The sequence below is a fragment of the Kitasatospora sp. NPDC058218 genome, assembly GCF_042882445.1.
GTDB lineage: Bacteria > Actinomycetota > Actinomycetes > Streptomycetales > Streptomycetaceae > Kitasatospora.
Map to the genome: position 1 here is coordinate 1 of NZ_JBHVWC010000005.1, position 57,671 is coordinate 57,671.

Here is a 57,671-nt window from a genome sequence, read left to right on the forward strand (position 1 = left end):
TGTTCGAGGTGGGTGCGGGCGGCCCTGAGGGCCTCCTCGGCGACCCCGGAGGCGTAGGAGGCGCCGCCGCCGCCGTGGACGTGCAGGTCGACGAAACCGGGCACGACGGTGTACCCGGTCAGGTCGAGGTCGCCCGGCTCGGCCCGGCCGCCGGACGTGACGGCGGAGATCCGGGTGCCCGCGACCGTGAGGCGGTCGCCCTCGACGACACCGCCCGACAGGACCAGCCGGGCGCCGGCCAGTGCGATGCCCTCGGGCCGGGCCGCCGATTCGATTCGCGCGGTTCTCACCCGGTCACCGCCGGAGCGGTCGGGCGTGACCCGAAGCGCTTGAGTGAAGTTGCTCGATAGGTGGCTGTCATGGTCATATCCGAACTCCCGTTTCGGTGGGCCGCCGGCCTGCCCGACGGCCTACATCGCTGGTACCCAGGCGAATCGGCCCCCAACAGGGCTAGACTCGGGCCATGCTCAAAGCTGATCGCACCGCCCGGATCCTCTCGCACGTCACCGAAGCCGGGAGCGCCGACGTCCACGCGCTCGCCGAACTCCTCGACGTCTCGACCGCGACCGTCCGCCGCGATCTCCAGGAACTCCACGACCAGGGCCTGCTCCACCGCACCCGCGGCGGCGCCGTCACCGGCCCCGTCAACCTCGAACTCCCCCTGCGCCACCGCAGCGAGAAACAACGCGACGAAAAACGCCGCATCGCCCAGGCCGCCGCCCAGCTCGTCCCCGACGGAGCCGTCGTCGGCCTCAGCGGCGGCACCACCACCAGCGAACTCGCCCGCGTCCTCGCCGAACGCACCAACCTCACCATCGTCACCAACGCCGTCAACATCGCCGCCGACCTCATCGTCCGCCCCGACATCCACCTCGTCGTCATCGTCCGCATCGCCCGCAGCGCCAGCTACGAACTCGTCGGCCCCGCCGCCGACCGCATGCTCTCCCACTACCACCTCGACATCGCCTTCATCGGCGTCGACGGCCTCACCCCCGAAGAAGGCTGCACCACCCACGACGAAATGGAAGCCCAGACCGACCGCGCCTTCCTCCGCGCCACCGCACGACCCGTCGTCCTCACCGACAGCACCAAAGCCGGCAAAATCACCTTCGCCCGCATCTGCCCCCTCACCGACATCCACGACCTCGTCACCGACACCAACCTCACCGACACCCAACGCAAAGCCATCACCAACACCGGCGTCCACGTCCACCAAGCCTGACCCCCGACACACACCACCCCGCCGCCCACGGAGGGCGACGGGGCGCGACCGCGCGGGTTCCGGACTCAGGCCTTGACGCCACCCGCCGTCAGATCGGTCCGCCAGAACCGCTGGAGCAGCAGGAACGCGACGACCAGCGGGACGACCGAGACCAGGGACCCGGTGACGACCAGGTTGTACGGGGTGTGGTCCTTGAGGCCGTTCCAGTAGTACAGGCCCAGGTTGACCGGCCACAGCTTCTGGTCGGACAGCGTGACCAGCGGCAGGAAGAAGTTGTTCCAGATGGTGGTGAACTGGAACAGGAACACGGTGACCAGCGCCGGCGAGAAGATCCGCAGGACGACGGTGAAGAAGATCCGGAACTCCCCCGCGCCGTCCATCCGGGCGGCCTCCAGGATCTCGTCCGGGACGGACGCGGCGGCGTAGATCCGGCTGAGGTAGACGCCGAACGGGCTGATCATGCTGGGCAGCAGGACCGCCCAGACGGTGTTGACCAGGTGGGCCTCGGAGAGCAGCAGGTAGACCGGCAGCGCCAGCAGCGGCGCGGGCACCAGCACCGCGGCGAGGATCGTGTTGAACACCGCCTCGCGGCCCCGGAACCGGTACTTGGTGAGTGCGTAGCCGGCCATCGCCGAGAGCAGCGTCGCGACCGCGGCGCCGACCCCCGCGTAGAGCACGGTGTTCAGCAGCCAGCGGAAGTACAGGCCGCCGTTGGCGGTGGCCAGTTCCTGGAGGTTGTCGCCGAGGTGGAAGGCGGAGAACCAGAAGCCGTCGCTGCCGAAGAGGTCGCTGCTGCTCTTGGTGGAGGCCACCAGCAACCACCAGGCGGGCAGCAGGAAGTAGGCGGACAGCACGAACAGGACGGCCGTGCCCAGGACGTTGGGCCGGCGCCCCGCAGGCCGGCTCGGCCGGGCGGGCCGACGGGTGCGGGCCGGAGCGGCTTCGGCGGTCGCGGGCCGGCGCTTCAGGTCGGCGGTGCTCATGCGGTCACCCGGTCTCCGGTGATGCGCACCGAGAGGCGCAGGAAGGTGAAGGACAGGGCGCAGGTGGCGAGCGCCAGCAGGACGGCGATCGCCGCCGCCTTGCCGTAGTCGTTGTTGCCGAAGGCCGCGTTGTACGCCGCCATGTTGGGGGTGTAGTCGGCGGAGACGGTCGAGGCCAGCGAGTGCAGGACCATCGGCTCGGTGAAGAGCTGGAGGGTGCCGATGATGGAGAAGATCCCGGTCAGCACCAGGGCGGGGGCCACCAGGGGGATCTTGATGTGCCAGGCGATCCGCCAGGCACCGGCGCCGTCGAGGTCGGCGGCCTCGTAGAGCTCGCTGGGGATGGCCTGCAGCGCGGACAGGATGACGAGCATGTTGTAGCCGGTCCAGGTCCAGGTGACGATGTTGGCCATCGACCACAGGACGGTGTCCGGTGAGAGGAAGTCGACGTCGATGCCGATGCTGGCGAGGCCGGAGACGAGCGGGCTGGTGCCGGGGAGGTAGAGGAACGCCCACAGCACGGTGGCCACCACGCCGGGGATCGCGTACGGGAGGAAGTAGGCGAGCCGGAAGAACTTCCGGAACCGGGCGCCCTTGGCGTCGATCAGCAGGGCCAGGCCGAGGGCCAGGCCGAGCATCACCGGGACCTGGACCGCACCGAACAGCAGGACCCGTCCGATCCCCTGGACGAACGACCCGTCGCCCAGGGCCGCGGTGTAGTTGTCGATCCCCGCGAAGACCGTCCTGGCCGGGCCGAAGCCGAGGCCGGACCGCTCGATCCGGAACAGGCTCTGCCAGACCGCGTACCCGATGGGGAGCAGGAACAGGGCCGTGAAGAGCAGGCCGAAGGGGAGCAGGAAGCCGAGGGCGGCGCGGTTGCGGGCCGGCCCCCGCCGGGCTTCGGCGGCCTTCGGGCCGGTACGGCCCGTCACCACCGGGGTTGCTGCGCTCATCTGGGTACCTCTTTCGTGCTGGCGTCGGTCGGTCCGGGGCCGGCGGGCCGCAGGGCCCGCCGGCGGTCCGGGTCAGCCGGCGGTGACCGTCAGCCCCTTGGCCTTCATGGCGTCGACGGTCTTGTTCTGGACGGTGCCCAGGGCGGCGGTCAGGTCGCCGTGGGAGGCGACGGCCGCGCCGAAGGCGTCGGTGAGGTCGCTGGAGGTCTGGGTCATGGTAGGGCCCCAGCTCCACTTGGCGGCCTGCTGCGCCGACTGCTTGAAGACGTCGAAGATCGGCTGGTTCCCGAAGTACGCGCTCGGCTTGGCCAGGGCCGGCGCCGAGGCGCCGCTGGTGGAGGCGGGGTAGATGCCGGCCTTCTCCACGAGGGTGGCGACGGCGGCGGCGTCCGTGCTCATCCAGTTGGCGAACTGCAGCGCCGCCGCGGTGTTCTTGCAGCCCTTGACGACCGCGGTGGACGAGCCGCCGTCGTTGCCGACCGACTTGGTGGCGTCCTGCCACTGCGGCATCGGGGCGACCGCCCACTTGCCGGCCGCCTGTGCCGCGTTCTGTTCGAGGATGGAGGAGAACCAGACCGGGCCGGGGTAGGCGGCGAGGGTGCCGTCCTGCAGGTCCTTGTAAAGGTCGGGGCTGAAGCCCTGCTCGGACTTGACCAGACCCTTGTCGATCAGGCCCTGCCAGTACTTGGCGACCTTGGCACTGCCCGGGTCGCTCGCCAGCGAGACCTTCCAGCCCTTGCTGTCGGTGCCGAACCAGCTGCCGCCGGCCTGGGCGGACATGCCGGCGAACCACCAGGGGTCGTCGGGGTTGAAGACGCTGAGGTAGCCGTTCGGGTTCGCGGCGTGCAGCTTGGCGGCGTCGGCGGCGAACTCCTCCCAGGTGGCCTGCGGCTTGAGGCCGTACTGGGCGTACAGGTCGGTGCGGTAGTAGAGCGCCATCGGGCCCATGTCGACCGGGATGCCGTAGACCTGACCGCCGACCTTGACCGCGTTCCAGGCGGCCTCCCCGTACTGCGGCTGGTACTGGTCGGCCTCCTTGCCGACGTCCTGGACCGCGCCCTCCACCACGAAGCTGGGCAGCGACTCGTAGCCGACCTGGGCCAGGCAGGGCGCGTTGCCGGCCTTGACGGCCGCGAAGACCTTGGCGTACCCGCCCTTGCTGCCCGGCACGATCTTCTCGAACTTGACCCGGACTCCCGGGTGGCCGGCGTTGAACTGGGCCACCGCCTCCTCGTAGCCCGGCGCCCAGCCCCAGAACGTGACCTCGGAGTTCGCTCCGTCGCTCGATCCGCCGCCACCGCTCGATCCGCAGGCCGCGACGCCGGCGAGCAGCGGCAGGGTGGCGGCGGCGGCCAGCATGCGGGTGCGGATTCGTGTCTTCGCCATGGAACTGGTCCTTTACGTGTACAGGCCCTCGGCCGTCGCGGCGCAGCATCGGGTGGAGGCGGCCGGCGCGGGCGGGGTCCGGGTGCGTGGGGGGGTCGGCGGGAGGGGGTTCGGGGCTCTCGGGCTCGGGGACCGGAGCCGGTCGGGAGGCGGCGCCGCGTCGGCGGCTTCCTCCCCGGGCGGGGGCCGTGTCCGGCCCCGAGCCGGTGGTCACGTGCCCGTCAGAGCATTGCGTTGCTCTCAGGTGCTCAGTATCGAGGAGTATTGCTCAATTTCGAGCATCTTCCTAGAGGCTCAGAGCACGAAAGCGGTCTCGGTTTCGACACGCCCGCCGAGTGGCGGGCGGGTCGCGATCGCCGGCGCGGCCGGTGTCAGCCGAGGTCGGGCCCGGACACGAAGTGCACGGCGGCTTCGGCGCACCGGTCGAGTTCGAGGACGGTGAGGTCGTTCGGCCCGCTGCGCAGAACCGGCCAGGGCACGTACAGCGTGCGCTGCGGCCCGCGGTCCCAGTAGCGGCCGAGCAGGAAGCCGTTGACCCAGACGTAGCCCTTGGCCCAGCCCGGCAGCGCCAGGTAGCCGTCGGCCGGCTCCTCGATCTCGAAGGTGCCGCGGTGGAAGGCCGGGGCGGCGCCGTCGACGGGGGCACCGGCCGTGTCCCAGGGGAGGCGGTCGGGCGTGCCGTCGGCCAGCGGCATCGGGTCGGCGGTCCACCCGTGCAGGTGCTGCTGGGTGTGCAGGACGGCGGTGACACCCTTTCGGTCCCCGATCCCGGCACCGTAGTTGACCCGGCCCATCGACTCCACCAGCAGCTCCAGCCGGGCGCCCGCCCCGGACACCGGGACGAGCAGCGGTGGGTGCTCGGTGTCGCGTTCCAGGGTGGCGAGGTGGGCACCGTCGACGCGGACGTGGGCCCGGTCCGCGAGCCCCTCGACGGTCAACGGGTACTCCGCGCGCGGGCCGGGAACGGTGGTCCGGTAGCGGACGAGGCCGTGCGGGAGACCGAGTTCCTCGAAGGAGGGCGGCACCGGCGAGCGGACCTCCCCGGTCGACAGGTGGTCCACGACGTCCGCCAGCGGCAGGTACCGGTCGAGCTCCACCCGGCGCGGTGCCAGCGTGGCCGGGAGTTCCTCGGGCTCCGGCACCGGGCCGTCCGCGTACGCCGACAGGACGTCGCGGAACGCCCAGAACTTGGCCGTGGGGGCGCCCCGTTCGTCCAGCGGGGCGTCGTAGTCGTAGGAGGTGACGGTCGGCTGGTAGCCCCGGCCGGTACGCGGGTCGGCGGTGTTGGCACCGGCCCAGGTGCCGAAGTTGGTGCCGCCGTGCGCCATGTAGAGGTTGACGGACCCGCCGGCGGCGAGGATCTCGCGCAGGGCGGCGGCGGCGTCCTCGGCGGGACGGGTGGTGTGCTGCTCGCCCCAGTGGTCGAACCAGCCGTTCCAGAACTCCATGCACATCGGCGGGTCCTGGGGGCGGTGCCGGCGCAGCTCGGCGAACGCCTCGGTCGCGCGGCTGCCGAAGTTGACGGTCGCGAGGTGGCCGGGGAGCGCGCCGCCGGTGAGGAAGAAGTCCTCCGGACCGTCGGAGGTGAACAGTGGGACGTCGATCCCGCGGGCCCGCAGGCCGTCGGCGAGGTGGGCGAGGTAGGCCCGGTCGGTGCCGTAGGAGCCGTACTCGTTCTCGATCTGGACCATCAGGACGTTCCCGCCCCGGGTGGTCTGATGACCGGCGAGGATCGGGATCAGCGTGTCGTACCAGCGGTCCACGTGGGCCAGGAACCGGGGGTCGCTGGTGCGCGGCCGCGCGTTCCGGTCCGCCAGCAGCCACCAGGGCAGGCCGCCGTTCTCCCATTCGGCGCAGATGTAGGGACTCGGGCGCACGATCGCGTGCAGTCCGGCGTCCGCGGCGGCGCGGAGGAAGGCCTCCAGGTCGGCGATGCCGGAGAAGTCGTGGGTGCCGGGGGTCGGTTCGTGCAGGTTCCAGGGGACGTAGGTCTCGACGGTGTTGAGCCCCATCGCCCGCAGCATGCGCAGGTGGCGCGGCCACTGCTCGGGCAGGCTGCGGAAGTAGTGCACGGCTCCGGACAGCAGTCGCAGGGGGCGGCCGTCGAGCGTGAACCCGGTCGGGGAGATCTGGATCATGGGTGGTCCTCGTGAGGGTGGGGCGAGGGTGGCGGGCGCCGGTGTGCCTCGTGCGGTGGCCCGCCGGCTCACATGATGCTGGCCTCCGCGATGGTCGGCAGGAGCCGGGTGGCGGTCTCGGTGATGGCACCGCGACCCGCGGCCAGGTACGAGCGGGGGTCGACGGTCCGCTCGTCGCCCGCCAGATGGGCGCGGACGGCGGCCGTCATGGCGATGCTCAGGGCGGTGCCGATGTTGACCTTGGCGATGCCGCCCCGCACGGCACGGCGGAGTTCGTCGTCGGGGACTCCGGAGGAGCCGTGCAGGACGAGCGGGACGTCGAGGGCCCCGTGCAGGGCGCCGAGCAGGTCGTGGTCGAGCCGGGCGTCGCGCGAGGTCATGGCGTGCGAGCTGCCGATGGCGACGGCGAGGGCGTCCACGCCGGTCTCCGCGACGAAGCCCACCGCCTCGCCGGGCTCGGTCCGGGCACCGGGCGCGTGGGCGTCCAGCGGGCCCCGGCCGTCCTTGCCGCCCACCTCGCCGAGTTCGGCCTCCAGCCAGAGCCCGGCGGCGTGCGCCCAGCCGGCCGCCTCGCGGGTGGCGGCGACGTTCTCCGCGTAGGGCAGGTGCGCGGCGTCGAACATCACCGAGCTGAATCCGCAGTCGGCGGCCCGGCGGAGCAGGTCGCCGGTCTTCACGTGGTCCAGGTGGAGCGCCACCGGGACGGTGCTCGGCTCGGCGGAGCGCACGGCGGCCGCGGCCAGCGGGGCGAGGCGCCCGCCGTGGAACCGCACCGCGTTCTCGCTCACCTGGAGGATCACCGGCGTGCCGGCGGTCTCGGCGGCGGCGACGACGGCCTCGATGTGCTCCAGGGTGATGACGTTGAAGGCGGCGACGGCGCCGCGCCGGGCCGCGGCCCGGGCGACCAGGTCGCCGGTGGCTGCCAGGGGCATGGAGTCTCCTCTTGGGTGGGGCCCGTTCAGCCCGAAGGGACCGAACGGGCGGAAGGTGCCTCCGGGAGGACCTCGACCAGGGGCAGGTACGTCAGGTAGGCCTGCCGGTCGAAGCCGCCGGCGTACGGGGCCTGCACGGCGGCGGCCGACAGGGCCACCGCGTGGGGCAGCACCCGGGGCCAGGGGGTGCGGTCCGCGAGGGCCACGGCCAGTGCCGCGACCACCGCGTCCCCCGCACCGGTGGGGTTCCCGCGCACCACGACCTCCGGGGGGAGGCGGGCCCACCAGGTGCCGTCGGGCGTGGCGACGAGCAGCCCGTCGGGGCCTAGCGAGGCGACCACCGCCCGTGCGCCCCGGCCGGCCAGTGCGCGGGCCGCGTCGAGCGGGTCGGCGAGACCGGTGGCGTGCCGCAGCTCGGCCGCGTTCGGCTTGACGACCGTGGGGGCGGCCGCCAGCGCCCCGGTGAGCGCGGGGCCGTCGGCGTCGAGGACGACCGGCACGCCCGCGTCGTGCGCGAGACGGACCAGGTCGCCGTACGCGCCGGCCGGCAGCCCGGGGGGCAGACTGCCGGAGAGCACCAGGGCCCGGGCCCTGGGGAGCAGGCTCCCGACCCCGGCGCACAGTGCCGTCCACCGCTCGGCGGAGAGCTCCGGCCCGGGCTCGTTCAGCACGGTGGCGTCGGCGGCGTCCACCACGGCGACGGTCCGCCGGGTCGGCGCGCCGGCGCCGAGCGGAACGGCCAGGTGGGCGAGGCCGGACCGGTCGAGGTCGGCCCGGACCGCCTCGCCGGTGGGCCCGCCGAGCGGCAGGACCGCCGTCGTGCGGCAGCCGAGGGCGTGCAGCACCCTGGCCACGTTCACGCCCTTGCCGCCCGCCTGTTCGTGGACGGCGCGCACCCGGTGGCTGGTGTGCGGGCGCAGCGTCGGCAGGTCGTAGGTGATGTCCAGGGCCGGGTTGGGCGTCACGGTGACGATCACGATGCCGGCCTCCCCCGCGGGCCGGTCACCGCGTCCAGCGCGCGCAGCCCGGCGCCCAGGCAGCCGGCGCCGTCCCCGAGCGCGGCGGGTGCCAGGCGCGGGGCGACCTGGATCCGGGCGCGCCCGGCCAGGGCGGCGGCCAGCGGGGCGAGCAGCAGGTCGCCGGACTCGGCGAGCCCGCCGCCGATCACGACCAGCGGCGGGTCCAGCACCAGAACGGTCGTCAGCAGGGCGTCGGCCAGGGCGTCGACCGCTTCGTCCCAGACCGCGCGGGCGGCCGGGTCGCCCTCGGCGGCCAGTCGGGCCACGTCCGGCGCGAGGGCCGGCCGGCCGGTGGCCTCGGTGTAGCGCCGGGCCACGGCGGCGGCCGAGGCGTAGGTCTCGGCGCAGCCGCGCGCCCCGCAGGCGCACGGCTCCCCGCCGGGGCGCACCACCAGGTGGCCGATCTCCCCGGCCCGGTGGTGCGCGCCGGGTTCGGCGCGGCCGCCGGTCATGACGGCCGCGGCGATGCTCGTCCCGACCGGGACGAACAGGAAGCGTTCCTCGCCGCGCCCGGCGCCGAGCCGGGCCTCGGCGACGCCGCCGGCCCGCACGTCGTGCGTGACGACCACGGGCAGACCGGTGCGCTCGGCCACCAGGTCCCGGAAGGGGACGTCCCGCCAGCCGATGGTGGCGGAGTGGACGCCGGTCCCGGTGGTCTCGTCGACGATGCCGGGGACCGCCAGGCCGACGGCGTCGATCTCGACGCCGTGGCGCCCGGCCTGCCGGAGCAGGTCGGCGACCAGGTCGACGATGGTGGCCACGACGGCTTCGGAGCCCCGTTCGCGCCCGGTGGCGCGCCGTTCCCGGTGCCGGACGGCCGCCTCCCGGTCCAGCAGTGCCGCCTTGATCCCGGTGCCGCCGACGTCCACGGCGACGACCTGACGCCCGGTGCTCATGCGCCGGCGAGGACCACGGACCGGGTCAGGTTGCGCGGCCGGTCCGGGTCCAGGCCCTTGGCGGCGGCCAGCGCGGCGGCCAGCCGGTGGACGCGCACCAGCTCCGCGAGCGGGTCGAGCCGGCCCTCGATCCAGCGCGCGCCCGTCCCCCGCACCTGTTCGGCCAGCCCGGCCGGTGCGGCGCCCAGCATCCAGGTGGCGGTGGTCGGTGCGGCGATGCTGATCGGCCCGTGCCGGTACTCCATGGCCGGGTACGCCTCGGTCCAGGCGAGTGCGGCCTCGCGCAGCTTGAGGCCGGCCTCGTTCGCCAGGCCGACCGTCCAGCCGGTGCCGAGGAAGGTGAACTGGGCGCAGTCCACCAGGCCTTCGGGCAGCGGCTCGGCCAGGGCGGCGCGGCCGTCGCGTTCCACCGCCTCGGTGTGCAGGCCGAGGTGGGCCCGGAGCAGGGTCAGCGCCGTGGTGGCGAACCTGGTCTGCACGACGGACCGCTCGTCGGCGAAGTCCAGGACGGCGATGTCGTCGGCGGCGGACATCACCGGGGTGTCCGGGTCGGCCGTGATCGCGGAGGTGCGGACCTTGCCGCGGACCTGCCCCAGCAGGGTCAGGACCTCGGTCGTGGTGCCGGAGCGGGTCAGGGCGATCACGCGGTCGTAGGAGCGGACGCCGGGGAACTCGGAAGCGGCGAAGGCGTCCGTGACGCCCTGTCCGCTCGACTCCCGGAGCGCGGCGTACGCCTGGCCCATGAACAGCGAGGTCCCGCAACCGATCACCGCGACCCGCTCACCGGCCTCCGGCAGCGCCGCGCAGTCCGTGGCGGCGAGTTCCGCCGCACGGCGCCAGCAGTCGGGCTGGCTGGTGATCTCGGCCTCGACGTGGGTCGCCATCGGCCACCTCCATCATGCTTGTTGCTGATACGTGCTTCTTTCTGGCCAGATTCAAGCACCTTTGAACATTCAGTGGAACCCATCTGCGCAGTTTGTTGCGCAGAAGTGTTGACAGTTGCGTGCAGCGGAGCCGGATACTGCATGCCATCGCAGGCCTCGGCGGTCCTGCCCCCATCGACGACCGCCGGGCCCGCAGAAGCACCGATCCCCCTACCTCAGCGGTGCAGCACCGAAGGAGACCTCGTGTCCGCCCCACCCCGCAGAACCCTCGCCGCGATCCTCGCCCCCGCACTCCTCGTGCTCGGCGCGGGCATCGCCCCGCCCGCGTCGGCCACCCCGGCCGGCGCCACCTACACCGTGAGCGTCGGCGCGCCCACCCGGTACGCCCACCCCACGGACACCCCCGCCGTGCCGTACATCGACAAGGACGGGACCTTCTGGTTCCAGCAGTCCGCCGCGCTCTACGGCGCGACCGACCCCCGGTACTGGGACTTCTTCACCGGCACGGACTTCGACACCGCCACCCGGTCGAGCGCGGTCAGCAACGCGGTCAACCCCGCCAACGCGAACGACCGGAACAACGACACCACCTGGCGCTGCAACAACAGCCCCACCGGCCGGGAGGCGACGTACGCGCCCGCCGGATCGGGCTACGCCCAGAAGAACTTCTGCGACCTGTCCGGCGTCTGGGTCGATCCGGACACCGGCCACTGGTACGGGCTGGTCCACAACGAGTTCACCCCGCAGCCCTTCGGCGACGGCCTGCACTACGACGCCATCGACTACGCGGTCTCCACCGACCAGGGCCGGACCTGGAGCATCGAGGACCACGTCATCACCTCGCCCTACAGCACGAAGCGGGGCGACACCGCGGCCTTCCCGAACCAGACCTACGACTACGGCGACGGCGACCAGCGGCTGTTCGTCGACACCGCGTCCGGCTACTTCTACGTCTTCTACGGCTCGCGGATCGTCGAGAAGGGCGGCGGCTGGAAGGCCTTCCACGAGCACGTGGCCCGCGCGCCGATCTCCGCCAAGATGGCGCCCGACTCGTGGCAGAAGTGGTACGACGGCGCCTGGTCCCAGCCCGGCGTCGGCGGCCGGGAGAGCAACATGGTCCCCGTCGACACCACCCACCCCACCGGGTACACCCCCGTCTCCGGCGAGTACGACCCGGCGAACGCCGGAACGGTGGCCCAGCAGGTCGCGGCCGGCAAGATGCCCGCGACCTCGCCGCTGTTCGTCATGGACATCACCTACAACGCCTACCTGGGGCTCTACATCGGCGAGCCGCAGGCGGTCGACCAGAGCGGATCGGCGCCCCAGCAGTACTACGCCACCGACGACCTCGCGTCCCAGAAGTGGTTCCCGATCGGCGACAGCGGCGGCTACCACACCGCGTCCTGGTACCGGTGGTTCCTCGACGGCGCCAACCGGACCAGCTCCACGATCGTCGGCAAGAGCTTCCGTTCGTACTGCGCGTTCGGCTGCTCGGGCGGCGCGTCGGGCGAGTACGTCGACGTCACCATCGGCAGCTCCGCACCCGCCGCTCCCCCCGTCGACCTCGGCAAGACGTACCGGATCGGCAACGCCGACGGCCGGGTCCTCAGCCAGGCGCCCGCCGGCTCGGCCGTCACCTCGGTACCGACCGCGACCGGTTCGGCCCTGGAGTCCTGGAGCTTCGCCGCCAACGGCGACGGCTCCTACCGGATAGCCAACGCCGCCACCGGCCGACTGCTGGGCGTCGACTCCTCGGCCGTCGCCGGCCGGGCCTGGGGCGCGCAGCCCACCGCCACCGCCGCCGGAGCGAACGGGCCCACCGTCGGCCAGCAGTGGTTCGTCGTCCGCGGCGCCTCCGCCGCCGGAACGGCCACCGGTGCCTTCAAGCTGGTCAACCGCTACAGCGGCCTGGTGCTCGGCCTCTCCTCGGCCGGTGGCCGGCTCGCCGAGACCACCCCGGCCCGCAGCTGGACCGACACCGGCGCGGGCGCCGTCGGCGGCGGCCGCACCGCCGGCGAGCAGAGCCTCACCCTGACCGCCACCGGCACCGCCGGCAACCCCCCGCTGGACGGGACCCACACCCTGACCACCGCCGGAAAGGCCCTCGACGACCCCGACCACTCCACCACCCAGGGCACCCAGCTGATCACCTGGACGCCCAGCGGCGGCGCCAACCAGAACTGGGTCTTCACCCGGCAGGCCGACGGCAGCTACCAGATCGTCAACGGCGAGTCCCACCTCTGCATGGACGTCAGCGGCGGCTCCACCACCGCCGGCGCCCAGGTGATCCAGTGGGCCTGCACCGGCGGCGGCAACCAGCGCTGGCTGGTCACCCCGGTCTCCGGCGGCTACCGGATCGCCTCCGGCAAGAGCGGGCTGCTGCTCACCACCGCCTCCGGCACCGACGGCGCCCGGGTCACCCAGCAGGCCGACACCGGCTCCACCCTGCAACGCTGGACGATCGGCTGACGACCCGCCCGTAGGGCGACACCGACGGACGACGGCGGGGGCCCGGGCGAGGCGGCTGACACCCCTTGCCCGGGCCCCCGCCGCGGCGCGCCGACCCTCCGCACACATGTTGACGTGCTGTCAGGCGCGCGTCCTCGTTCGTCACGTTGATCCGGGTCGGTCCCGATCACCGACGCACAGCCACGAAGGAGTACACGACCATGAGACCCGTGCCCCGCAACGGGCAGCGCCGGGGAGCGGCACTGCTCGCCGTCCTCGTCCTCTGCCTCACCCTGGCGGGTGCCCAAGTGCCCGCGACCGCCGCGGTGCCCGCCCGGACCACCGCGATCACCGTCGACGGTGCGTCCCCGGGCCGGATCTTCGACGGCGTGGGAGCGATCAGCGGAGGCGGCGGAAACACCCGCCTGCTGCTCGACTACCCCGAGCCGCAGCGCGGACGGATCCTCGACCACCTCTTCAAGCCCGGCTACGGCGCGGCCCTGCAGATCCTCAAGGTCGAGATCGGCGGCGACACCAACTCCACGGACGGCGCCGAGTCGTCCATCGAGCACACCCGCGGCTCGGTCGACTGCGACAACGGCTACGAGTGGTGGCTGATGGAGCAGGCCAAGGCCCGCAACCCCGGCATCGAGCTGGCCGCCCTCTCCTGGGGCGCACCCGGCTGGATCGGCAACGGCTCCTTCTGGTCGCAGGACATGATCGACTACTTGATGACCTGGCTCGGCTGCGCCGCCCGGCACCACCTCACCATCGACTACATCGGCGGCTGGAACGAGCGCGGCTTCGACGCCGCCTGGTACAAGAACCTGCACGCCACCCTCGCCGCCGAGGGCTACGCCACCAAGGTCGTCGGCGGCGACTCCTTCGGCTGGGACATCGCGACCGCCATGCGGACCGACAGCGCCCTCCAGGACGCTGTGGACGTCGTCGGCTCGCACTACACCTGCGGCTACCTCTCCGCGATGACCAGCTGCTCGACCACCCCCGACGCGCTGGCCACCGGCAAGCAGCTCTGGGCGAGCGAGAACGGCTCCCAGGACGCCAACACCGGCGCGCCCCCGATGGCCCGAGCCATCAACCGCGGCTACCTGGACGCGAAGACCACCGCCTTCATCAACTGGCCGCTGGTGGCCGCGCTCTACCCGAACCAGTCCTTCAACACCATGGGCCTGGTGACGGCCAACCAGCCCTGGTCCGGCGCCTACAGCGTCGACCGGAGCACCTGGGCGGCCGCGCAGACCACCCAGTTCACCGCCCCCGGCTGGCAGTACCTCGACACCGCCTCCGGCTACCTCGGCGGCAACCGGGACAACGGCAGCTACGTCAGCTACGCCGCGCCGGGCAGGGCCGCCTGGTCAACCGTCCTGGAGACGATGGACGCGACCGCCGAGCAGACCGTGACGCTGAACGTCAAGGGCGGACTGCCGGCCGGTGCCCTGCACGTCTGGTCGACCGACTTCTCGACCATCGGCGCCACCTCCCACCTGGCGCGCGGCGCGGACCTCACCAGCACGTCGGGGGCCTACCAGCTCACCCTGAAGCCCGGCCGCATCTACACGGTCACCACCACGACCGGGCAGGGTGCGGGCGCCGCCGCCTCCCCGCCGCGCGCGCCGCTCGCCCTTCCCTACGCGGACCCGCTCTCCGGTACCGCCACCGGCCAGGAGGCGCGCTACCTCGCCACGATGAACGGCGCCTTCGAGACCGCCCCCTGCGCCGGCGGCCGCACCGGCCGCTGCCTGCGGCAGCAGGCCCCCCTGACGCCGATCCGCTGGACCGACGAGATCGCGCCGCAGCCGTACGCCCTGATGGGTGACCTGAGCTGGACCGACTACACCGTCGGCATCGACGCGCTGTTGGAACAGCAGGGTTCGGTCGACCTGCTGGGCCGGGTCGGCACCCAGGGCCGCAACAACAACGGCCTCGACGCCTACCACCTGCGGGTCTCGGACACCGGTGCCTGGTCGCTGCTGCGCACCGACACGGCCTGGGCCTCCACCACACTGGCGAGCGGCGTCGCCGCACCGACGGGCACCGGCTCCTGGCACCACCTCGCCCTGACCTTCCAGGGCGCCACCATCACCGCGAAGCTCGACGGCGCGACCCTGGCCACCGTCACCGACCGGAGCATCGGTGCCGGCCAGATCGGTCTCGGCACCACGGGCTACTACGGTGCGCAGTTCGCCGATCTGAGCATCACCCCCGGCACGGCGGCGCTCCTCGACGGCACCTACCGGCTGACCAACGCGCACAGCGGCCGGCTCCTGGACGCCTCCGGCCAGGGCACGGCCGACGGGACACCGATCATCCAGTGGCCGGCCACCGGCGGCGCGAACCAGCTGTGGCGCCTCACGTCGACCGGCGACGGGTACTACGGCATCACCGGTGTGCCCAGCGGCCGGAGCCTGGACGTTCCCGACCACGGCGTCGTGCCGGGGACCCAGCTCGACCTGTGGGCCGCGAACCACGGCACGAACCAGCAGTGGCTGGTGGTGCCGTCCACCGCGGACTGCTACACGGTGGAGTCCCGGCTGGACGGCCTCCGGATGGACGTCGCCGGCGGCTCGACCGCCCAGGGCGCCCAGGTGGTCCAGTCACCGGCCACCGGCGGCCCGAGCCAGTGCTGGAGGCTGACCAGCGCCGGCTGAGACCCAGCAGGAACGGCACCCCCGGCAGGGATCCCCCGCCGCCTTCGGACCTGGGGGATCCCTGCCGCCGCGCCGAGCCGACCTCCGTCCGATGCATCCGCAGGTCGCGGCCCCGAACCCGAACCCTCAGGAAGGACACCCCCATGTCCGACGCCCCGTCCCCCCACCCCGGTTCCGCCGCGCTGAACGGGCCGTCGCGTCGCGGCGTCCTCCGGACGGCCGTGTCCGTCGGCGCACTGGTGGCCCTCGGCTCGCTGCCGGAGTTCACCGCCGGCGCCGCCGCCGTGACCCGCCCCACCTCGCCGGCACCGGTTCCGGACGACCGGGCCGTGACGCTCTGGTACGCCGCGCCGGGCAGCGAGTCCGCGATCGTGGAGCAGGGCCTGCCGATAGGCAACGGACGGCTCGGCGCGCTCGTCACCGGCGACCCGTCCCATGACGCGCTGTACCTCTCGGACGCCACCCTGTGGACCGGCGACGCGAACGCCGCGCTCGGCGCGGACGGCCAGTTCTCCTACGAGACCGCGCACTTCGGCACCTTCGGACTCCTCGCGAAGGCGTACCTGAACCTCCCCGCCCACACCGCCAAGGCCATCAGCGGCTACCGCCGCACGCTCGACCTCTCCAACGGCCTGGTGACCGCGACCTACCGGCTCGGCGGCGTGAACTACCGGCGCGAGGTGTACTCCAGCCACCCCGACGACCTCATCGTCGTCCGGCTCACCCAGAGCGGCGGCGGCACGTACACCGGATCGATGACGCTCACCGGCACCCGGGGCGAGTCCGTCACGGCCGACGGCGCGGGCGCGAGCGTCTCCTTCGGCGCCACCCTCCCGAACTCGCTCAGGTACGCCACCGTGGTGAAGGCGGTGGGCACCGGCGGCACGGTCTCCGCGACCGGTGCGAAGGTGAGCTTCACCGGCTGCACCGAGGTGCTGCTGCTCGTCTCCGGCGGCACCAACTACAAGGCGGACGCCGCCACCGCCTACCAGGACCCCGCCGTCGCGCCGCTCGCGGTCGCCCGCGCCAAGGCGGCGGCCGCGGCCGCCGTCCCGGGGGGCTCCCTGTCGGCCACCCACGTTGCCGACTACCAGCGGCTCCAGCGGACGATGACGGTGGACCTGGGCACCTCCACCCCCGGGCAGCGGGCCATGGACACCGCCGCCCGGCTCACCGCCCGTGCCGCCTCCGGGTCCGCCCCCGATCCGGAACTGGAGGCCTCCTACCTGTACTTCGGGCGCCACCTGATGATCTGTGGCTCGCGCGGCAGCCTCCCGCTCAACCTCCAGGGCCTGTGGATCGACCGCAACGACCCGGACTGGATGAGCGACTACCACACCGACATCAACGTCCAGATGAACTACTGGCTGCCCGACCGCGCGGGCCTGTCAGAGTGCTTCGACGCGTTCACGGACTACTGCGTCGCCCAACTGCCGGGCTGGCAGGCGACCACCCGCGACCTCTTCCAGGACTCCCGCAACCGGTTCCGCAACACCTCCGGCAAGGTGGCCGGCTGGACCCTCGCCATCTCCACCAACGTCTGGGGCGGCAACGGCTGGTGGTGGCACCCGGCCGGAAACGCCTGGATGTGCAACTCGCTGTACGAGCACTACCAGTACACGCAGGACGCCGGCCACCTGGACCGGATCTACCCGCTGCTCAAGGGCGCCTGCGAGTTCTGGGAGTCCCGCCTCCTCACCAGGACCGTGCCCGATCCGGTGACCGGCGGCACCCGCCAGGTCCTCGTCGACGACCACGACTGGTCGCCCGAGCACGGCCCGGAGGACGCGATCGGCATCACCTACGCACAGGAACTCGTCTGGCAGCTGTTCCGGAACTACCGCGAGGCCGCCGCCCGGCTCGGCCGGGACACCGCCTACGCCGCCACCGTCGCCGCCCTCCAGGAGAGGCTGTACCTGCCCGGGGTCAGCGCCACCAGCGGCTGGCTGGAGGAGTGGATGAGCGACGACAACCTCGGCGAGACCGCCCACCGCCACCTGTCCCCGCTCGCCGGGCTGTTCCCTGGCGACCGCATCAACCTCCAGGACTCCCCGCCCGCGACCATCGCCGGCGCCACCGCCCTGCTGACCGCACGCGGGACGGCGAGCTTCGGCTGGGCCAGCGCGTGGCGCGCCCTGTGCTGGGCCCGGTTGAAGAACGCCGACAAGGCCTACCGGCTGGTCCTCGACGTCATCAAACCGTCCGTGAACTTCGGCAACGGCACCGGCGTCAACATGCTCGACATGTACAGCTTCGGCAACCGCTCGACCTTCCAGATCGACGCCAACTTCGGTACACCGTCCGCGATGATCGAGATGCTCGTGCAGTCCCGGCCCGGACGGATCGAACTACTGCCCGCACTGCCGGCGGCCTGGGCCGCGTCCGGCAGCATCACCGGCGTCGGCGCGCGCGGCGGCCTGACGGTCGACCTGAGCTGGGCGGCCGGGCAGGTCACCGGCGCGACACTGCACGGTACGGCCGGGACACGCAGCACCGTCGTCTTCGGTACCTGGAGCCAGGCCGTCACGGTGGGGTCCACAGGCTCGGTGACGGTGACACCGCCGGCCCAGGCCACCGTGTTCCAGTTGGTCAACCGGAAGAGCGGCAAGGCCGTCGACGTACCCGGCGCCTCCACCGCCGCGGGCACGGGCCTGATCCAGTACACCCCGAACACCGCCGCCAACCAGCGCTTCCGCCTCGTGCCCGTCGGGAGCGACGTCCACGAGGTCACCTGCACCCACACCACCCTGGCCTGGGACATCGCCGACGGCTCCACCGCCGACGGCGCCGGGCTCATCCAGTGGACGCCCACCCACGGCACCAACCAGCAGTGGCGGCTCACCGACGCCGGCGACGGGTACGTGACGATCACCTCCATGCGCAGCGGCAAGGTGCTCGGTGTCACCGGCGGCTCCACGGCCGACCTCGCGGCCATCGAGCAGCAGACCGCCGACGGCGGTCCGGCCCAGCAGTGGCGTCGCGTGCCCGCCTGACGCCGGGCACCCGCACGGCCGATGCCCGAGGCGGTCCTCCCGGCGGAGGGTCGCCTCGGGCGTGTGTGCTCGCACCGGCCCCGGGATTCTGAGTGAACTTGCTCGATAGGTGACTGTCATGGTCATCTCTGAACTCCCGTTTCGGTGGGCCGCCGGCCTGCCCGACCGCCTACATCGCTGGTACCCAGGCGAATCGGCCCCCAACAGGGCTAGACTCGGGCCATGCTCAAAGCTGATCGCACCGCCCGGATCCTCTCGCACGTCACCGAAGCCGGGAGCGCCGACGTCCACGCGCTCGCCGAACTCCTCGACGTCTCGACCGCGACCGTCCGCCGCGATCTCCAGGAACTCCACGACCAGGGCCTGCTCCACCGCACCCGCGGCGGCGCCGTCACCGGCCCCGTCAACCTCGAACTCCCCCTGCGCCACCGCAGCGAGAAACAACGCGACGAAAAACGCCGCATCGCCCAGGCCGCCGCCCAGCTCGTCCCCGACGGAGCCGTCGTCGGCCTCAGCGGCGGCACCACCACCAGCGAACTCGCCCGCGTCCTCGCCGAACGCACCAACCTCACCATCGTCACCAACGCCGTCAACATCGCCGCCGACCTCATCGTCCGCCCCGACATCCACCTCGTCGTCATCGGCGGCATCGCCCGCACCGCCAGCTACGAACTCGTCGGCCCCGCCGCCGACCGCATGCTCTCCCACTACCACCTCGACATCGCCTTCATCGGCGTCGACGGCCTCACCCCCGAAGAAGGCTGCACCACCCACGACGAAATGGAAGCCCAGACCGACCGCGCCTTCCTCCGCGCCACCGCACGACCCGTCGTCCTCACCGACAGCACCAAAGCCGGCAAAATCACCTTCGCCCGCATCTGCCCCCTCACCGACATCCACGACCTCGTCACCGACACCAACCTCACCGACACCCAACGCAAAGCCATCACCAACACCGGCGTCCACGTCCACCAAGCCTGACCCCCGACACACACCACCCCGCCGCCCACGCTCTGCGCCATCCGGTCCACCCCGGCGGCCGACCCGGCGGGCCCGGCCTGGGTGACGGGCAACGGCAGCGACACCGTCCAGGTGCTCGCGCCCGACGGCACGCCGGAACGCTCGGTCACCGGCGGGGGTCTGCGCCGGCCGCTCGGCATCGCGGCCGACAGCGAGGGCAACGCCTGGGTCTCCAACAGCGGCATCGTGCCGCTCCCCTGCGAGGGGACGACTCCGGCCGAGACCGCCGACGCGGTCACCGGCGTCACCGCCCCGCACCCGGGCGCCTCGGTCACCATGATCCGCCGCGACGGGTCGACCCCCGACGGGCCCTTCACCAACGACGGGCTCTTCCTGCCCCGGGGCATCGCCGTCGACGGCGACGACACCGTCTGGGTCGCGAACTTCGGCGGCCACCGGCTCGCCCGGCTGTGCGGCGTCCGGCTGTCGGCCTGCCCGCCCGGCCACCGGACCGGCCGGCCCATCTCCCCGCCGGACACCGGGTACACCAGCGACGGGCTGGATCGGAACACCGGTGTCCAGATCGACCCGTCCGGCAATGTCTGGCTCGCCAACAACTGGCAGACGGTGCCGTTGCAGACCAACCCCGGCGGGCACGAGCTGGTGGTCTTCATCGGCATCGCCGCCCCGGTCCGGCCGATCGCGGCCGCGGGCCCCGGGCGGCCCTGAGCACACGGGTGGCGGTGCGGACGACCCCCGGCCGTACCGCCACCCACGGAGGCCGACAGCCGGTCAGAGGGCCTGGGGGAAGTCGAAGACCCGGTCCGGGTCGTAGGCGGCCTTGACCCGTTCGAGCCGGGGCAGGTGCTCGCCGTAGTAGGCGGTGCGCCAGTCGGCCAGGTGGGGGTCCCGGTAGTTCTGGTAGGCGTGACCGTTGGCGTAGGGCGCCAGGGTCGCGTGGGCGTCGGCCACCCAGCGGACCCGGGGCTCGGCCGGGCTGTCGGCGGGCCAGCCGGCGTAGTACTGGGCGAGCAGCGTCGAACTCCGGTGCCGGAAGGCCGTGGCGTCGGCCGGGACGCGGTTGACCGCGCCGCCGAGGGCGGTGAACGTGACGGCGCCGGCCGTCGGGTCGCGGCGGTCCGCGAAGCCGCGCAGCACGCCGATCGCCGCGTCGGGGAGGAAGCCGTCGAAGAAGTGGGAGGCGGCGGCGAAGGCCTGGCCGCCCGTCCGCAGGCAGGCCTCCACGGTGCGGCAGCCGGTGTAGGCGAGCATCGAGTCCAGGTACGGCCGGGTGGCGACGGCGGCGGAGCTGGTCGGGCCGGTGCGGGCGAGCAGCGGGGCGACGAGTCGCTCCAGTTCGTCCGAGTCGCCGAGCAGCACGCCGCCCGCGTCCACCGACGCGCCGTCGGGGCGGGCCCAGACGTGGAAGTTGGACCAGAGCCGGTCCGGTGCGCTGAAGGCCCAGGGCTGCCACTCGGCCAGCGCCCGGCCGGCGTTCGCCCAGGCCCAGGAGTACTTGAAGATCGTGCAGTCCACCGCCGGGTGGGTGCGCAGGCGCAGCGAGGTGACCACCCCGAAGTTGCCGTTCCCGGCACCGCGCAGGGCCCAGAACAACTCGGGTTCCCGCTCGGCGTCGCAGCGCACCACCCGCCCGTCGGCCAGGACGACCTCCGCCTCGGTGAGGCTGTCGCAGGTCAGACCGTACGCCCGGCTGGTGACGCCGTGGCCGCCGCCGAGTGCCAGGCCGGCCAGGCCGACGGTGGGGCAGGTGCCGGCCGGGACGGTGACGCCGTGCCGGGCGAGTTCCGCGTAGGCGGTCATCAGGGGGGTGCCGGGGCCGAGTTCGGCCTGGTCGCCGTCGACCCGGACGGTGTCCAGCCGGGCCAGGTCGATCACCAGCGGGGTGTCGCTGGACCAGCCCGCGTAGCAGTGGCCGCCGCTGCGTACCGCGAACCGGATGCCGGAGCGGCGGGCGAACCGGAGGCATTCGGCGACGTCGGCGCTGTGCGCGCACCGGGCGATCGCCTCCGGGTGCGCCTCGGGGGCGAACTGCAGGTTGCGCGGCAGCCGGGCGCTCTCGTAGTCGGCCGAGCCCGGGCGCAGCAGCACGCCGTCCAGGCTCGTGGCGAGGGCCTGCCAGTCGGGGCCGGTCCTGGTCCGGGCCGGTGCGGCGGTCGGCCAGGAGGCGAGCGCCGCGGCGGCGCCGAGGGCCAGTACGGTACGTCGGCCCGGACGGCCGCCCCGGTCGGTCATGCCAGCACTGTAGGGCGGCCGGTCCCCGGCGGACGGCAGGCACGCGGGCCGGCCGGGCCGGCCCGCTGCGCCGGACGGGGTCAGCCGCGCCGGACGGCCAGTTCGAGCTCGCGGGCGCTCTCGTCCCAGGGCGAGGGCAGCGTGTGGCCGGTGGGCTCGAAGCCGATCTTCCGGTACATCGCCTCGGCCCGGCCGTTGGCCTGGTGGACGAAGAGCCGGACCCGCTCGATCCGCGGCTCGGCGAGCGACCACGACCAGGCCAGCGCGGCCTCGAAGAGCTCCTGGGAGACGCCGCTGCCGCGCGCCTCGGGCCGGACGAAGACGCCGACGAGGTGCGTCTGCGGCTGCTCCGGGACCTCGCCGAAGTACGTCGCCGTGCCGGCGCGCTCGACCAGCACCGACACCGTGCCGAGCCAGCGCCCGTCGGCGGCCTCCGCGACGAACTGCCGTGCGGCGACGCCCGCGGCGGCCCCGGCCGCGCGGTCCTGCCAGAAGTCGTCCGGCTGGGCGCTGGCCTTCTCGTGGGTGTCGTGGAAGGCGACGGCCGCGGCCGGATCCAGCAGCGCGTCCAGGCGCAGCTGCTTGATCTTCGGCCAGTCGTCGGCTTCCACCGCCCTGATGATGTGGGTCATACGTGTGATCCTCCCATTGGCGCCGGCGGACCCCGCAGCGGGGGAACACCGCCCCGGCCGGGCAGGGCCCGGTGACGCGCCGGCCCGAGGTCCCTGGTCCGGTCAGCCGCCGAGCACGGCGTCCGCGGCCCGGCCGGACTGGGCCTGCTCGATGCGCTTGGCCAGTAGGACGGCGAGGCGCTGCGCCGTCGCGGTGTCCACCGAGCCGTCCTCGGTGGTCACGGTGGCGACCACGGTGCCCGCGCGCATCACGATGCCCCAGCCGTCCCGGCCACCGGGCTCCCCCTGCCAGGCGCGGCTCTCGGTGCCGATCGCGGGCAGCGCCACGGAGTGGTAGCGGGTGGCGTCGCCGTAGGCCGCGTACGCCGCCTTCAGCTTGTCCTGGGCGGCCGCCTTCGTCGGCAGGGTGTCGACGAGGAAGCGCGCGACCACGTCGCCGGAGCTGAACCTCGCCTCGCCGCTGAGCGGCTTGCCGTTGCAGGACTCGGTGTTCTGGCAGGTCGAGGAGTGGTCGGTGGGGTCGACCCGCCGCTTCTCCTGCTCCCAGCCGGTCATCGCGGCCTGGTCGGGCATCAGCTGCAGGACGGCCTTGTAGTCGAGCAGCGGCGTCGCGGCGTCGCTCCAGACGGGCATCGGGACCGCGCCGGCCGTCGGAGCGGCGCCGCCGGACGCCGCCCCACCACCGGGCGGCACGGCGCCGGGCGCCGGGGTGCCGCCGGTGGCCGCGCCGGTCGGGACACCCGCGCCGGCGGACGGCGTCTGGGCCGACGGGTCGGCCGCGCCCGCGCTCGCACCGGCACCGGCACTGGTGGTGGCCGTCGCCGTGCCCTGGCCGGCCGCGGCGGTGCCGCCGGCCGTGGCCCCGGACCCACCGGAGCCGCAGGCCGTCAGGACGCCCAGCAGTACCGCGGCCGCAGCCGCCGTCATCGTGCGACCAACCAACTTCACAGCGCTCTCCCTCGTACCCGGTGTCCGTGGACCGCCAAGAACCATAGCCTTGATCGCCCCGGTCCGGTTCCGCCTCCCCCTCGCCGTCGCGACGGCCGCTCCCACGCCCCGGTCGGGGCCCGGAGGCTCGGGCTCCGACCGGAGGCGCTCAGCCGGCCGGGTCGATGGTGACCTTGACGTGCTTCATGATCGGCTGGTCGCTCTGGGTGCTGTAGTCCCCGAGCGCGCACAGGACGTTCATCTCCGGCATGTAGCCCGCCGCGCAGCCGCGGGGGATGTCGTAGGGGATGGCGAGGTAGCCCTTGAGGAAGCGCCGGCTGCCGTCCTTGGCGATGCTCGTGATGTCGACGGGGCCGAGGTCGGCGATGCCGCGGGCACGCATGTCGGCCCGGTTCATGAAGACCAGCGTGCGCAGGTTCTTGATGCCCCGGTAACGGTCGTTGTCGGAGTAGATGGTGGTGTTCCACTGATCGTGCGAGCGCATGGTGCCCAGGGCCAGGGTGCCGGGCTCGGGGACGACGTCGGGCAGGAGGGCGGCGGAGAACTCGGCGCGTCCGGACGGCGTGAGGAAGACCAGCTCCCGGGCGGGCTGCTTGATCCGGAAGCCGAGGGGCAGCCGGACGCGGCGGTTGAAGTCCTCGAAGCCGTCGAGGGCCCGGGCCATGGTGTCGCGGATCCGGTCGTAGTCCTCGATGTACCACTCCCAGGGGGTCGGGCTGTCGGGGAGCGCGGCGCGGGCCATGCCGGCCACGATGGCCGGCTCGGACAGCAGGTGCGGCGAGGCGGGGCGCTTCATGCCGACCGACAGGTGGACCATGCTCATCGAGTCCTCGACCGAGGTGCTCTGGACGCCCTTGCGCTGGTGGTCCTTCTCCGTGCGGCCGAGGCAGGGCAGGATCAGGGCCCGGCGGCCGTGGACGAGGTGGCTGCGGTTCAGCTTGGTGCTCACCTGGACGGTGAGGTCGCAGGCGCGCAACGCCGCGTAGGTGTACGGGGTGTCGGGCGCCGCGAGGGCGAAGTTGCCGCCCATCCCGACGAACACCGTGACGTCGCCGCGGTGCATCGCCCTGATGGTGGCGACGGTGTCCAGACCGTGCTCGCGCGGCGGACGGATGTCGCAGACCTCGGCGAGGCGGTCCAGGAAGGCGTCGGTCGGGCGGTGGTCGATGCCGCAGGTGCGGTTGCCCTGGACGTTGCTGTGCCCGCGCACCGGTGACGGGCCGGCGCCCTCCCGGCCCAGATTGCCGCGCAGCAGCAGCAGGTTGACGATCTCCCGGACGGTGTCGACGCCGTGCTCGTGCTGGGTGAGCCCCAGGCACCAGCTGACGATGGAGCGGTCGGCCTCGCTGTACACGCGCGCCGCCTTCAGGATGTCGGCGCGGCCCAGCCCGGACTGCCGCTCGATCTCCTCCCAGGGCGTGGCCTCGCACAGCGTGCGGTACTCCTCGAACCCGGTGGTGTGACGGTCGATGAACTCCCGGTCCAGCGCCCGGGGATCGGTGACGGACTCCTCCAGGACGGCCTTGGCCATGCCGCGCAGCAGCGCCATGTCACCGCCGATGCGGGGCTGCAGGTTCAGGGTGCTGGTCCGGGTCGTCTTGTGGAGGGCCATGTCCAGGAAGTCGTGCGGGACGATGGTGCGGGTCGCCGCCGCCTCGACCAGTGGATTGACGTGCACGATCTGCGCCCCGCGGTGGTACGCCTCGGCGAGGGCGGTGAGCATCCGGGGGGCGTTGGAGGCGGCGTTGACCCCCAGGATGAACAGGGCGTCGGCGCTCTCCCAGTCCTTGAGGTCGACCGTGCCCTTTCCGGTGCCCAGGGACGCCTGGAGGGCCCGACCGCTGGCCTCGTGGCACATGTTGGAGCAGTCCGGCAGGTTGTTGGTGCCCAACTCGCGGGCCATCAGCTGGTAGAGGAAGGTCGCCTCGTTGCCGAGCCGGCCGGAGGTGTAGTAGGCGGCCCGGTTCGGGTCGTCCAGCTCGCGCAGGGTCCGGCCGACGAGCTCGAACGCGTCCTTCCAGGTGATCGGGACGTAGTGGTCCGACGCGGGGTCGTAGACCATCGGCTCGGTCAGTCGGCCCTGGTTCTCCAGGTCGTAGTCGCTCCACCGCGACAGCTCGGTCACCGAGTGGGCGGCGAAGAACTCACGGCCGACCCGCTTGCGGGTCATCTCCCAGGTGACGTGCTTGATGCCGTTCTCGCAGATGTCCAGGTGCAGGCCCTTGGTGTCGTCCGGCCAGGCACACCCGGGGCAGTCGAACCCGGTGTTCTCGTGGTTCATCTTCAGGATCGCGCGCGGGCCGTCCACCAGCGCGCCCTCGCGGACCAGGAAGCTGCTCACGCTCCTGGCCGCGCCCCAGGCGGCGGCCGGGTGGTGGTAGGGGCGGAACTCGGGTTCGCCCGTGGGCACGGGCCCCACCCGGGGCTCCGGGGACTCCCCGGTCGCCTGCGACTCCGGGGGCTCCTGCTCGTCCTTGTCGGCGCTCAAGACTCTCGACCCTTCCACCGAGCGGGCATGAGGGGACAAAACGATACTTTCGGGCAGGCTATGTCCGGTGCTCCGGACACGCCATCCGGCGCCCCACCCCCGGGGTGCGCCGTCGTGCTGCACCCCGGTCCACCCCCGGATACGCTGGCGCCCGTCCCCGCCGCCCTCCCCCGAGGCCCCCATGAAGCCCTGGTTCCTGCTGTCCGCCGTCCCTCGGCTCGCCCTTTCGGCGGTCCTCGGGGTGGCCGTCGGAACGCTCGTCGGCATCCTGGCCGGGGGGCCGTTGGGAGTCCTCGCCGGCATCGCCGCGGCAGAGACGATCTTCGTGGTGTCGGGGTGGGTCGTCCTGTGGCCCATGGACCCCGGGACCACCCGCCACAACGTCCGGCGCGAGGAGTTCCGGCCCGTCGTCGAGGAGCTCGCCGTCGTCGCGTCCGCGCTGTGCGGGCTGGCCGGCATCGTGGTGCTGCTCCTGGTCGGCCACTCCGACCGGGGCCCGGCCGCGGCCGCGACGGCGCTCTGCGGCGTGTTCACGGCCTGGGCGGCGCTCCACCTGATGTACGCCACCCGCTACGCGTACATCTACTACGGTGCGCCCGGGGGCGGGATCGACTTCAACACCGACGATCCGCCGCGGTACAGCGACTTCCTCTACTTCAGCTACAACCTCGGGATGACCTACCAGGTCTCCGACACGAGCGTCTCCAGCAGCCTGCTCAGGGCAGTCGTCCTCCGACACTGCCTGCTGTCCTACGTCTTCGGCGCCGGCATCCTGGCCACCACCATCAACTTCGTCGCCCAGCTCGTGACGGGCTGAACCGTCCCGGGTCCGCCCCTGGGGCGTCCCCCGGCGGTCAGTCCCCGGCGGTCAGTCCCCGGCGGGGGCCAGCAGGGCGTCCGCGAGGGCGGTGCGGGCGTAGAGGACGGAGCGGCCGCTGCGGTGGGCGGTCACCAGGCCCGCGTTGCGCAGGGCCGTGAGGTGCTGGGAGACGCCGGCCGCGGACAGGCCGGAGTGCCGGGCGAGCCGGGTGGTCGACGAGGGCGTGTCGAGTTCGGTCAGCAGCATCGTGCGGGAGCGCCCCAGGACGGCGGCCACCGCGTCCGGGGAGGTGGTGGCGCGGGGCTCCCAGAGGTTGCCGATCCCACGCGCCGGGTAGGCGAGCTGAGGCGGGTCCGGCGCCACCGAGCGGGTCAGCACGCGCGGCCAGGCGAACGCGGAGGGCACCAGGAGGAGCCCCGAGCCCGCCTGGTCACGGGTCAGCGCGCAGTGGCGGCGGACGAGCCGCAGCGTGCCGTCGTCCCACCGTACGGAGTCGTGCAGTTCGTTGAGGACGTGGGCCGAGCCGTGCTCCGCCACCTGACGGGCCCGGTGGAACACATCGGCTTCGAGGAGCCTCCGGATCCTGTCCCAGTAGGGCGCGAGGGCGAGCTCCCAGTAGGCCTCGATCTCCGCGGCGACCTTCTCCAGCGCCGCCTCGGGGGCCTCCGCCAGGATCCTGAACCGCGGCGAGGGGTCCCGGTCGCGCTCGGCGGCCAGCATCCCGAGCTCGGTCCGCAGCCGCTCGGGCGAGGTCCGCCGGATCGCCTCCAGCTCGGTGGTGAGGGAGGGGAAGGGGGTGGCGGGGGTCGGGTTGAGGAAGTCCGCGAGATAGCCGCCGGCGGGGACGAGCTCGGCCAGCCAGCCGCGGTCCAGCCCGGCGTGCGCCAGCCGGGGCCGGACCTGCTCGGCCCAGCGCCGGTGCAGCGGTGGCTCCTCGTCCTGCGCGAGCAGCCGGAAGCTGGTGACGACCTCCCACATCGGGGAGACCGCGAAGCGCGTCTGTGCCAGGTCCGCCGTGGAGAAGCTCAGTCCCGACTGCATGCGTTGCCGCCCTCCGGCCACCGTTGGATTCGGCCCGAGCTTAATTCATGGCCCCACCGGGCCACCGGCTCCTCCCCCTCGCGCCACGAGGGGTCGCCTCGAAAGGGGCGGCGCGACACAGGGGCGGCGGGGGGCGGGGAGGGAAGGGTCAGCGGGGAACGGCCGCGGAGAGGGCGGGCAGGGAAGGGTCGCGGGGAGGTGGCAAAACCGGAAATCCTGCCGCCCCCTCGCGCCCCCCGCGCGCCACCTCCCGCACCGGCCGGCCGGTCCGCCGTCGCACCCAACCGATCCGCGCCGCACTGCCCTTGGAGCATCCGGTCGCCGCGGCGGCCCGGCGCCGGGCGCCCGTCGTCCGGGCGGGCCCGTGGCGGAAAGTGATCCGTGTGACGCGGGTCACCTTGGGAGCTGTCCGGCCGGCCGGTAGTTTCCGTACTGATCTTCGTTGTTGATCCACATCTGGGGCGGGGCGGATGTGAGTCGGCGTCACTTCCCCTTTCCTCCGAGCGGAAAGGGGCTCTGTGGTGACGCGTCGCGCCGCTGCGTGCACCGGTGACGCGGTGGTTTCCGGAACGTCCGCGCCGTCCCGACCTTCTGACAGATCGATCCCAAGGAACTCGACATGATTCGCAAGGGGATACGCCCGGGACGGACGGCTGGGCTCATCGCCTCCGCCATCACCGCGGGTGCGCTGACCGTCTCCTCCGGCGTTCCGGCCGGCGCGGTGGTGGGCGACCCGACGGCCGAGGGCGCCTACGGGTTCACCGTCCGCCTGGACATCGGATCCGCCACCCGCTCCTGCACCGGCGCCCTGGTGGACCGGCTCTGGGTGGTCACCGCGGCGAGCTGTTTCGCGGACGACCCGGCGCAGCCCACGGCGCTCGCCGCGGGAGCGCCGAAGTGGAAGACCACCGCCACCGTCGGGCGCAGCGACCTGACGACGACGGCGGGCCAGGTGTCGCAGGTCGTCGAGCTGGTGCCGCGCCAGGACCGCGACCTCGTCATGGCACGGCTGGCCACCCCGGTGTACGGGGTGACGCCGCTGGCCGTGGCGACCACCGCTCCGGTGGGTGCGGAGAGCCTGCGCGTCCCCGGCTACGGCCGCAGCGCGGACGAGTGGGCGCCCACGAAGCTGCACTCCGGGGCGTTCACGGTCGATTCCGTGCAGGCCACCTCCCTCGCCACCACGGGCGTGAACGGCGCGGCCCTCTGCAAGGGTGACACCGGTGCTCCCGCCGTACGGGAGAAGAACGGCAAGGCGGAGCTGGTCGCGGTCAGCAGCCTGTCGTGGCAGGGCGGCTGCTTCGGCACGCCGGCCACCGAGACCCGGACCGGCGCCGTCAGCAGCCGCACCGATGATCTCGCGGGCTGGATCCGGCAGTTGTCCGACCGGCGCTCGGCGGCCGTGAACGAGGTCGGCACCGGCCGGCTGCGCTGGGCGGACTTCGACGGCGACGGCAGGCCGGACTACCTGACGGTCGAGGACGACGGTTCGGTGACGGCCTGGCTGAACCACGGCGGCGACCCGGTCAGCAACACCGGCTGGCAGGGCCTCGGCAAGATCGCCACCGGCATCACCACCGACCGCAGCCGCGTCCGGTTCGCCGACTTCGACGGCGACGGCAAGGCCGACTACCTGGTGATCAACCCCGACGGCTCGGTCTCGGCGTGGCTCAACCGCGGCGGCGACCCGGCCGGCGGCGCCGGCTGGCAGAGCATCGGCAAGATCGCCACCGGCATCACCGACCGTCAGGACCAGGTCCGCTTCGCCGACTTCGACGGTGACGGGCGCAGCGACTACCTCCTCGTCGCGGACGACGGCTCGGTCTCGGCGTGGCTCAACCGCGGCGGCGACCCGGCCGGCGGCGCCGGCTGGCAGAGCATCGGCAAGATCGCCACCGGCATCACCACCGACCGCAGCCGCGTCCGGTTCGCCGACTTCGACGGCGACGGCAGGGCCGACTACGTCCTGTTCGACGCCGACGGTTCGGTGTCCGTCTGGCTCAACCGCGGTGGCGACCCGGTCGGCGGCGCCGGCTGGCAGGGCCTCGGCAAGATCGCCCTCGGGATGACCGCCAACCGGGACGGCGTCTTCCTGACCGACTTCGACGCCGACGGCAAGGCCGACTACCTGTGGAACCCGGGTGACGGCACCACCGAGGCGGCCGTGAACAAGGGCGGGGACGGCCACGGCGGCTGGGCCGTGCTCGGCCGGGTGGCCAGCGGCGCCTGAGCGACTCGCACGTGCGGGCCGGTGACCGGGTGGTCACCGGCCCCGCACGTTTCCGGTACCCGTGACGGAGGCCGTTCCCCGCTGCCCGGTCCCCGCCACCTGGTCCCTAATCCCGGCTCCCCGCCCTTGGCCGGACCCGGCGGCAGTCAGCGACCGGCGTAGGCGGGACCGGTGGGACCAGTGGGATCGATGGGTTCCTCGAAGCTCGACTCAGGGTCCGGGCCCGGCTTCGTGGTCGGTCCCGGGGTCGGGTCCGAGCCCGGGTTCGCCCTCCGGGTCGGAGGCAGGGTCAGGGCGACGAACAGACCGAGCAGCATGCCGGCCGCGGCGAGCAGCACCACCAGGAACTCCCCGTCGGCGGTGGCCCGGGCGAGTTCGTCGCCGCCGAGGCCCTCGGTACCGGCGTCCGCGACCACGGTGAGGAGCGCGAGGCCGATCGCGTTGCCCAGATTGAGGGTGGTGGAGGCGGCGCCGTTGGCGACCCCCTGCTCGTGGGCGGCGGTGCCGGCCGCCGCCGCGATCCACATCGCCGTCCAGACCACGCCCTGGCCGACGCCGGAGACCACCAGCCCCGGCAGCAGCGCCGGATAGCCGGCGTCCGCGTCGAACCCGAAGGCGAGCGCGCCCGTGCCGACGGCGCCCGTCACGAAGCCGGCGACCAGAGCGGGCCGCAGCCCGGCGCGGGTGGTGAGGCGCTCGCCGAGCTGGGTGCCGGACGCGATCGCCAGGGAGGGAACGAGGAAGGCCAGGCCGGTCTGCAGCGCGCTGTAGCCGTGGACGCTCTGCAGCAGCACGGTCAGGAAGTAGGGCAGGACCCCGAAGGTCGCCATGTAGAGGAAGGTGATGGCGGCACCCGCGCCCAGGCTGCGGTTGCGGAAGAGCCGCAGCGGCATCAGCGGATCGGCGCTGCGGCTCTCGATGACGGCGAACGCGGCCAGCAGCAGGATCGCCGACGCGAGGGCGGCGAGGATCCACCGGCTGCCCCAGCCCACTTCGGGCCCTTCGACGAGGGCGAAGACCAGCAGGGTGGCGCCGACGGTCACGCTGAACGCGCCGGGGAGGTCGAAGCGCCGCCGCCCCGTGCGCGGCGCGTCACGCGGGATCACGAACAGTACGGCGACGGCCAGCGCACCCGCCAGCGGCACGTTCACGAAGAAGACGGCCGGCCATCCGAAGTTCTGGGTGAGGACGCCGCCGAGCAGGGCGCCCAGGGTCAGCCCGCTGGCCCCCGCGCCGCCCCACACGGCCAGCGCGCGGTTGCGCCCGGGGCCCTCCGGGAACAGCGTGGTGATCAGGGACAGGATCGACGGCAGCAGCAGCGCCCCGCCGATCCCCTGGACCACCCGGGCGGCGACGATGACCGCGGGCGACGCGGCCAGTCCCCCCGCCAGCGAGGACAGCGCATAGACCAGCAGGGCCGTCACGAGCACCCGGCGGCGGCCGAGCAGATCACAGGCCCGGCCGCCGAGCAGCAGGAAACCGCCGGCGAACACCACGTAGGCACTGACCACCAACTGCTGCGTCTGCCCCGGGAATCCGAGCTCGGAGCCGATCTCGGGCAGGGCGACGAAGACGATGTTGAGGTCCAGGGCGAAGACCAACTGGCCGAGCGCCAGCAGCGCCAGGGTCCAGCCCGGGCGGGCCACGGACGAGCCCGGCGCCGTCAGGGTTCGGGACAGGGATGGATCGGACATGCGGATGCGCTCCTCGGAAGGGTCATGACGGATGGTCACCGCCCTTGGCGGCACGGCGAATCGGGGACACGGCGGTGCACGAGACCGGCACCGGCGATCGGCGGCGCCGCGCACGGCGTGCACGGACAAGGCGGTGCGGACACAAGGGCGTTCGGGCGCGGGTCGGCGCAGGGGCGGAGGGCAGCGGCAGGCCACCGGCGTGGCGGCACCTCCACCCCTGACAGTACGTATCTTTACGTACAGTCGAACCGTTCGGCAAGGGCCGGGCCTCCCGGACCGAGGCCCGGTCGATGCGTCAACACCCTTACGCGGCAGGCTGATCTGCGCCCGAGGCAGCGGCGGCCGGGCGGATCGGCAGCCGGCAGACACTGTTCGACAGTCGCGCTACCGTGGGACAATGAGCTACCGCCACCCCGCACGCGACCAGATCCGGATCGAGAGCGTCCTCACCGCCCTGGGCAACCCCGTCCGCCTGGCCGCCGTCCGGGTGCTGGACGCCGGCGGCGCACACAACTGCGGCAGCGTGCTCACCACCATCGGCGTCACCGCGAAGTCGACGATGACGCACCACTGGCGCGTCCTGCGCGACAGCGGGATCATCCACCAGCAGCCGTCCGGCCGGGAGAACCTGCTCCGCCTGCGCCGGGACGACCTCGACGCCCGCTACCCCGGACTGCTGGACACCGTCCTCGCCGCCGCGCTGGACGACGAGCGGCACGCCTGATCGGCTCCCCCCGGCCCGTCCGCTGACGGCACGTCCACCCCGCAGCCCTCCGAGCCCCGCGCCGGGGTGGCCGACCGGCTGTCACCGGGGTGTGCCAGGCTGTGCCCGACCTACCGGAGGGGAGCAGCACCATGCACAGGCCGAGCCGGCCCGAAGACCTCGACCACGCCGACCGGGTATGGGCGAGGGCCGTCGCCTTCGCCCTCCTGGAAGCCGCCCACGGCAACCCCGAGGGCTACTGGCTGGACGAGCACGGGGTCTGGTGCGACGCGACGGGCGGCTCCTACTGGTGGCGCGTCGCGCGGTGCGACGACGGAGTCGTCTTCTGCGGCCAGGACTCCGACGGCAGCGAGACCCACGTCGACGGCCGACAGATCGACTTTCTCGCCGGGGCTCCGCGGTGGCTGCCCTGGGAGACGTTGCGCGAGGACGCCGAGGGCAACCTCTTCGGCTTCGTCTACTGGTGGGAGGCCGGCGCCTGGCACCGCATCCCCTACCCCGAGTCCGTGCAGGACGACGGGCTGGCGGGGGCCGCCGGGTGGCTGGGCTCGGAGGAGGAGTTCGTCGACGAGGCGGCCGCGCTCGCCGCCGTGCAACCCGCCGACCAGGCGGCGTTCACCGATGCCCTCGCCCGGTTCGTCCGGCACGCCGGGGCGGGCACGGTGGACACCGCGGTGGTGGCCGACCTCCTGGCGGCGGCCGGTCCCGAGCACGCGGACCGCCGCCCGCTGCTGGTGGGGCCTGCGTTGGACGTAGCCGAACGGGCGGGGCTCACCCGGCCCGGCGGGCGGGGCTGACCCCGGCGGCACGGGCGTCCCCGGCGGGCCGGCCGTACCGACCGGCGCAAGACGGGGCCGCATCCGGGAACCACCCGAATGCGGCCCCGAACCCACCGGTGGGACTGCGGAAGTACCGAACCGCGGTACTTCGGTACTTCGGTACTTCGGTACTTCCGTACGACAGGACGAACCGTCAGACGGCCAGCGTCTTGAGGGTCTCGAAGGCGCTGTCCCGGGACTTCTCCGCCAGCGGCTTGAGCGCGGCCATCTGAGGCACGATCGCCGCCAGGGTCAGCTCGGCGTGCACGAAGGTCAGGTCGTCCGCCAGGCCGATCGCGCCCAGGACGGCGCGCAGGTACGGCTCCTGGTAGTCCCAGCCCTCGCGGGGGGTGCCGGGCGCGTAGGAACCGCCCCGGGCGGTGACCACCACGACGGACTTGCCGCTGAGCAGACCCGGGTCGCCGCCCGGCGCCACCATGTGGGCCGGGGTGACGAGACGGTCCACCCACGCCTTGAGCGTCGACGGGATCGTGTAGTTGTACATCGGGGCACCGATGATCAGCGTGGTCGCCTCGCGCACCTCGGCGGTGACCGCCTCGCTGAGCGCCCGCTCCTCCGGGGTCTCGCCGTGCTCGCCGCTCGGGTCGAGCAGGGCCTCGCGGACGGCGTGCGTGATGTGCGGGACGGGCTCGGCGCCCAGGTCCCGGTAGACGTAACCGCCGTCGGGGTGGTTCTCGCGCCACTGCGTGGCGAAGTAGGCGGACAGCTCACGGGACACCGAGCCGTCGTGGCGGATGCTCGCGTCGATGTGCAGCAGGGAAGGCATGTATGCGACCTCGGGTTGTATCAGGGGCGGATCAAAGCTTCGCCACCGGCCGGCCACGTCCGCGGTGTGACGCGGTCGCCGGGTGCCGTCGAACCACGGGTGGTCATGGCCACACGCTCGGCCAGGCCCCCCGGACGCGTGCCCGCCGCCCGCTGGGCGCCGGTACGCGATGACGACGGTAGACATTGACGCCGACGTCAAAGCAAGCGGTGCGCAACAACGGCCCACTCGCTACGTCGACGAACCGGCCCTGCCACGCCGCCCGTCCGCCCCGGACCGGACCGACGTCGCCCCCCCGGTGCGCCGGGGCTCAGCCGCCGCCCATCCCGCCCTGCGCGGCCACCATCGTCGTCCCCAGCCCACCGACCGCCCGGGCCAGCCCGGGCGCCCGCTCCGCCAGCCGGGCGGTGAGCGCCGCGATCCGCTCGGCGTGCGCCCGCCGTTCCCCGCGCGACAGCACCAACCGCAGCTGGCCGTGCGCGGCCAGCGCCCCCAACACCGCGTCCGCGAACGCCACCTGCTCCACCGGGCCGTCCCCGCGGACCACCTGCGCCACCCGGAGCTGCTGGTCCAACGCCTCCCGGGGATCGGGCATCGTCACCGGCCGGCGCGGCACGACGGGACCGTAGGGGTCACGGTCCTGGACGGTCAGCACGCCGAGGACGGCCAGCCGCTGCTCGACGGCGTCCAGCGTCTCCTCCCGGCCCCGCTTGATCCACGACTTCCAACCGCGCCGCCGGGCGGCCACCTCGGCCAGCACCGCGTCGAGCACCGGATCCCCGACAGGACCGGCCTCCGGTGCCACCAGCACCTTCCCCGCGCCGTCCTCGACGAGGTCGCCGCGGTGGGCGAGCTCGGCCAGCGCGGCGGCGCGCAGCAGGAATCCGGCCCGGGTGCGGTCCTGGAGGGCCTGGGCCCGGGTGTCGAAGGCCAGCAGGTAGGCGGCCAGATGCAGCGGTCGGCTCATGCCTCCGACGATACGGCGCGCGGCCTCTGCCACCATCCGCCCGCGGAACGGCATCGGCCCCGCCGGCCTCACACCTGCGGCGTACCGGGAGCGGCGCGGGCGGCACCGGACGGAAGCCGACACCGGGAACCGCACGGCCCCGGGACGGTGCCGGTGGCCCGGCGCAGCGTGGCGCCATGACGTCTCCGGACCGCCGTCGGCACCGGGCCGAGGCACCGGGCCGAACCGCCGGGCGGCCACACCGCGGAGCAGGAAACGGCCGCCGGCGGCCGCGCGCCGGGCCGACTCGGACGCCGATCCCGTCCGAGCCCGGCGCGGTGGCTCCCGGGTGTTGCGGTGGCTCCCGGGCGCCGCGGGCACCGACCGCCCATCACCCGGGCGGGTGATGCTCGACGCGGCTCGGCGGCGTGCGGCGGGTGCGCGGCCGGAGGCGTGCTCGGATGTCCGGGAGCCGGCCCCGGGGAGGGCCGGTCGGGGACGGAGGACGATGCGGCAGCGGCTCACGGGCACCGGAGCACGGCGGCGCCGACGCCTCGGCGCGATGTCCGCCCTGGTGTCGGCGGCGGTGCTGGCGACGGCCGCCGTCGCGCCCGCCGCGCTGCCGGGTGACGGCGGGGCGGACGCGGACCGGCGGTGGCCGGAGCCCGGGTTCGACGGGGGCCGCCTGCGGACGCTCGCCGGAGTGCTGCGCCAGGACCGGCCCGGGAGCGGCTGGTACCTCGTCGGCGGCGCCCACCTGGTCCTCAACCTCCAGGTCTCGCACGCCGACCACGAGCAGATCGTGCTGCGCTTCCCGCCCGCCCGCCGGGTGGTGTCCGTCCTCTGCGGGCCCGACGAGACGTACGCGCCGCTCGGTTACACCTGCGGTGCCTCCGTCTCGCTGGACCGGGTCACCGTCCGGCTCGGCCGCAACGGCCGGCGCGCCGACCCGACCACCACGAGCGCCGGCCCCTACGCCAACTTCTGGCTGCTCGGGCTCGTCGAACCCCGCTGACGGCCGGCGCGCAGGGCGCGCAGTCGGACCTGTGTGCCGTCGATCATGTTCGGCGCCCGTACGTTCAGTGGTCGAGGGTGTCGAGGAACTGCGTGAGCGCGTGGTGGAGCGCGTCGGGCCGTTCCAGGTGCACGTCGTGGCCGGTGCCGGGGATGCTCAGGGCCGTCGTGTCGGGTCGGTGCCGGAACATCTCGTCGGTCTCCCCGGCCGGGATGATCCCGTTCTGGCCCAGGACGACCAGGGTGGGGCAGGTGATCTGCGCCCACTCGTCCCAGAAGGACCGGCGGGCGTTCTCCGCGAGCGAGCCGATCATCACGTCGGGCTCGAAGCGGGGCCACCAGCCGCCGTCGCGTTCCTCCAGCCCGTCCGCCCATCCTTCGCCGACCGGGCCGCCGCCGAGGAAGCGGACGGCCGCCTCCCGGGACGGGAAGGGTACGGGCCAGGAGTCGAACCAGCCGGCGATGTCGTCGACGACGCCCTGGTTCGACCCGGCGGGCCCGGCCTCGACGAGGACGAGCCCGCCGGTGAGGTCGGGGTGGGCGGCGGCGGTGAGCATCGCGGTGTGCCCGCCGAGCGACTGGCCTGCCAGGACCGGCCGGTGCAGGTCGAGCTGGTCGATGACGGCGACGACGTCGGCGACGTAGGCGGCGCGGGAGACGTCCCGCGGGCGCCGGTCGGAGCCTCCGTGGCCGCGCTGGTCGACGGCGACGACGCGGTGAGAGGCACGCAGGTTCCGCGCCGTGGGGTCCCATTCGCCGACGTGGCCGGCCAGTCCGTGCAGCAGCAGGACGGGCGGCCCCGACCCCCCTGCCCAGTCGCGGCAGGAGAGCCGCACGCCGTCACGGACCACGATGCGCTCGTGCCAGGTCATGCGGTGCCTTTTCGGGGATCGGTCGGAGGGTGTGCGCCGGAGGCGTCGAAGGCTACGGTTCGGCCCTGGGAGGCAGTGGCCGAAGTCCGGTGAAGACGTACTCCAGGAACGCCGGGGTTTTCCGGGGATCGAGTTCGTCGGTGCCGAACAGCAGCCGGTAGTAGACGACCGAGTAGAGCATCTCGACCATGACGCGGGTGGGTACGTCCGCACGGAGCTGGCCGGCGGCGACGGCGGCGGCGAGGCGGGCCTCGCACAGGCGGGTCCTCGGTTCGATGATGGTCTCGCGAAGCGCCGCGCCGACGGACGGGTCGCTCTGGGCGTCGGCGATGACCCCGCGGAAGACGGTCCCGATGGGGCCCGTCAGCAGGTCGGTGACCTCGCTGATCTGGGTCGTGAGATCGGTGGTGATGTCGCCGGTGTCCGGGAAGTCGATGGCCTCGCCGATGTAGTCGTTGATGGCCTCCAGCGCCAGCGCCGCCTTCGACGGCCACCACCGGTAGATCGTCTGCTTGCTGGCCCCGGCCTGGGTCGCGATGGCCTCGATGGTGACCTTTCCGTATCCCCGTGCGGCGATCAGTTCGATGGTCGCGGCCAGGGTCGCCCGGCGGGACCTCTCGTTGCGGCGTTCTGGGTTGGGTGTGGGAACCATGCAAGCAGTCTAACTCGGAACGAGACGTCTCGTTTGCCAAGATCTCGCCTGCTGGCGTACGTTCTGCCACGGCAAACGAGACGTCTCGTTCCGGTTCGTCGGCGCTTGGGCCGTGCCTGCGGCCCGGCGTGATCCGGCGTCGCTCCAGGTCGGGAACGGCCTGGAGCGGGCGTGCCGACAACCCGGGTGCGCGGCCCACCCTTCGCCGTCGCCCCGGCGCGCCGACCTCACGCCGCCCGTCCCTCTTCCCGCCTGCGCCCCTTCGGCGCAGCGGCCCACCGATATCGGAAGTCACCCATGGGTAAGATCACACGATTTGTCCACCAGTCGCTGGACGGCTACATCGAAGGCCCGTCCGGCGAGTTCGACTGGCCCGTCATGGACCCGGAACTCTCGGCCTACTCCCGGGCCCTCACCGACAGCGCCGACTACTTCCTCTACGGACGCGTGGTGTGGGACATGATGTCCGGGTTCTGGCCCCGCGCCGAGGAGTTCTCCACTCACGAGCACGACCTGGCCTTCGCGCCCGTCTGGCGCGAGGCTCCCAAGATCGTGGTGTCCTCGACGCTGGAGACGGCCGACTGGAACACCCGCGTCATCAGGACCGACGTCGTCGAGGAGCTCACCGCCCTCAAGGAGAGCGGCGCCCACCTGCTGCTGTTCGGCGGGTCGACCCTCGCCGGGTTCCTCACCGACCACGACCTCATCGACGAGTACCAGATCTTCGTCCACCCCGTCGTCCTGGGCGGGGGCAAGCCCGTCTTCCGAACCCCGCAGCAGCGATTCGGCCTCACCCTCACGGAATCACGGACCTTCGACTCCCAGGTCGTCCTCCTGCACCACGAGCGCGCGACCGACTCCGCCTGACGCGAAAAGGGGCCCGCGCCGGGGTCAGCTCACCTCGGGGTGGAACCGGTGCAGGCCCTTGCGGTCGTAGTAGGTGGTCATCCCGAAGCCGAAGACCAGGGCCGCGACCGTGCCGATCGCGATCATCACCCAGGCCCGCGCCAGCCCGGCGTCGGCCTGCGCACCGAAGTAGAGGATCGCCCGCACGCCGTCACTGAGCTGGCGCATCGGCTCGAACACCGCCAGCCCCCGGTAGAACGTCGGCAGCGCCTGGAGCGGGATGGTCGCCCCGGAGGACGGCAGCGACAGCGCGATGAAGACGAACATGCTGATCAGCTGCCCGATCCCGCCGAACGCGGCGATCAGCGCCTGCGCCCCGAGCCCCACCGCCGCGCTGGCGCAGACCGAGAAGATCCAGAGCAGCGGCAGGTGCGAGGCGTCCATCCCGAGGACCACCACGGTCGCCAGCATCACCAGACTGGAGGTCAGCACCGCGAGGGCGACCGACATCACGCAGGTGACGGCCAGCGTCTGGGTCCGGCTGATCCGCACCAGCGGGTGCTGGGTCCGCAGCGGCCCCAGCTCGCTCGCCGCGTAGCCGAGGGCCACGTCGACCCCGTTGCTGATCACGTTCGCGCCGAGGAAGCCGGCGAGCACGAGCAGCAGCGTGTAGTAGAACGCCGTCAGGCCCAACCCGCTGTGCGGGCCGATCGGGTGACCGACGCGGACCTGGACGTCCACCGGGTCGGCGAGTTGCAGGGCCGCCGCATTGGTCTCCGCACCGCCCGCCGCCGACGGCTGCGCCTGGGCCTGGGCCTGGGCCGTGAGGGACTTGCCGAGTTGGGCCGAGGCCTGCTGCGCGGCCGCCTGGGAGATCGAGGAGGCCAGCGAGGACGCCAGACTGCCCCCCCCGGGGTTGGTCAGCACCGCCATCGTCGGCCGCGGCGGCGTCGGCTGCGCGGGCGAGCCCAGCGCCGCCACGGCGGCGGTGAAGCCCGCCGGGACCTCCAACGCACCCGCGAGCTTCCCCGAGGCCAACTGGTCGTCGGCGGCGGCCTGGTCGAGCAGCCGCCAGGAGATCTGGCCGTTCGGGTCCGGCGCGGCGGCGATGCCGGCCGTGATCTGCGCCCCGAGGTTCTGCTGCTGCCCCGCCACGACGGCCCCCTGGTCGGCGTTGACCAGGCCGATCGGCAACCGGTGCAGGTCCGCCCGCGGGTTGATGATGCCGCCCAGGTAGAGCAGTGACAGCAGGAACGCCACCGTCCCGACGACGATGGTCGGGACCATCCAGACCTTGGGGTTGCGCAGCACCTGCCAGGCCCGCACCCCGCCCTCGGGCGGCTTCGAAGTCATGGCTCTCCCGTGCGCGTCGTTCGGTCGTCCACCCCCGCCAGAACGTAGCCGCCGCCCTCGCTCCGCCCGGCGCGCCTCGCCCGAACAGCCCGCAGCCCGACCCGGTCGGCAGCGTCCGGGCGGGCCGCACGGACGGACGCAGGCCGCGGGTCCACTGGGGTCGTACATCCCTGACGGGGCCCGGCAAGAGCCCTCGGGGTCAGACGGGCGGCATCAGATCGCTCTCGCTGATGGTGTACGTCAGCAGCGGGTAGCTGAAGTCCGTTTCCTTGTTCTCACGGCGCCGTAGTCGGTAGAACTCGCGCCGCTGCTCGTCGTCGGCAGACATGAGGCGCGCGCCCTGCGGGAGGCATACCTGTCCGTCGCGAAACCGGACGAATGTCTTCGACGTTCGAAGGGTTACACCCAACCATTGATTGTCCGCCGTCCGGACGGGCGTATCCAGTACTATTTTGTGCCTGAGCCGCCGATTCGATTCGACGGAAAACACGACGACGCCGTGGTGAGCGAGAGGGATCTCGAACCTCTCGCCATCGGACCCCTTTGATTCGAAGATCAGCTTCCTCGGCGGGCTCGCTTCGGGGTGTTGGTAGCAGGAGAAGACGGCGATGAACGACTCGTCGGCCAGATCGAGGGCCTGGTCGGAATGACTTCCCATCGTCGTACAGGCGTTCGTGTAGCTCTCAATGAGAGCATTGTTGAAGCCGACCGAAAGCGCCGCACGTTCTTGAATCTCCCGTGCCAGCCGTTCGTGCACCGACCGGAAACGCTGCGTCGGGCTGCCGTATCGAGCGGTGGTACGTACCAGAGGAACACCACCCGCCTCGTCGATCCTGGCCAGCACGGCGCCTCGCCGGCCTTTCCCCACGCCTTCCAGGCGAGCCGAGGCGGACAGCTCCGCGAAGAGGTTCTCCTCGGTCGGCAGAATGTACGAGAAGATCTCGTCCGAGATCCTAGACCCGGGGCGCAACGTAGTCCCCCGTGTTCATGCTGAAGAGGAACTCGTCGCCGTAATCAATGAAGGACGAGGTCCTGTTCTCCTCGGCGTACAGCCTGCGCAGCTCGTCCATGCCGGCCGGTGTGGGCGGCCCCAGCCTCACCGGATCTCCGGCCGTCTTGAGGAACGTGTGGCCGTTCTTGTGAACTGCTTCGGCGTTCGAACAGCGCACCACGTATCCCAGGCGGGTCGGGAGCAACTCGGCGTCCAGCATCGAGGGCCGGATTTCATGCGTGTAAAGGCGGTTGGTGGACAGCGGCATGAAGAACACGGAGCCGGGATAGAGGGTCAGGGTGAACTGCGGGGGGAGCGCGACCCCGTCGGACCCTTCGGTCCGCTCCTTGAGGCGAAAGTGAAGTCTGGTCAGCCCGCTGGCACCCTTCACACCGTAGTCGAAGGCGTCTTCGGCCAGGGGCCGCAGCTTGTCGAGCCGGTCATAGAACGTGCAGAAGGCCATGATGCCGTTGGCAGGCATGTCCTTGGTCTTGTCGGCATGGGCCGAGATCTTGGCCTTGGACTGCCTTCGCTCGGCCGTGGCAAGGGTGTTGTGGTAGACCTGCGCGAGGACGTGATTCAGCGGCGCCTGGTTCCGGAAGACGGCGGCGGCCTCGCGGTTCAGGGCCTCGACGGTGCTCGTGTCGGTCGGGCGAAATCCCTCGGTCGGCCCCGACAGATTCGTGGAGCACCGCAGCAGACGGAAATGCAGTTCGCCACCGTCTCGCGTGACGGGCGTCAGATAGATTCCGCTGCGATGGGCAGCTCCGGGCTTGGTGGACTCCGTCAGGGACTGGAACGCGTGCTCCGCACGGATCCGTCCGAAGTGATCGGCGCCGAGTCCGAAGAAGCGGCGGTAGTACACCCCGACGCCGTGCACGCGGACGGGAACTCGGCCGAGGTCGACGAGGGTCCACGGTTCGTCGACGTCCTCCTGGTAACCGTGCGACAGCTCCCGGACAACGAATACCCGGGCAGCCGCACGCAGGTGGCGGCCGCTGATCCCGGATATGTCGCCACACAGGTAGACGGTCTTCTGCGCGAGGTCGGGCGAACCGGAGGCAAGCTCCTCCGGCGTGATCGTGAACCCGAAGAAGTCCCTGATCAAGTCATTGCCTTGCACCATCGAAGGCGCAACCAGAATGTTGCTCGCATCCTCGATGCAGGCTTCTGCCGGCTCTGGTGTGTACATCGAGCGGTACCTGCCATTCGCAGATCTTGGTGGATTCTCGAAACCGGGGACGGGGCAACGCCCCCGTCAGGACCGCCCGGGACGCCCGGCGACGGCCGCGAGGAGGGCGTCGAGCAGGCCCGGGAAGCGGGCGTCGAGGTCGGTCCGGCGCAGGCTCACGAAGCGATTGCGGCCGGCGACGCGGGTGCTGGTCACCCCGGCCTCGCGCAGGACGCGCATGTGGTGGGAGACGGTCGACTTGTGCAGGTGGTCGAGGCCGAGGTGGCGGGGGTCGCAGGAGTGCTCGCCGCCGTCGGCGTAGCTGGCGAGCAGGCGCAGGCGGACGGGGTCGCCGAGGGCGTGCAGGACCGCGACGAGCTCGATGTCGGCGGTGGCGGGCTGGGGCAGGTGTTCGGCTTCCACGGTCCTGGTCCTGGTCCTTGAGCGACGGGCGACGGGCACTGGCGTCGGCGGGATGGCGGCCCGACGGGCCGGCGGGTGAGCGGGACGGGCATCGGCGGGATGGTTTGACAATCATCCACCAATCCCTAGTGTTTGACACACATCAAACTGTTGCCCATTCGTCCAACGAAGGGAACCCCCTTGCCCGTCCGCCTGCTCCTGCTCGCCCTCGGCACGTTCGCCGTGGGCACCGACTCGATGGTCACGGTCGGCATCCTCGGCCCGGTCGCGGCGGATCTCGGGGTCTCCGTCGCCGCGGCCGGCCAGATGGTCACCGTTTTCGCCCTGGCCTACGCGCTGGCCGCCCCGGTCCTGGCCGCGCTCACCGCCCGCTGGCCGCGCCGCCGCCTGCTTTTGACCGCGCTCACCGTCTTCACCGTGGCCAACGCGCTCAGCGCAGTCGCCCCCGGGTACGAGTTCCTGCTGGCCACCCGGGTCCTGGCGGCCGCCGGCGCCGCGCTGTACACGCCGACCGCCAACGCGGTGGCCACCACGCTGGTCGCGCCCGAGCGGCGCGGGCGGGCGCTGGCCACCGTCCTGGGCGGGATGACGGTCGCCACCGCGCTCGGCGTGCCGCTGGGCACCTGGGTCGGGCGCTCCGACTGGCGGCTGACGATGTGGCTCGTCACGGCGTTGGGTGCGGCCGCGTTCGTCGGACTGGCGCTGCTGCTGCGCGACCTGCCCGCGTCCTCGGCACCCGCCCCCGGGCTCCGGGCGCGCCTGGCCCCGCTCGGCCGACCCGGCGTGCTCGGCGCCGCCGCGACCACGCTGGTGTTCTTCCTCGCCTTCCAGTGCGTGTACATCTACCTGGCCACCGCCGTCACCCCGGCCACCGGCGGGCGGGCGGACCGGCTCAGCCTGATCCTGCTCGTCTCGGGCCTGGCCTCGGTGGCCGGCAGCTGGCTCGGCGGGCGCCTGGTGGACCGCGTCGGCGTGCGCCGCGTCCTGCTCGGGGGCAGCGCGGTCGGCGCTGCCGCCTTCGCCGGCCTGCCCTGGGCGGGCCAGAGCATGCCCGGCGCGCTCGCCTACGTGGTGGTCACGCCACTGGCGGGTTGGGCGGTGTCGGTCGCCCTCCCCCACCGCCTGGCCTCGCTCGACCCGGCGAACGCACCGCTGCTGATCTCGCTCAACAGCAGCGCCCTCTACCTCGGCATGGCCGGCGGCGGCGTGGTCGGCAGCGCCGCGATCGCCCTGCTGGGCGAGCGCTGGTTCCCGTTCGCGGCCACCGCGCTGGCCCTGGTCGCCCTGGTGGCCTCCGCAACCACCACCAGGAGCGGCGCGGACGGCAGCCGGGCCGCGTCGGCGGCCGCCGCCCGTACCTCGGGCACGGCCCGGGCCGCGGGCACGGCGAAGGCGGCGGCCCCGCCGCTCGACCCGGCCGCCTGAGCGCGGGCCGGAGCACAGCGGCCGGGCACCCGCCCTGGCGCGCTGACTAAGCGCTTGCTTAGACTCCTCCTCGGTGCGGAAGGTCAACCGCACCGCAGTCCAGCCACCGGGAGCCGCCATGTTGTCCGCCGAGAACCGCCAGATCCGCCTCGCCCGCCGGCCGGTGGGCGAGGTCGGCCCCGAGGACTGGGAGCACGTCACCGAGCCGGCCGCGGCGCCCGGCGAGGGCCGGTTCGCCGGCCGTACCCGCTTCCTCTCGCTGGACCCGGCGATGCGCGGCTGGCTCGACGACCGCCCCTCCTACCTGCCGCCGGTCGGGCTCGGCGAGGTGATGCGGGCCGGGTCGGTCGTCGAGATCACCGAGTCCAACCACCCCGGCTTCGCCATCGGCGACCTGGTCGTCGGCTTCTTCGGCGTCCAGGAGCACGTGGTCTCCGACGGGAAGGGCGTGCTGCGGATCGACCCCGCCGTCGCCCCGCCGTCCACCTTCCTCGGCGCGCTCGGGAGCCCGGGCATGACGGCGTACTTCGGCCTGCTGGAGGTCGGGGCCCTCAAGGAGGGCGAGACGGTGGTGGTCTCCGGCGCCGCGGGCGCCGTGGGCAGCCTGGTCGGCCAGATCGCCAAGGCGAAGGGGTGCCGGGTGGTCGGCATCGCCGGCGGGGCCGAGAAGTGCGCGCTGCTCACCGGTGAGCTCGGCTTCGACGCCGCGATCGACTACCGGGCCGGGAACGTCAAGAAGGCGCTGCGCGCGCAGGCCCCGGACGGCATCGACGTGTACTTCGACAACGTCGGCGGGGAAATCCTGGACGCCGCCCTCGCCTGCCTGGCGATGCACGCCCGGGTGGTCGTCTGCGGCGCCATCAGCCAGTACAACACCACCGCCGTGCAGGGGCCGGCCAACTACCTGTCGCTGCTGGTGCGCCGCGCCCGGATGGAGGGCTTCGTGGTGTTCGACTACGCGCCGCGCTTCAAGGAGGCGGCCCGGGAGATCGGCGGCTGGATCGCCGACGGGCGGATCAAGGTGCTGGAGCACGTGGTCCGGGGCACGCTGGACGACTTCCCGCGGACCCTGCAGATGCTCTTCCGGGGCGAGAACACCGGCAAGCTGGTGCTCGAACTCGTCTGACCGGGCGGCCCCGGCCCGCACCACCGCGGCCGCGCTCAGACGGTGAGCGGGCCGTCGGACGGCGCGACCGGGGCGGGCAGCTCGGTGCGGCCCCGCAGGTAGCGGTCGACGGCGGCGGCCACCGCCCGGCCCTCGGCGATCGCCCAGACGATCAGCGACTGACCGCGCCCGGCATCGCCCGCGACGAACACGCCGTCCGCCCCGCCGGCGAACTCCCCGTCGCGGGCGAGGTTGCCCCGCGGGTCGACGGCGAGGCCCAGTTGCCCGACCAGGGCGCCGTTGCGACCGGGGCCGGAGAAGCCCAGGGCCAGCAGGGCCAGGTCCACCGGGAGGGTGCGCTCGGTGCCGGGCCGGGGCCGGCGGTCGCTGCGCCGCGTCTCGGCGAACCGGACGGCCGCCAGCCGTCCGTCCGCGCCCGCCTCGAACCCCACCGTGGTCGCCGCGAACACCCTGGGCTCGGCGGCCGCGCCGCCCGCCTCCTCGTGCGAGGTCGTCACCCGGTAGACCTTGGGGTGGACCGGCCAGGGCTGGTCGGCCGCGCGGCGCCCGGGCGGGCGGGGGTTGATGTCGAACTGGACGACGGCCGCCGCCCGCTGGCGCAGCGCCGTGCCCAGGCAGTCGGCGGCGGTGTCGCCGCCCCCGACGATCACCACGTGGCGGCCCTCGGCGGACACCGGCGAGACGGCGTAGTCGCCCTCGTCGACCCGGTTGGCGAGGGTCAGGTAGCTGATGGCCTGGTGCACGCCGGTCAGCCGGCGGCCGGGCACCGGGAGGTCCCGGCAGCGCGTCGCGCCGACAGCGACCACCAGCGCGTCACTGCGCTCGCGCAGTTCGTCGGCCGGCAGGTCGCGGCCGACCGCGATCCCGGTGCGGAAGACGGTGCCCTCGGTCCGCATCTGGTCGATCCGCCGGTCCAGGCGGTGCTTCTCCAGCCGGAACGGCGGTATGCCGTACCGCAGCAGCCCGCCGATCCGGTCGGCGCGCTCGTAGACCGTCGTGGTGTGGCCGGCCCGGGTGAGCTGTTGGGCGGCGGCGAGCCCGGCCGGCCCGGAGCCGACGACCGCCACCCGCAGGCCGGTCAGCCGCTCGGGCGGCTGCGGCGCGTCGTAGCCGCTCTCCCAGGCCCGGTCGGCGATCGCCAGCTCCACGTTCTTGATCGTCACGGCCTCGGCGTCGATCGCCAGGACGCAGGCGCTCTCGCAGGGGGCCGGGCAGAGCCGGCCGGTGAACTCGGGGAAGTTGTTGGTGGCCAGCAGGCGCGCGGCGGCTGCCCGCCAGTCGTCCCGGGCGACCAGCGTGTTCCAGTCCGGGATTAGGTTGCCCAGCGGGCAGGCGTGGTGGCAGAAGGGCAGGCCGCAGTCCATGCAGCGGGCGGCCTGCTCGGCGATCACCGGCAGCAGCGCGCCCTCCCGGTAGACCTCGCGCCGGTCCCCCAGCCGCTCCTGCGGGTCCCGGCGCTCACGGGGGCGCCGGGGCGTGGTGAAGAAGGCCATGCGGTCGGCCATGGGATCAGCCATCGCGGTCTCCGGCGGGGCGTGCCAACGCGGGGCGGTGGCGCCGCCGTACGACGCCCCGACGGGCGCGCCACCGGGCTGCGCACCACCGTGTGGCCACCGTACGCCCGCGAACCGCCCGGCGACAGCGGCCGGGGGCGCACTCCGGCAGGATCGGGCCCACCCCGCCGCCGGCGTGGCCGGAAGTGAACGTTCCGGTCCGATTTGACGGCGTACTGTCGTATGGTCTTAGCGCCGTGGGCGCGCGAACCCTTGATCCCGCCGACGGCGCCGCCCTAGGATCCACATGAAATGTCACATGGCAATGGAGCCGTCGTGGGGGATCACACCGTTCCGAGCCGGGGTACCGCCACAAGCGCCCTGCCCAGGCCGTTCTACTGGCTCGCCGTCGGGGACGCCGTCTCCAGCTACGGCAGCCAGCTCAACATGGTCGCGCTCAGCCTCTTCGCCTACGAGGCCGCGGGCAACGCCCTCGGCACGGCCGGGTACCTGACGCTGCGTCTGCTCGGCGGCTTCGGCGCCGGCATGCTCGCCGGGCGCGTCGTCGGCCGCGTCGACCGCCGCCTGCTGATGGTCGGCTGCGCCTTCACCCAGGCCACCGGCCTGGTGGCGCTCGCGATCGTCCCCGACCACCTGCGGATCCCGGTGCTCTACCCGCTGGCCCTGCTCTTCGGCGCGGCCGGCACGCTCAGCGCCGTCGCACTGCGCAGCAGCGTCCCCGAGATGGTCGGCCCGGACCACCGGGCCCGCGCCAACGGCGTACTGGTGACCGGGCGTTCGACGGCCATGGTGCTCGGGTTCGGCTCCGCCGGCGTGCTGGTGGCCTGGGCCGGCTTCCACGCCGCGCTGCTCACCGACGCGGCCAGCTTCGTCGTGTTCGGCACGGTCGTGCTGCGGCTGCCGCTGCGCACCCGGGCCGACCGCGACGCCGGGTCCGGGCAGACGGACGCGACGCCGGGCGGACGCCTCGCCGGGCTGGTGCTGCTGCGCACCCTGCCGGTGATCGGCGCGATGGTCGCCATCCGGCTGGTCGACGCCTTCGGCTCGGCCGCGCACAACATCGGCCTGCCGGTGTTCGCCACCCGGACGTCGCCGGACAACCCGGCCGCGGTGCTGGGCCTGTTCTGGGCCACCTGGGCGGTCGGCAGCCTGGGTGCCCACCAGCTGGTCTCCCGACTGCTCGTCAAACGCGGCCGGGAGCCCGGCGAACGGGCCTTCGCGGTGGGCACCGCGCTGATGTCGGCCTGCTTCATCCTCGCCTTCACCGGGCTGCCGACCCCGCTCTTCCTCGTCGTCGCGCTCGGCGCCGGGCTCGCGGACGGCTTCACCGAGATCTCCTACACCACGCGGATCCAGGCCGTCGACGACGACCGGCGCGGCCAGGCGTTCGGGCTGGTGGCCAGCGCCGAGAGCCTCGGCATGGGCGTCGGCATGCTGCTCAGCGCCGGGCTGATGGAGCGGTTCAGCCCGCTCACGGTGGTCGGCTTCTCGCACGCCGTGCCGATCGCGCTGGCCGCCGGGTTCCTGCTGATGGTGGGGATCGGCACCCGCCGGCGGCGCGAGCCGGCCGCGCTGCCCGTGCCCGCGGACAGCTAGCCGGCGCCGGCCCGACACCCCTGCGCCCCCGCACCCCCGCACCCCGCGCGCGCCACCCGGTGCCGCGCACCGTCCACGTCCACCGCACGGCGCGCCCAGCCGCCGTGGCCCGGTCCGTTCGTCGTACCGGCCCGTTCGTCGTACCCCGGCCCGCCCGCAGCACCTGCGTTCCCGCCCGCCGCACCTCGCCCCCGCCAGCAGAGCCCAGGAAGGTACGACTCCACATGAGCGTCCACGGCCCCGCCCGCTCCCGACTCGACGTGGTGGAGGGCCGGTTACTGCACCACGCCGGCCTGGCCGACTGCGCCCTCGTCCCCGGCGGCGCACAGGGCGGCGCGGGACTGATCGCCTACCTGGTGCCCGCGGACGACCGGGACCGGGCCGGGCTGCGCCGCTGGGCCGCCGCGCAGCTGCTGGAGGACGCCCCCGGCGCCGAGATCCGCCTGGTGGACGGCATACCGCGCACCGCCGACGGCGCGCCGGACGCCGCCGCCCTGGCCGCCGCCCGCGATCCGCACGAGCACCCCCGGCCCACCCGGCAGCACCTGAGTCGACTCTCCGGCCGGTGGCGCCCGTTCGGTGCGGTCACGGCGCCCGGCCCCGGGACCGAATCGGAGCCGCAGCCGGCTTCCGGCGTGCCGGCCGTCGCCGTCGGGCCGACCCCGGTGGCGCTGCCCGACGGCCCCGCCGACCTGCCCGACGCGCTGCTGCGCGCCGCCCGGCTCCACCCCGAGCGCGGTCTGCACCTGGTGGGCGCCGACGGCCGCACCACCACCCTGCGCTACCCCGAGCTGCTGGACCGGGCGCTGCGCGTGCTCGGCACCCTCACCGCGGCCGGCCTGCGCCCGGGCGATCGCGCGATCCTCCAAGTCCCCGACCTGGAGTGCTACTTCCCCGCCCTCTGGGCCTGCCTGCTGGGCGGCGTGCTGCCCGTCACGGTGGCCCGCCCGCCCGGCTACGACCACCCGAGCCCGGTGCTGGAGAAGCTGGTCAACGCGTGGGAGACGCTGGAGCACCCGCCCGTGCTGGCCGCCGGTGAGGCGGTGGCCGGGCTCGCGGGAATCGGCGCGCTCCACCCGCAGGCGGCCGGGCTGCGGGTCCTCCCGGTCGACCGCTCCGCCGCGCAACCGCCCGCCACGCCGCACGGCGCCAGCGGGGACGTCGCGATCCTGCAGCTTTCCTCCGGCTCCACCGGGCGGTCCAAGGCGATCCAGATCAGCCACCGGGGCATCCTGGAGTACGTCGCGGGGGCGTGCGGGGAGGGCTACGCACCCGGCGACGCGACCGTCAACTGGCTGCCGCTCGACCATGTCGCGGGCCTGCTGATGTTCCACCTGCGGGACGTCGTGGCGGCCTGCGACCAGACCCACATCCCCACCGAACTCGTCCTCGCCGAGCCGCTGTTGTGGCTGGACACGCTGGAGCGCCGGCGCGCCGCGCACTCCTGGTCACCCAACTTCGGCTACCGGCTGGTCGCCGAGGCGCTGCGGGCCGCCCCCGAGCGGCGCTGGGACCTCTCGGCCGTCAAGTCCCTGATCAACGCGGGCGAGCAGTGCACCGAGAGCGTCGCCGACGAGTTCCTGGCCCGACTGGCTCCCTCCGGGCTACGGCCCGAACACCTGCTGCTCGGCTGGGGCATGGCCGAGACCTGCACCGTCATCACCTACAAGCGCTACGGCGAGGCCGGTGCCGTCCAGGTCCTGGCCACCGACTCGCTCACCGGAGACCTCCGGCCGCTGCCCGAAGGCTCCGCCGAGCCCGCCACCCGCTTCCTCTCGATGGGCCGCCCGGCCGCCGGGGCGCGGCTGCGGGTCGCCGACGACCGGGGCACCGTCCTGCCCGAGCTGCGGATCGGGCGCCTTCAGGTCTCCTCCGGCCGGGTCACCCCCGGCTACCTCAACAACCCGCAGGCGGACCGCGAATCCGCCACCGCCGACGGCTGGTTCGACACCGGGGACCTCGCCTACCTGCGCGACGGGGAGGTGATCCTCACCGGCCGCCGCAAGGAGATCATCATCATCAACGGCGTCCACCACTTCTGCCACGACCTGGAGGACGTGGTCTCCGCCGTCGACGGCGTGCTCTCCGGCCACGTCGCCGCCTGCGGTGTGCCCGACGAGCGCAGTGGCAGCGAGCAGTTGGCGGTCTTCTTCGTGCCCGCCCCGGAGGCGGCCGAGCCGCACCGGGTGGCCGGCGCCGTGCGGGCCGCGCTGGCCGAGCGCTTCGGGCTCTCGGCCGCTCTGGTGCTCCCGGTGCCGGCCGCCGACTTCCCCCGCACCACCAGCGGCAAGATCCAGCGCACCGCGATCCGCGCCCGGCTGCTCGACGGGGGCCTCGACGCGCCGATCGCCCGGCTGGACCTCGCCGAGGGCAACGCCCGCACGCTGCCGGACATCGTGCGCCGCCCGGCCTGGGAGCCCAGGCCCACGCCGGCCGCCCCCGCCCCGGCACCGTCGGAGACCGTCCTGCTGCTCGGTCCCGTCGGGCCCGGCACCCTGTCCGACGCGCTCGCCGCGCTGCTGCCGGGCGCCGTCCAGGCGTCGCAGGCGGACTCCCACGCCCGGCTCGGCGACGGCTATGCGCTCGACCAGCGGCGCTCCGAGAGCTGGCCCCGGCTGCTGGACGACCTGGAGGCCGCCGGCCGCCGCCCGCAGCGGGTGCTGCACCTGTGGGCGCAGGCCCCCGAGCCGGACGAGGTGCTGTGCGGCGAGGCCCTGATCGGCCTGGCCCGCGCGCTCGCCCACCGCTACGGCGGTGCCGGCCCGGGCAGCCGTGGGACGAGCGCCACCGACGGATCGGGCGGCGTCGGCGGATCGGGCGGCGTGGAACTCACCACCGTCAGCGCCGGCCTGCACGCCCTCGCCGACGGTGACGTACCGCGCCCGGTGGCCGCGCTGACCGCGGCCCTGACCGCCGGGGTCCGGGCCGAGCAGCTGCTCGGCGGTGCCCGCCACCTCGACCTGCCCGCCGGGGCGCCGCCGGACCCGCGGGCCGTGCTGGCCTTCCTCGCCGACCCGCGGCGCGAACCCGAGGCCGCCTGGCGCGACGGGCGCGCGTACGTGCCCCGGCTCGGCCCGTTGACCGAGCCGGACGACACCGCGCCGGCCTGCACGCTGCTCTCCCCCGGGGCCCGCTGGCTGGTGACCGGCGGGCTGGGCGGCCTCGCCGGTGAGCTGCTCCCGGAGCTGCTCCGCCGGCACGGCCCGCACCTGCTGCTCGTCGGGCGCACCGACCCGTACGCGGACGGACCGGAGGCGGCCCGGCGACGTACCGCGCTGGAACGGCTGGTCCGGGCCGGCGGCCGGGTCGAGTACCGGACGGCGGACGTGACGGACCGCCGGGCCCTGGCCACCGCCGTCGCCGAGGCCGAACAGGCCTGGGGCGCACCGCTGGAAGGGGTCCTGCACCTGGCCGGCGACTACCGGATCGGCCTGCTGGAGGAGCTGGGGCCCGAGCAGTGGCAGCAGGCCGTCCGGGCCAAGACCGAGGGCACCGACGCACTGGCCGAGCTGGTGGCGGCCCGCCCCGGCGCCCAGTTCGTCGGCTACTCCTCGATGATCGGCTTCCAGGAGGTGGTCGGCTCGGCCGGGTACGCGGCCGCCAACCGCTACCTGGAGGTGGCCGTCGAGCGGCTGCGCCGGGAGCACCGGGTGCCCGCCTGGACGGTCTCCTGGGGCCTGTGGCGCGGGGTCGGGATGAACCGGGAGACCTCCCACGACGAGGCCGCCGCCGAGCGCGGGATCGCCGTGTTCGACGCCGCGCAGGGCCGGCAGCTGGCCACCGCGCTGCTGGCGGCCCCGCCCGGTCACTACTACGCCGGGCCCGACACCGGCCGCCCCGCCGCCCGCCGCCGGCTGCTGGCGGACGAGCCGCGGCTGGTGGCCGAGTCGGACGGTCCGCCCGCCGCCGAGACCGTCCGCCGACCCGTCGCGCCGGCGCCCGCGCCGACCGAGCTGCGCCGCGCGGTCCTGGACACCTTCGAAGCCGTCCTCGGCGAGCCGGTCGACCCCGGCCGGGCGTTCCACGAACTCGGCCTCGGATCGGTCCAGTTGATGCGGGTCCACGCGGCGCTGGCGGCCGGTCCCGCACCGGGGCTCGGGCAGACCGCGCTGTTCCGCCACCCCACCGTGGACGCGCTGGCGGCCCACCTGGCCGGCGGTCCCCAGGAGCAGGTACCCGCCGCACCCGACGCGCCGCAGGTGGTGCCCGCCGACCGCCGGGTGGCGGTGATCGGTCTGGCGCTGCGCCTGCCCGGCGCGGACACCCCCGACCAGTACTGGCGCAACATCGTGGACGGCGTGGTCAGCACCACCCGGTACACCCCCGAACAGCTCGCCGCCGCCGGCATCCGGCCCGAGGAGTACACCCACCCCGACTTCGTCCCGGTCACCGCGCCGATCGCCGACATCGGCCACTTCGACGCCGAGGCCTTCGGGATCAGCGCCGCCGAGGCCGCCCTGATGGACCCCCAGCAGCGCTTGCTGCTGGAGACCTGCGCCCGGGCCCTGGACGACGGCGGCTACGGCGACACCGCACCCGACTCCCGGGTCGGCGTCTTCGCCGGCACCGGCATGACGCTGTACTCGCTGCGCACCTACCTCCAGCACGCCGTCGGCACGGCCGCCGACCCGGCACGGCCGGTCGAGGCGCTGCAGGTCGCGATCGGCAACCAGGCCGACTTCGCCGCCACCCGGGTCGCCTACCGGCTCGGCCTCACCGGGCCCGCCGTCGGCGTGCAGACCGCCTGCTCCACCTCGCTGGTCGCCGTCCACCTGGCCGTCCAGTCGCTGCTGACCGGCGACAGCGACCTCGCCCTCGCGGGAGCCGCCGCCCTGCACATCCCGCAGGCCGTCGGCTACCGCTACCAGGAGGGCTCGATCCTGGCGCCCGACGGCGTCTGCCGGGCCTTCGACGAGCGCGCCGGCGGCACCGTCGGCGGCAACGGCGTCGCCGCCGTCCTGCTCAAGCGCCTCGACCGGGCGCTGGCCGACGGCGACACGGTGCACGCGGTCATCCTCGGCTCCGCCGTCAACAACGACGGCGCGGGCAAGGTCGGCTACACCGCGCCCAGCGTGGACGGCCAGGCCGCCGTGATCGGCCGGGCCCTCGACGTGGCGGGCGTACCGGCCGACAGCATCGGCTACATCGAGGCGCACGGCACCGGCACCCCGCTCGGCGACCCGATCGAGGTGCAGGCCCTCACCCGCGCCTTCCGCGCCCGCACCGAGGCGGTGGGCTTCTGCGCCCTCGGCTCGGTCAAACCGAACATCGGCCACCTGGACACCTGCGCCGGGATGGCGGGCCTGATCAAGGCCGTCCTCGCGCTGCGCCACCGGGCGATCCCGCCGGTGGCGCACCTGACCCGGCCCAACCCGGCCCTGGGCCTGGCCGGCAGCCCCTTCGTGCTGCCCACCGGGGCCACCGACTGGCCCGCCGGGGACGCCCCGCGCCGGGCCGGCGTCAGCGCGCTGGGCGTCGGCGGCACCAACGCCCACCTGGTCCTGGAGGAGGCACCGGCGCCCCTGGCGGGAGCACCGGCGACCACCGACGCCACCGAGCCGCCGGTCGCCCTGCTGCCACTGTCCGCCCGCAGCCCGCAGGCACTGACCGAACTCGCGGCCACCGTGCTCGACCGGCTGCGCGGCGAGGCCGCGCCGCGACCGGCCGACCTGCTGCTCACCCTCGGCGCCGGCCGCCGCCCGCTGCGCCACCGGCTCACCGCCACCGGCGCCGGGCCCGCCGAACTCGCCGAGACGCTCGCCGCGTTCGTCGCCGGCCGCACCACCGGCCCGGCGCACTCGGCCCGGGACGCCGGGCGCGGCACACCGGCGCCCGTCCTGCTGTACACCGGGCAGGGTGCGCAGTACCGGGGCATGGCCGCCGGGCTGTACCAGGCGTACCCGGTGTTCCGGGAGGTGCTGGACACCTGCGACCGGCTGCACCGCGAGGCCTGGGGCGAGGCGCTGCTGCCCCTGCTGCTGGAGCCGGCCCCCGACGGCAAGGCGGGGGCCTGGAGCACCGAGACCGCGCAGCCGGCGCTGTTCGCCGTGCAGGCCGCGTACACCGCGCTCTGGGAGGAGTTCGGGCTGCGGCCGGCGGCGGTGGCGGGGCACAGCGCGGGCGAGTACGCGGCGGCGTACGCGGCCGGGGCGTTCTCGCTGGCCGACGGGCTCTTCCTGGCGGGGGTGCGCGGGCGGCTGATGCACCGGTCGACCGAGCCCGGCGCGATGACGGTGGCCCGCGCGTCCGCCGAACAGCTCGGCGCGCTCGCCGAGTGGCTGCCCGGGGTGGACCTGGCCGTGGTGAACGGCGCCGGGCAGTGCGTACTGGCCGGGCGGCCGGGGGACGTGGCCGCGGCGGAGGCGGTGCTGGCCCTGGAGGGGGTGGAGACCGAACGGCTGGCCGCCGACCGGGCGTTCCACTCCCGGCTGATGGAGCCGGTGCTGGAGCCCTTCCGGAGCCGGCTGGAACAGATCGCCCTGCGCCCGCTGCGGGTACCGCTGGTGAGCAACCTGGACGGTGTGGTGCTGGCGCCCGGCACGGTGCCCGACCCCGGGCACTTCGTCCGTCAGACCCGGGAGACCGCGCGCTTCGACCGGGTGCTCGCGACGCTGGACGGGCTCGGCCACGGGCTGTTCCTGGAGGTCGGTCCGCACCACACGCTGAGCGGGCTGGGCCGGCGCGAGCTCGCGCAGGCGGTGTTCGTGCCGAGCGGCCGGCGCGGACGCGGGCCGGAGCGCCAACTGCTGACCGCGCTCGGCACCCTGTGGACCCACGGGGTGCCGGTGGACTGGGCCGCGGCCGCCGCCGCCCGCCAGTGGCCCGACGGGCCCGCTCGGCGCGTACCACTGCCGGGCCGACCGTTCCACCGCACCCACCACTGGTTCACACCGCCCGCGAACGACGCCGGACCCGTACCGCCACCGGCAGCCGACGCCGGGCCCGTACCGCCGACCGTGGCCGGAGCCCGTCCGGGCCCCGACGCCCTGCCCGCTCACGTAGCCGTACCCGTACCTGACCGCACCGTTCTGGAGGAGCCCGTCATGACCGACACCCCCGCGCCGGACCCGGTGGAACAGGCGGCCGGCCTGGTCCTGAGCCGGGTCGTGGCGCAGACCGCGCGCCAGCTCGGCGTCACCGAGGATGCGGTGGGTGCCGAGGATCCGTTCTTCGACCTCGGGGCCGACTCGCTGTCGATGATCAACATGATCCGGGACCTGGAGCGGGCCTTCGGGGTGCGGGTCCCGATGCGTGAACTGTTCGAGGACGCGGACACCCCGGCGCGGCTCGCCGGGCTGATCGCGGGGCGGATGAGCGCCGACGCGCTGGCGGGCCTGGTGCCCGCGCCGACGGCGGTGCCGGTGCCCGCCGCGGTTCCGGCACCGGTGCCGCTGCCGGTCGCACCGCCGGTCGCGGCGGTGGTGCCGGAGGCGTCCGAGCCGGTCGCCGTGCCCGCTCCGGCGCCCGTGCAGCCGGCCCCCGCCGGCCCGGTGGCCGTGCCCGCCGGCGCTCCGGTGGCCGTGTCACCGCCCGCCGCCACTGCCCCGGTCGCGGTGGCGCCGCCTGCCGCTCTGGCGCCCGGCGCCGGATCGGCGCCCGGCGGGGCCGGCGCGGTGATCGAGCGCCAGCTCGCCCTGATGGGCCAGTTCTCCCAGTTGATGACCGACCAGCTCGGCCTGCTCGCCGGCGCCCCCGCGGCACCGGCCCTCCCTGCCGCACCGGCTCTCCCCGTCACGGCCCTCCCCGCCGCTGCCGTGGCGGACCAGCCCGTCGCCGCGCAACCCGCCCCGGCCCACGACAACGCCGCCGCCCAGCCCGCCCCCGCCGCCCCGCAGGTGCACGGCCCGCGCGTCACGGTGTCCCGGGACTCCGGGATGTCCGGCGGCGGCCTGACCGGCGAACAGCGCCGCCACCTGGACGAGTTGGTCGAGCGGTTCACCGCCCGTACCGCCGCCTCCAAGGCGCTCACCCAGCGCCACCGCCGAGTGCTCGCCGACAGCCGGGCCGTGGTCGGCTTCCGGTCGGCCACCAAGGAGATGCTCTACCCGCTCGCCGCCCGCCGGGCACAGGGCTCGCGTCTGGAGGACGTCGACGGCAACTCCTACGTCGACATCACGATGGGCTTCGGGGTGCTGCTCTTCGGCCACGAGCCCGCCTTCGTCCAGGAGGCCGTCCGCGAGCACCTGGCCGGCGGGCTGCGGCTGGGCCCGCGCGGCGACGAGACCGGCGAGGCCGCCGAGCTGCTGGCGGAGCTGACCGGCACCGAGCGCGTCGCGTTCGCCAACTCCGGGACGGAGGCCAACGCCGGGGCGATCCGGCTGGCCCGGGCGTACACCGGGCGGGACAAGATCGTCATGTTCGAGGGCTCGTACCACGGGCACTTCGACCACACGCTGGGCCGCTCGGTCGGCCACGGGGCCGAGCGCGAGACGGTGCCCGTGTCGATCGGCATCCCCGGCAGCGCGGTCGCCGACCTGGTCGTCCTCCCCTACGGGGACCCGGAGAGCCTGCGGGTCATCGACGAGTTGGGCGACCGGATCGCCGCCGTGCTCGTCGAGCCGGTGCAGAGCCGCCACCCCTCCCGGCAGCCGGCCGAGTTCGTGCGCGAGCTGCGCGACCTGACCACGCGCCGCGGCATCGTCCTGATCTTCGACGAGATGCTCACCGGCTTCCGTCCGAACCTGCGCGGTGCCCGCGGCTTCTGGGGTGTGGAGCCCGACCTGTCGACGTACGGCAAGGTGCTCGGCGGCGGCTTCCCGATCGGCGCCATCGCGGGGCGCGCCGCCGTGATGGACGGCATCGACGGCGGATTCTGGCAGTACGGGGACGCCAGCTACCCGCCGAACGACACCACCTTCTTCGGCGGCACCTACATCCAGCACCCGCTGTCGATGGCCGCCTGCCGCGCCGTGCTGCGGCACTTCAAGGAGCAGGGGCCGGGCCTGCAGGAGCGGCTGAACGCCCGTACCGGGGAGCTGGCCGCCACCCTCAACGGCTTCTTCGACGAGGAGGAGTTCCCGCTGCGGCTGGCGCACTTCGGCTCGCTCTTCCGCTTCGAGCCGCGTGCCGACATGGAGCTGCTCTTCCACCACCTGTTGGTCAAGGGCGTCTACGTCTGGGAGTGGCGCAACTTCTTCCTCTCCACCGCGCACTCCGACGGCGACATCGAGTTCGTGGCCGACGCCGTCCGGGAGTCCCTGCGGGACATGCGGCGCGGCGGCTTCTTCCCGTCCACGCGCACGGTCGCCGTCCCGGCGATGCCCGCGCCGCGCCGCGAACTGCCGGCGCCGGCGGCCCGGCCGGAGCAGCACGCACCGGCGCCTGCACCGGCACCGACGCCGACGTCCGTACCCGCACCCGCACCCGCACCCGCACCCGCACCCGCCGGTGATCCGGACCGCAAGGTCGACTTCAGCCTCTACTTCTTCGGCGACTACCCGCTCGACACCCGGCCCGAGGACCGCTACCGGATCGTCCTGGAGAGCGCCCGGTTCGCCGACCGCAACGGCTTCCACGCCGTCTGGCTGCCCGAGCGGCACTTCCACTCCTTCGGCGGCATCTTCCCCAACCCCTCCGTCCTGGCCGCCGCCATCGCCCGGGAGACCGAACGCGTCCGCCTGAACGCGGGCTGCGCCGTGCTGCCGCTGCACCACCCCGTCCGGGTCGCCGAGGAGTGGTCGGTGGTCGACAACCTGTCCGGCGGGCGGGTCGGCCTCGGCTGCGCCAGCGGCTGGCACCCCAACGACTTCCTCTTCTTCCCCGACCGCTACGGCACCCACAAGCAGCTGATGCACCAGCAGGTCGACACGATCCGGGCGCTGTGG

General features: G+C 73.7%; 39 protein-coding genes and 1 pseudogene (1 of these 40 running past the window's edge). 16 read left to right on the plus strand and 24 right to left on the minus strand.

Annotation, left to right across the window (positions count from 1 at the left end; translation table 11 throughout):
• A pseudogene (locus ACFVYI_RS04165) lies at nucleotides 1–290 on the minus strand (N-acetylglucosamine-6-phosphate deacetylase); the annotation flags it as partial.
• 173 nt (nucleotides 291–463) lie between these two features.
• Between ACFVYI_RS04165 and ACFVYI_RS04170 the strand changes: the two are divergent.
• Nucleotides 464–1,222, plus strand: a complete 759-nt coding sequence (locus tag ACFVYI_RS04170; protein ID WP_387881394.1) for a DeoR/GlpR family DNA-binding transcription regulator — start codon at nucleotides 464–466, stop codon at nucleotides 1,220–1,222.
• Between the two features lie 65 nt (nucleotides 1,223–1,287).
• On the opposite strand, the gene ACFVYI_RS04175 is transcribed toward ACFVYI_RS04170, so the two are convergent.
• The 8 genes from ACFVYI_RS04175 to ACFVYI_RS04210 form a co-directional block, all read right to left on the minus strand.
• A complete protein-coding gene (locus ACFVYI_RS04175) occupies nucleotides 1,288–2,205 on the minus strand; it encodes a carbohydrate ABC transporter permease (protein ID WP_387881395.1) in 918 nt (305 codons plus the stop codon).
• Nucleotides 2,202–3,158, minus strand: a complete 957-nt coding sequence (locus ACFVYI_RS04180) for a carbohydrate ABC transporter permease (protein WP_387881396.1) — start codon at nucleotides 3,156–3,158, stop codon at nucleotides 2,202–2,204. Before ACFVYI_RS04180 ends, ACFVYI_RS04175 begins: the two co-directional genes overlap by 4 nt.
• Nucleotides 3,159–3,230: 72 nt before the next feature.
• Nucleotides 3,231–4,544 carry an extracellular solute-binding protein gene (locus ACFVYI_RS04185; protein WP_387881397.1) on the minus strand — a complete coding sequence of 438 codons (1,314 nt, stop codon included), beginning with the start codon at nucleotides 4,542–4,544 and terminating at the stop codon, nucleotides 3,231–3,233.
• A gap of 371 nt (nucleotides 4,545–4,915) precedes the next feature.
• Nucleotides 4,916–6,682, minus strand: coding sequence for a beta-galactosidase family protein (locus ACFVYI_RS04190; protein WP_387881399.1), 1,767 nt, complete (start codon nucleotides 6,680–6,682; stop codon nucleotides 4,916–4,918).
• Nucleotides 6,683–6,750: 68 nt separating this feature from the next.
• Nucleotides 6,751–7,614 carry a ketose-bisphosphate aldolase gene (locus tag ACFVYI_RS04195; RefSeq protein WP_387881400.1) on the minus strand — a complete coding sequence of 288 codons (864 nt, stop codon included), beginning with the start codon at nucleotides 7,612–7,614 and terminating at the stop codon, nucleotides 6,751–6,753.
• 26 nt (nucleotides 7,615–7,640) lie between these two features.
• Entirely contained in the window at nucleotides 7,641–8,591 is a 951-nt protein-coding gene (locus ACFVYI_RS04200; RefSeq protein WP_387881402.1) for a 1-phosphofructokinase family hexose kinase, read from the minus strand.
• A complete protein-coding gene (locus tag ACFVYI_RS04205; RefSeq protein ID WP_387881404.1) occupies nucleotides 8,588–9,529 on the minus strand; it encodes an ROK family protein in 942 nt (313 codons plus the stop codon). The genes ACFVYI_RS04200 and ACFVYI_RS04205 overlap by 4 nt, the downstream gene beginning before the upstream one ends.
• Nucleotides 9,526–10,413, minus strand: coding sequence for an SIS domain-containing protein (locus tag ACFVYI_RS04210; protein ID WP_387881406.1), 888 nt, complete (start codon nucleotides 10,411–10,413; stop codon nucleotides 9,526–9,528). The genes ACFVYI_RS04205 and ACFVYI_RS04210 overlap by 4 nt, the downstream gene beginning before the upstream one ends.
• 243 nt (nucleotides 10,414–10,656) lie before the next feature.
• Here ACFVYI_RS04210 and ACFVYI_RS04215 point away from each other — a divergent pair, with 243 nt between their 5' ends.
• The 5 genes from ACFVYI_RS04215 to ACFVYI_RS04235 all read left to right on the plus strand — a co-directional run bounded on the left by ACFVYI_RS04215 (nucleotide 10,657) and on the right by ACFVYI_RS04235 (nucleotide 20,212).
• Nucleotides 10,657–12,882 carry an RICIN domain-containing protein gene (locus tag ACFVYI_RS04215; protein WP_387881407.1) on the plus strand — a complete coding sequence of 742 codons (2,226 nt, stop codon included), beginning with the start codon at nucleotides 10,657–10,659 and terminating at the stop codon, nucleotides 12,880–12,882.
• A gap of 200 nt (nucleotides 12,883–13,082) precedes the next feature.
• A complete protein-coding gene (locus ACFVYI_RS04220) occupies nucleotides 13,083–15,530 on the plus strand; it encodes an RICIN domain-containing protein (protein ID WP_387881408.1) in 2,448 nt (815 codons plus the stop codon).
• A gap of 143 nt (nucleotides 15,531–15,673) precedes the next feature.
• Nucleotides 15,674–18,523: a glycoside hydrolase N-terminal domain-containing protein gene (locus ACFVYI_RS04225; protein WP_387881409.1), complete on the plus strand. Its 2,850-nt coding sequence runs from the start codon at nucleotides 15,674–15,676 to the stop codon at nucleotides 18,521–18,523.
• A gap of 222 nt (nucleotides 18,524–18,745) precedes the next feature.
• Nucleotides 18,746–19,504 carry a DeoR/GlpR family DNA-binding transcription regulator gene (locus ACFVYI_RS04230; protein WP_387881410.1) on the plus strand — a complete coding sequence of 253 codons (759 nt, stop codon included), beginning with the start codon at nucleotides 18,746–18,748 and terminating at the stop codon, nucleotides 19,502–19,504.
• An 81-nt stretch (nucleotides 19,505–19,585) separates the two neighbouring features.
• Nucleotides 19,586–20,212, plus strand: coding sequence for a hypothetical protein (locus ACFVYI_RS04235; RefSeq protein WP_387881411.1), 627 nt, complete (start codon nucleotides 19,586–19,588; stop codon nucleotides 20,210–20,212).
• Between the two features lie 63 nt (nucleotides 20,213–20,275).
• On the opposite strand, the gene ACFVYI_RS04240 is transcribed toward ACFVYI_RS04235, so the two are convergent.
• The 4 genes from ACFVYI_RS04240 to ACFVYI_RS04255 form a co-directional block, all read right to left on the minus strand.
• Nucleotides 20,276–21,736: an FAD-binding oxidoreductase gene (locus ACFVYI_RS04240; protein WP_387881412.1), complete on the minus strand. Its 1,461-nt coding sequence runs from the start codon at nucleotides 21,734–21,736 to the stop codon at nucleotides 20,276–20,278.
• 80 nt (nucleotides 21,737–21,816) lie between these two features.
• A complete protein-coding gene (locus ACFVYI_RS04245; protein ID WP_387881413.1) occupies nucleotides 21,817–22,368 on the minus strand; it encodes a GNAT family N-acetyltransferase in 552 nt (183 codons plus the stop codon).
• Between the two features lie 102 nt (nucleotides 22,369–22,470).
• Entirely contained in the window at nucleotides 22,471–23,316 is an 846-nt protein-coding gene (locus tag ACFVYI_RS04250) for a hypothetical protein (RefSeq protein ID WP_387881414.1), read from the minus strand.
• Nucleotides 23,317–23,464: 148 nt separating this feature from the next.
• Nucleotides 23,465–25,804: an FdhF/YdeP family oxidoreductase gene (locus ACFVYI_RS04255; RefSeq protein ID WP_387881415.1), complete on the minus strand. Its 2,340-nt coding sequence runs from the start codon at nucleotides 25,802–25,804 to the stop codon at nucleotides 23,465–23,467.
• Between the two features lie 181 nt (nucleotides 25,805–25,985).
• Here ACFVYI_RS04255 and ACFVYI_RS04260 point away from each other — a divergent pair, with 181 nt between their 5' ends.
• Complete coding sequence (locus ACFVYI_RS04260) at nucleotides 25,986–26,621, plus strand: DUF1345 domain-containing protein (protein ID WP_387881416.1); 636 nt, start codon at nucleotides 25,986–25,988, stop codon at nucleotides 26,619–26,621.
• Nucleotides 26,622–26,672: 51 nt separating this feature from the next.
• Here the strand turns inward: ACFVYI_RS04260 and ACFVYI_RS04265 are convergent, their stop codons facing one another.
• The gene (locus ACFVYI_RS04265) at nucleotides 26,673–27,665 is read right to left on the minus strand and encodes a DUF5937 family protein (RefSeq protein WP_387881417.1); all 993 of its coding nucleotides are present in this window, start codon (nucleotides 27,663–27,665) and stop codon (nucleotides 26,673–26,675) included.
• Between the two features lie 619 nt (nucleotides 27,666–28,284).
• On the opposite strand from ACFVYI_RS04265, the gene ACFVYI_RS04270 reads away from it, so the two are divergent.
• Entirely contained in the window at nucleotides 28,285–29,895 is a 1,611-nt protein-coding gene (locus ACFVYI_RS04270; protein WP_387881418.1) for an FG-GAP-like repeat-containing protein, read from the plus strand.
• A gap of 146 nt (nucleotides 29,896–30,041) precedes the next feature.
• Here ACFVYI_RS04270 and ACFVYI_RS04275 read toward each other — a convergent pair whose 3' ends face one another.
• Nucleotides 30,042–31,589: an MFS transporter gene (locus tag ACFVYI_RS04275; RefSeq protein ID WP_387881419.1), complete on the minus strand. Its 1,548-nt coding sequence runs from the start codon at nucleotides 31,587–31,589 to the stop codon at nucleotides 30,042–30,044.
• 397 nt (nucleotides 31,590–31,986) lie between these two features.
• Here ACFVYI_RS04275 and ACFVYI_RS04280 point away from each other — a divergent pair, with 397 nt between their 5' ends.
• Both ACFVYI_RS04280 and ACFVYI_RS04285 read left to right on the plus strand, forming a co-directional pair.
• Nucleotides 31,987–32,313 carry an ArsR/SmtB family transcription factor gene (locus ACFVYI_RS04280; RefSeq protein WP_387881421.1) on the plus strand — a complete coding sequence of 109 codons (327 nt, stop codon included), beginning with the start codon at nucleotides 31,987–31,989 and terminating at the stop codon, nucleotides 32,311–32,313.
• A 131-nt stretch (nucleotides 32,314–32,444) separates the two neighbouring features.
• Nucleotides 32,445–33,110, plus strand: coding sequence for a hypothetical protein (locus ACFVYI_RS04285; RefSeq protein ID WP_387881422.1), 666 nt, complete (start codon nucleotides 32,445–32,447; stop codon nucleotides 33,108–33,110).
• Nucleotides 33,111–33,285: 175 nt separating this feature from the next.
• Here the strand turns inward: ACFVYI_RS04285 and ACFVYI_RS04290 are convergent, their stop codons facing one another.
• Together ACFVYI_RS04290 and ACFVYI_RS04295 are read right to left on the minus strand one after the other, a co-directional pair.
• Entirely contained in the window at nucleotides 33,286–33,918 is a 633-nt protein-coding gene (locus tag ACFVYI_RS04290; RefSeq protein ID WP_360629308.1) for an NAD(P)H-dependent oxidoreductase, read from the minus strand.
• A 310-nt stretch (nucleotides 33,919–34,228) separates the two neighbouring features.
• Complete coding sequence (locus tag ACFVYI_RS04295; protein ID WP_387881423.1) at nucleotides 34,229–34,885, minus strand: GPP34 family phosphoprotein; 657 nt, start codon at nucleotides 34,883–34,885, stop codon at nucleotides 34,229–34,231.
• A 487-nt stretch (nucleotides 34,886–35,372) separates the two neighbouring features.
• Here ACFVYI_RS04295 and ACFVYI_RS04300 point away from each other — a divergent pair, with 487 nt between their 5' ends.
• Entirely contained in the window at nucleotides 35,373–35,879 is a 507-nt protein-coding gene (locus ACFVYI_RS04300; RefSeq protein ID WP_387881424.1) for a hypothetical protein, read from the plus strand.
• 64 nt (nucleotides 35,880–35,943) lie between these two features.
• Here ACFVYI_RS04300 and ACFVYI_RS04305 read toward each other — a convergent pair whose 3' ends face one another.
• Nucleotides 35,944–36,750, minus strand: coding sequence for an alpha/beta fold hydrolase (locus tag ACFVYI_RS04305; RefSeq protein WP_387881425.1), 807 nt, complete (start codon nucleotides 36,748–36,750; stop codon nucleotides 35,944–35,946).
• 52 nt (nucleotides 36,751–36,802) lie between these two features.
• Nucleotides 36,803–37,402, minus strand: a complete 600-nt coding sequence (locus tag ACFVYI_RS04310; RefSeq protein ID WP_387881427.1) for a TetR/AcrR family transcriptional regulator — start codon at nucleotides 37,400–37,402, stop codon at nucleotides 36,803–36,805.
• Between the two features lie 297 nt (nucleotides 37,403–37,699).
• Here ACFVYI_RS04310 and ACFVYI_RS04315 point away from each other — a divergent pair, with 297 nt between their 5' ends.
• Nucleotides 37,700–38,269, plus strand: coding sequence for a dihydrofolate reductase family protein (locus ACFVYI_RS04315; RefSeq protein ID WP_387881429.1), 570 nt, complete (start codon nucleotides 37,700–37,702; stop codon nucleotides 38,267–38,269).
• A 24-nt stretch (nucleotides 38,270–38,293) separates the two neighbouring features.
• Here ACFVYI_RS04315 and ACFVYI_RS04320 read toward each other — a convergent pair whose 3' ends face one another.
• From ACFVYI_RS04320 to ACFVYI_RS04335, 4 genes are all read right to left on the minus strand, one after another.
• Entirely contained in the window at nucleotides 38,294–39,601 is a 1,308-nt protein-coding gene (locus ACFVYI_RS04320) for a DUF3533 domain-containing protein (RefSeq protein ID WP_387881431.1), read from the minus strand.
• A gap of 199 nt (nucleotides 39,602–39,800) precedes the next feature.
• On the minus strand, nucleotides 39,801–40,571 hold the full coding sequence (locus tag ACFVYI_RS04325) for a hypothetical protein (RefSeq protein WP_387881433.1): 771 nt from the start codon (nucleotides 40,569–40,571) through the stop codon (nucleotides 39,801–39,803).
• Entirely contained in the window at nucleotides 40,555–41,784 is a 1,230-nt protein-coding gene (locus ACFVYI_RS04330) for a hypothetical protein (RefSeq protein WP_387881434.1), read from the minus strand. Before ACFVYI_RS04330 ends, ACFVYI_RS04325 begins: the two co-directional genes overlap by 17 nt.
• Before the next feature lie 66 nt (nucleotides 41,785–41,850).
• The gene (locus tag ACFVYI_RS04335; protein ID WP_387881435.1) at nucleotides 41,851–42,186 is read right to left on the minus strand and encodes an ArsR/SmtB family transcription factor; all 336 of its coding nucleotides are present in this window, start codon (nucleotides 42,184–42,186) and stop codon (nucleotides 41,851–41,853) included.
• Nucleotides 42,187–42,366: 180 nt separating this feature from the next.
• Here ACFVYI_RS04335 and ACFVYI_RS04340 point away from each other — a divergent pair, with 180 nt between their 5' ends.
• Both ACFVYI_RS04340 and ACFVYI_RS04345 read left to right on the plus strand, forming a co-directional pair.
• Nucleotides 42,367–43,611 carry an MFS transporter gene (locus ACFVYI_RS04340; protein WP_387881436.1) on the plus strand — a complete coding sequence of 415 codons (1,245 nt, stop codon included), beginning with the start codon at nucleotides 42,367–42,369 and terminating at the stop codon, nucleotides 43,609–43,611.
• A 118-nt stretch (nucleotides 43,612–43,729) separates the two neighbouring features.
• Nucleotides 43,730–44,737: an NADP-dependent oxidoreductase gene (locus tag ACFVYI_RS04345; protein WP_387881438.1), complete on the plus strand. Its 1,008-nt coding sequence runs from the start codon at nucleotides 43,730–43,732 to the stop codon at nucleotides 44,735–44,737.
• Nucleotides 44,738–44,772: 35 nt separating this feature from the next.
• Here the strand turns inward: ACFVYI_RS04345 and ACFVYI_RS04350 are convergent, their stop codons facing one another.
• A complete protein-coding gene (locus tag ACFVYI_RS04350) occupies nucleotides 44,773–46,242 on the minus strand; it encodes a glutamate synthase subunit beta (RefSeq protein WP_387881671.1) in 1,470 nt (489 codons plus the stop codon).
• Between the two features lie 324 nt (nucleotides 46,243–46,566).
• On the opposite strand from ACFVYI_RS04350, the gene ACFVYI_RS04355 reads away from it, so the two are divergent.
• Together ACFVYI_RS04355 and ACFVYI_RS04360 are read left to right on the plus strand one after the other, a co-directional pair.
• On the plus strand, nucleotides 46,567–47,847 hold the full coding sequence (locus ACFVYI_RS04355) for an MFS transporter (RefSeq protein ID WP_387881440.1): 1,281 nt from the start codon (nucleotides 46,567–46,569) through the stop codon (nucleotides 47,845–47,847).
• 224 nt (nucleotides 47,848–48,071) lie between these two features.
• On the plus strand, nucleotides 48,072–57,671 hold the 5' portion of the coding sequence (locus tag ACFVYI_RS04360; RefSeq protein WP_387881441.1) for a MupA/Atu3671 family FMN-dependent luciferase-like monooxygenase. 3,735 nt of this gene lie beyond the right edge of the window; 9,600 of the gene's 13,335 nt are visible here — the first part of the coding sequence; the start codon lies at nucleotides 48,072–48,074; its stop codon lies beyond the right edge, outside the window.

Excerpts from the sequence above, each read along its gene's own strand:
- ACFVYI_RS04315 (WP_387881429.1), top strand. The coding sequence starts at position 37,700 with ATGGGTAAGATCACACGATTTGTCCACCAGTCGCTGGACGGCTACATC.
- ACFVYI_RS04185 (WP_387881397.1), bottom strand. The coding sequence starts at position 4,544 with ATGGCGAAGACACGAATCCGCACCCGCATGCTGGCCGCCGCCGCCACC.
- ACFVYI_RS04290 (WP_360629308.1), bottom strand. The coding sequence starts at position 33,918 with ATGCCTTCCCTGCTGCACATCGACGCGAGCATCCGCCACGACGGCTCG.
- ACFVYI_RS04310 (WP_387881427.1), bottom strand. The coding sequence starts at position 37,402 with ATGGTTCCCACACCCAACCCAGAACGCCGCAACGAGAGGTCCCGCCGG.
- ACFVYI_RS04260 (WP_387881416.1), top strand. The coding sequence starts at position 25,986 with ATGAAGCCCTGGTTCCTGCTGTCCGCCGTCCCTCGGCTCGCCCTTTCG.
- ACFVYI_RS04180 (WP_387881396.1), bottom strand. The coding sequence starts at position 3,158 with ATGAGCGCAGCAACCCCGGTGGTGACGGGCCGTACCGGCCCGAAGGCC.
- ACFVYI_RS04225 (WP_387881409.1), top strand. The coding sequence starts at position 15,674 with ATGTCCGACGCCCCGTCCCCCCACCCCGGTTCCGCCGCGCTGAACGGG.
- ACFVYI_RS04245 (WP_387881413.1), bottom strand. The coding sequence starts at position 22,368 with ATGACCCACATCATCAGGGCGGTGGAAGCCGACGACTGGCCGAAGATC.
- ACFVYI_RS04295 (WP_387881423.1), bottom strand. The coding sequence starts at position 34,885 with ATGAGCCGACCGCTGCATCTGGCCGCCTACCTGCTGGCCTTCGACACC.
- ACFVYI_RS04320 (WP_387881431.1), bottom strand. The coding sequence starts at position 39,601 with ATGACTTCGAAGCCGCCCGAGGGCGGGGTGCGGGCCTGGCAGGTGCTG.
- ACFVYI_RS04195 (WP_387881400.1), bottom strand. The coding sequence starts at position 7,614 with ATGCCCCTGGCAGCCACCGGCGACCTGGTCGCCCGGGCCGCGGCCCGG.
- ACFVYI_RS04275 (WP_387881419.1), bottom strand. The coding sequence starts at position 31,589 with ATGTCCGATCCATCCCTGTCCCGAACCCTGACGGCGCCGGGCTCGTCC.
- ACFVYI_RS04175 (WP_387881395.1), bottom strand. The coding sequence starts at position 2,205 with ATGAGCACCGCCGACCTGAAGCGCCGGCCCGCGACCGCCGAAGCCGCT.
- ACFVYI_RS04345 (WP_387881438.1), top strand. The coding sequence starts at position 43,730 with ATGTTGTCCGCCGAGAACCGCCAGATCCGCCTCGCCCGCCGGCCGGTG.
- ACFVYI_RS04280 (WP_387881421.1), top strand. The coding sequence starts at position 31,987 with ATGAGCTACCGCCACCCCGCACGCGACCAGATCCGGATCGAGAGCGTC.
- ACFVYI_RS04350 (WP_387881671.1), bottom strand. The coding sequence starts at position 46,242 with ATGGCCGACCGCATGGCCTTCTTCACCACGCCCCGGCGCCCCCGTGAG.
- ACFVYI_RS04300 (WP_387881424.1), top strand. The coding sequence starts at position 35,373 with ATGCGGCAGCGGCTCACGGGCACCGGAGCACGGCGGCGCCGACGCCTC.
- ACFVYI_RS04270 (WP_387881418.1), top strand. The coding sequence starts at position 28,285 with ATGATTCGCAAGGGGATACGCCCGGGACGGACGGCTGGGCTCATCGCC.
- ACFVYI_RS04170 (WP_387881394.1), top strand. The coding sequence starts at position 464 with ATGCTCAAAGCTGATCGCACCGCCCGGATCCTCTCGCACGTCACCGAA.
- ACFVYI_RS04220 (WP_387881408.1), top strand. The coding sequence starts at position 13,083 with ATGAGACCCGTGCCCCGCAACGGGCAGCGCCGGGGAGCGGCACTGCTC.
- ACFVYI_RS04240 (WP_387881412.1), bottom strand. The coding sequence starts at position 21,736 with ATGACCGACCGGGGCGGCCGTCCGGGCCGACGTACCGTACTGGCCCTC.
- ACFVYI_RS04205 (WP_387881404.1), bottom strand. The coding sequence starts at position 9,529 with ATGAGCACCGGGCGTCAGGTCGTCGCCGTGGACGTCGGCGGCACCGGG.
- ACFVYI_RS04285 (WP_387881422.1), top strand. The coding sequence starts at position 32,445 with ATGCACAGGCCGAGCCGGCCCGAAGACCTCGACCACGCCGACCGGGTA.
- ACFVYI_RS04230 (WP_387881410.1), top strand. The coding sequence starts at position 18,746 with ATGCTCAAAGCTGATCGCACCGCCCGGATCCTCTCGCACGTCACCGAA.
- ACFVYI_RS04265 (WP_387881417.1), bottom strand. The coding sequence starts at position 27,665 with ATGCAGTCGGGACTGAGCTTCTCCACGGCGGACCTGGCACAGACGCGC.
- ACFVYI_RS04305 (WP_387881425.1), bottom strand. The coding sequence starts at position 36,750 with ATGACCTGGCACGAGCGCATCGTGGTCCGTGACGGCGTGCGGCTCTCC.
- ACFVYI_RS04190 (WP_387881399.1), bottom strand. The coding sequence starts at position 6,682 with ATGATCCAGATCTCCCCGACCGGGTTCACGCTCGACGGCCGCCCCCTG.
- ACFVYI_RS04210 (WP_387881406.1), bottom strand. The coding sequence starts at position 10,413 with ATGGCGACCCACGTCGAGGCCGAGATCACCAGCCAGCCCGACTGCTGG.
- ACFVYI_RS04330 (WP_387881434.1), bottom strand. The coding sequence starts at position 41,784 with ATGTACACACCAGAGCCGGCAGAAGCCTGCATCGAGGATGCGAGCAAC.